The 57,671-nt window shown below is 50.8% G+C and carries 35 protein-coding genes (2 of these 35 running past the window's edge); 34 read left to right on the plus strand and 1 reads right to left on the minus strand.

What is annotated here, in order from left to right; translation table 11 throughout:
* From H7F31_RS16060 to H7F31_RS16090, 7 genes are all read left to right on the plus strand, one after another.
* Window positions 1-2,872 carry the 3' portion of an extracellular solute-binding protein gene (locus H7F31_RS16060; RefSeq protein ID WP_187105011.1) on the plus strand. 122 nt of this gene lie to the left of the window's left edge, so the window shows 2,872 of its 2,994 coding nt (coding positions 123-2,994); its start codon lies off the left edge, out of view; it ends in the stop codon at window positions 2,870-2,872.
* A 288-nt stretch (window positions 2,873-3,160) separates the two neighbouring features.
* Window positions 3,161-3,865 (plus strand): carbohydrate ABC transporter permease, encoded by a 705-nt coding sequence (locus tag H7F31_RS16065; protein ID WP_261800444.1) that lies wholly within the window; start codon window positions 3,161-3,163, stop codon window positions 3,863-3,865.
* On the plus strand, window positions 3,866-4,732 hold the full coding sequence (locus H7F31_RS16070) for a carbohydrate ABC transporter permease (protein WP_087568848.1): 867 nt from the start codon (window positions 3,866-3,868) through the stop codon (window positions 4,730-4,732).
* 30 nt (window positions 4,733-4,762) lie between these two features.
* Window positions 4,763-6,820: a YIP1 family protein gene (locus H7F31_RS16075; protein WP_187105013.1), complete on the plus strand. Its 2,058-nt coding sequence runs from the start codon at window positions 4,763-4,765 to the stop codon at window positions 6,818-6,820.
* Window positions 6,813-9,062, plus strand: a complete 2,250-nt coding sequence (locus H7F31_RS16080; protein ID WP_187105014.1) for a DUF5696 domain-containing protein — start codon at window positions 6,813-6,815, stop codon at window positions 9,060-9,062. Before H7F31_RS16075 ends, H7F31_RS16080 begins: the two co-directional genes overlap by 8 nt.
* Before the next feature lies 1 nt (window position 9,063).
* A complete protein-coding gene (locus tag H7F31_RS16085) occupies window positions 9,064-9,948 on the plus strand; it encodes a carbohydrate ABC transporter permease (RefSeq protein WP_187105015.1) in 885 nt (294 codons plus the stop codon).
* A 9-nt stretch (window positions 9,949-9,957) separates the two neighbouring features.
* On the plus strand, window positions 9,958-10,938 hold the full coding sequence (locus tag H7F31_RS16090; protein ID WP_187105016.1) for a carbohydrate ABC transporter permease: 981 nt from the start codon (window positions 9,958-9,960) through the stop codon (window positions 10,936-10,938).
* 75 nt (window positions 10,939-11,013) lie between these two features.
* Here H7F31_RS16090 and H7F31_RS16095 read toward each other — a convergent pair whose 3' ends face one another.
* The gene (locus tag H7F31_RS16095; protein WP_108993462.1) at window positions 11,014-11,784 is read right to left on the minus strand and encodes an IclR family transcriptional regulator; all 771 of its coding nucleotides are present in this window, start codon (window positions 11,782-11,784) and stop codon (window positions 11,014-11,016) included.
* A 276-nt stretch (window positions 11,785-12,060) separates the two neighbouring features.
* Here H7F31_RS16095 and H7F31_RS16100 point away from each other — a divergent pair, with 276 nt between their 5' ends.
* The 27 genes from H7F31_RS16100 to H7F31_RS16230 all read left to right on the plus strand — a co-directional run.
* The gene (locus H7F31_RS16100; protein ID WP_187105017.1) at window positions 12,061-12,645 is read left to right on the plus strand and encodes an SGNH/GDSL hydrolase family protein; all 585 of its coding nucleotides are present in this window, start codon (window positions 12,061-12,063) and stop codon (window positions 12,643-12,645) included.
* A gap of 212 nt (window positions 12,646-12,857) precedes the next feature.
* Window positions 12,858-14,612 carry a sensor histidine kinase gene (locus tag H7F31_RS16105; protein ID WP_187105018.1) on the plus strand — a complete coding sequence of 585 codons (1,755 nt, stop codon included), beginning with the start codon at window positions 12,858-12,860 and terminating at the stop codon, window positions 14,610-14,612.
* A 1-nt stretch (window position 14,613) separates the two neighbouring features.
* Entirely contained in the window at window positions 14,614-16,002 is a 1,389-nt protein-coding gene (locus tag H7F31_RS16110; RefSeq protein ID WP_187105019.1) for a response regulator transcription factor, read from the plus strand.
* A gap of 62 nt (window positions 16,003-16,064) precedes the next feature.
* Window positions 16,065-17,741, plus strand: a complete 1,677-nt coding sequence (locus H7F31_RS16115) for an extracellular solute-binding protein (RefSeq protein WP_187105020.1) — start codon at window positions 16,065-16,067, stop codon at window positions 17,739-17,741.
* Window positions 17,742-17,832: 91 nt separating this feature from the next.
* Window positions 17,833-18,870, plus strand: a complete 1,038-nt coding sequence (locus tag H7F31_RS16120) for a phosphotriesterase family protein (RefSeq protein ID WP_261800522.1) — start codon at window positions 17,833-17,835, stop codon at window positions 18,868-18,870.
* Window positions 18,871-18,926: 56 nt separating this feature from the next.
* A complete protein-coding gene (locus H7F31_RS16125) occupies window positions 18,927-20,132 on the plus strand; it encodes a M24 family metallopeptidase (protein WP_187105022.1) in 1,206 nt (401 codons plus the stop codon).
* A 1-nt stretch (window position 20,133) separates the two neighbouring features.
* Window positions 20,134-20,514, plus strand: coding sequence for a sensory rhodopsin transducer (locus H7F31_RS16130; RefSeq protein WP_187105023.1), 381 nt, complete (start codon window positions 20,134-20,136; stop codon window positions 20,512-20,514).
* Complete coding sequence (locus H7F31_RS16135) at window positions 20,511-21,410, plus strand: ABC transporter permease (protein ID WP_187105024.1); 900 nt, start codon at window positions 20,511-20,513, stop codon at window positions 21,408-21,410. Before H7F31_RS16130 ends, H7F31_RS16135 begins: the two co-directional genes overlap by 4 nt.
* A gap of 17 nt (window positions 21,411-21,427) precedes the next feature.
* Window positions 21,428-22,312, plus strand: a complete 885-nt coding sequence (locus H7F31_RS16140; protein WP_187105385.1) for a carbohydrate ABC transporter permease — start codon at window positions 21,428-21,430, stop codon at window positions 22,310-22,312.
* Window positions 22,313-22,324: 12 nt separating this feature from the next.
* On the plus strand, window positions 22,325-24,412 hold the full coding sequence (locus tag H7F31_RS16145) for a hypothetical protein (protein ID WP_187105025.1): 2,088 nt from the start codon (window positions 22,325-22,327) through the stop codon (window positions 24,410-24,412).
* Between the two features lie 99 nt (window positions 24,413-24,511).
* Entirely contained in the window at window positions 24,512-29,785 is a 5,274-nt protein-coding gene (locus tag H7F31_RS16150; protein ID WP_187105026.1) for a DUF4838 domain-containing protein, read from the plus strand.
* A 373-nt stretch (window positions 29,786-30,158) separates the two neighbouring features.
* Window positions 30,159-31,040 (plus strand): carbohydrate ABC transporter permease, encoded by an 882-nt coding sequence (locus H7F31_RS16155; protein ID WP_261800523.1) that lies wholly within the window; start codon window positions 30,159-30,161, stop codon window positions 31,038-31,040.
* Window position 31,041: 1 nt separating this feature from the next.
* The gene (locus H7F31_RS16160; RefSeq protein ID WP_187105028.1) at window positions 31,042-31,872 is read left to right on the plus strand and encodes a carbohydrate ABC transporter permease; all 831 of its coding nucleotides are present in this window, start codon (window positions 31,042-31,044) and stop codon (window positions 31,870-31,872) included.
* A 21-nt stretch (window positions 31,873-31,893) separates the two neighbouring features.
* Complete coding sequence (locus tag H7F31_RS16165) at window positions 31,894-33,666, plus strand: cache domain-containing sensor histidine kinase (RefSeq protein WP_187105029.1); 1,773 nt, start codon at window positions 31,894-31,896, stop codon at window positions 33,664-33,666.
* A 13-nt stretch (window positions 33,667-33,679) separates the two neighbouring features.
* Window positions 33,680-35,206 (plus strand): response regulator, encoded by a 1,527-nt coding sequence (locus H7F31_RS16170; protein WP_187105030.1) that lies wholly within the window; start codon window positions 33,680-33,682, stop codon window positions 35,204-35,206.
* A 184-nt stretch (window positions 35,207-35,390) separates the two neighbouring features.
* Window positions 35,391-36,731: an ABC transporter substrate-binding protein gene (locus H7F31_RS16175; RefSeq protein ID WP_187105031.1), complete on the plus strand. Its 1,341-nt coding sequence runs from the start codon at window positions 35,391-35,393 to the stop codon at window positions 36,729-36,731.
* Window positions 36,732-36,775: 44 nt separating this feature from the next.
* The gene (locus H7F31_RS16180) at window positions 36,776-45,031 is read left to right on the plus strand and encodes an immunoglobulin-like domain-containing protein (protein WP_187105032.1); all 8,256 of its coding nucleotides are present in this window, start codon (window positions 36,776-36,778) and stop codon (window positions 45,029-45,031) included.
* A gap of 118 nt (window positions 45,032-45,149) precedes the next feature.
* On the plus strand, window positions 45,150-45,818 hold the full coding sequence (locus tag H7F31_RS16185; RefSeq protein WP_187105033.1) for a response regulator transcription factor: 669 nt from the start codon (window positions 45,150-45,152) through the stop codon (window positions 45,816-45,818).
* Window positions 45,815-47,245, plus strand: coding sequence for a sensor histidine kinase (locus tag H7F31_RS16190; RefSeq protein WP_187105034.1), 1,431 nt, complete (start codon window positions 45,815-45,817; stop codon window positions 47,243-47,245). Before H7F31_RS16185 ends, H7F31_RS16190 begins: the two co-directional genes overlap by 4 nt.
* Window positions 47,246-47,453: 208 nt before the next feature.
* Entirely contained in the window at window positions 47,454-47,846 is a 393-nt protein-coding gene (locus H7F31_RS16195; protein WP_187105035.1) for a hypothetical protein, read from the plus strand.
* 3 nt (window positions 47,847-47,849) lie between these two features.
* Window positions 47,850-49,940: an MMPL family transporter gene (locus H7F31_RS16200; protein WP_187105036.1), complete on the plus strand. Its 2,091-nt coding sequence runs from the start codon at window positions 47,850-47,852 to the stop codon at window positions 49,938-49,940.
* A 195-nt stretch (window positions 49,941-50,135) separates the two neighbouring features.
* Complete coding sequence (locus H7F31_RS16205; protein WP_187105037.1) at window positions 50,136-51,908, plus strand: sensor histidine kinase; 1,773 nt, start codon at window positions 50,136-50,138, stop codon at window positions 51,906-51,908.
* Window positions 51,883-53,523 carry a response regulator gene (locus tag H7F31_RS16210; protein WP_187105038.1) on the plus strand — a complete coding sequence of 547 codons (1,641 nt, stop codon included), beginning with the start codon at window positions 51,883-51,885 and terminating at the stop codon, window positions 53,521-53,523. Before H7F31_RS16205 ends, H7F31_RS16210 begins: the two co-directional genes overlap by 26 nt.
* Before the next feature lie 136 nt (window positions 53,524-53,659).
* Entirely contained in the window at window positions 53,660-55,357 is a 1,698-nt protein-coding gene (locus H7F31_RS16215) for an extracellular solute-binding protein (RefSeq protein ID WP_187105039.1), read from the plus strand.
* Between the two features lie 119 nt (window positions 55,358-55,476).
* Window positions 55,477-56,331 carry an ABC transporter permease gene (locus H7F31_RS16220; protein ID WP_087568899.1) on the plus strand — a complete coding sequence of 285 codons (855 nt, stop codon included), beginning with the start codon at window positions 55,477-55,479 and terminating at the stop codon, window positions 56,329-56,331.
* A 16-nt stretch (window positions 56,332-56,347) separates the two neighbouring features.
* Window positions 56,348-57,235 carry a carbohydrate ABC transporter permease gene (locus H7F31_RS16225; RefSeq protein ID WP_187105041.1) on the plus strand — a complete coding sequence of 296 codons (888 nt, stop codon included), beginning with the start codon at window positions 56,348-56,350 and terminating at the stop codon, window positions 57,233-57,235.
* Window positions 57,236-57,286: 51 nt separating this feature from the next.
* Window positions 57,287-57,671, plus strand: partial view of a sugar phosphate isomerase/epimerase family protein gene (locus H7F31_RS16230; RefSeq protein ID WP_187105042.1) — the 5' portion only. Its footprint extends 611 nt past the window's final position; 385 of the gene's 996 nt are visible here — the first part of the coding sequence; the start codon lies at window positions 57,287-57,289; its stop codon lies beyond the right edge, outside the window.

The following is a 57,671-nucleotide window of genomic DNA, read 5'->3' on the forward strand; positions in this document are numbered from 1 at the left end:
GGAAGAGATTCAATTGACGAGTAAAGGAGCGGAGCAAGGCGATCAAGGGCTGGTACCTTATGTACAACAATTGCTCAGCGACACCTATAAGTCGCAGCAGCCGTCTAACCATGCAAGTATAACCGTGCTGGCGACCGAATACAGCTCATCATCGGAGGAGGCAAAGCTTTCGCGGCGCAGGGACGGCGAGAAGCTCGCGAACGTAATCGATTGGCGTAATGGGAAAGGCTGGATCGAATGGATCGTGGATGTCCCTCAGGACGGTTTATATAATCTTGTCATTGATTATGCGCCGACCGGCGAAAGTTTCGCTCGGATCATTCGCGGGATCCAGATAGACGGTACATATCCATTTCTTGAAGCAAAGAGTATCGGATTGTCCCGTTACTGGAAGGATGGACAGTTTCCCTATGAACGAAACTCGATCGGCAATGAAATTCGCCCGGTATCCGAGGAGCTGATGGGCTGGAACGCCGGGAAAGCAACGGACTATTCGGTATCCTCTGAACCGCTGCGTTTTGCGCTGACCAAAGGAGCGCATACGATTCGTATGGTCGGCGTAGCCGGAATGGTATCCTTGTATTCGCTTACATTAACAACGCCGGAAGAAATACCTTCCTATGAGTCGTATATCAGTGAAGGACCTCCCCTAACAGAATCGGATAAGTGGTTTCAGATGTTCGAAGCGGAGCGATTTAATCGGAAATCGGCGGTAAACGTCCGAACGCTAAGCGTATCGCAATCCTTTACATCACCGGATCCAAAAGGAAAGCTTATTTATAACGGAGTTGGCGGAGAGACCTGGAAAACGGCCGGCGACGAACTGGAATGGGAAATATCGGTGCCCGAATCGGGTCATTATGCAATCGATCTGAAGTATTTTCAAGGTTATGTCGGGGACGCCGTCGTGTACCGAACGATTATGATCGACGGGAAGGTGCCTTTCCAGGAAATGCTGCACTACCCGTTCCGTCCAAATCGAGCCTACGAGATCAAATCGCTTGCGGACGAAAACGAAGAACCTTATTTGTTCTACTTAACGGAAGGAAAACATCGTTTGTCGATGATTGCGGATAACTCTCCCATCTACCCTGTCGTGGCAGCGCTTGGCGAGATTAATGCAAGTCTGACCGCGATAGAGCGAGATATTCGTCTGATCTCGGGGAATTACGGATTTGGGGCGGATCAGAATCTCGATACGGCGCGGGTTTGGGAGGTAACGAGGTATGATCCGGAGATGGAATCGAAGCTGCGTTCGGTGCAGCAAAATATAGGCCGTGTTCGAGACTATTTGCTAGGTTTAAACCAGGCGGCAACCGATCCGTCGTCAGCGCTTGATGCGGCGGTTAATCGGATTGAAAAGCTTGTTGAAGATATTGACAATATTCCGAATCAAATCAGTGCATTTGCAGAAATAAAAACGAGCATAAACACCTGGATCACAACGATCGAGAATCAGTCGCTTAGGTTGGATTATATCGTCGTGCGCAATCCTCGGACAGACCCGAAATTAAAGGTGCCGAATACATGGGACAACATCAAATATACGGCCTCCAATTTCATGCGGACGTTTGTTCAGCAGTATGACACAAATGAGGTCAATGATGAGGATGCGCTAACGATTTGGGTCATGCGCGGAAGGGATTATGTGGATTTGCTGGAGGTTATGATTGAGCGCGAGTTTACTCCGAATACTGGCATTGACGTTAATGTTAATCTGATCCCGAATCAGAATGTGCTCATGATGAGCACTGCGGCAGGCGATCAGCCGGATTTGGCATTGGGCATAGCGATGGAAACGCCTGTAGAATTCGCCATGCGCGGAGCGGCAGAAGACTTGTCGAAGTATCCGGGCTTCGACGACGTCAAAAATCGATTTAATTCCGGACTTATGCGCTCGTATCAATATGATGGAGGCGTATACGGCTTGCCGGAAACGCAGATGTACAACATGCTGTTTTATCGAACCGATATTTTTGAGCAGCTGAAGCTTGAGCCGCCGAATACGTGGGAAGACGTCGAGGCGATATTGCCGACGCTTCAGGAGAACGGCATGAACTTTATGTACCCCAAAATCACTTTGATGCAAGACAATGTTCTTACTTCCAAGCCGGATTTTGTCATGCCGTATTATCAGCAAGGAACCGAGTTTTTTACGGCGGACGGCATGCAGCCGCAGTTAACGAGCGAGGAAGGCCTGGCTGCTTTCAAGCAATGGACGGCGTGGTTCAGCAAATATAATCTCCCGAAGGATGTACCTGTATTTTTTAACCACTTCCGTGATGGTGACATACCGGTCGGTGTAGGCGATCTTACGATGTATGTTCAGTTGATGACTGCGGCACCGGAGTTAACCGGCCGTTGGGGCATGCTGCCTTTGCCAGGCGTGCGGCAGGACGACGGAACGGTAGAGCGTTGGGCGTCCCAATTAACGACCTCGGCTTTTATGATGGAGGCCAGCGACAAAAAAGAAGAGGCCTGGAAGTTTCTGGAGTGGTGGACTTCTGACGAAGCCCAAGTCCAATATGGATTGGATATCGAGTCGTTTGCCGGCATCGCCTATCGGTGGAACACGGCTAACTCGAACGCGCTTCAAAATTTGTTATGGACGGAAGAAGAGCTAAATAGGTTGAATGAGCAAAACCGGTGGGTAAAAAATCTTCCGTACGTCCCGGGTTATTACTTCTTGGCAAGAGCGATGGATTTCGCATGGAACGATACGATCGTCAGCGGCGATCCGCCAAGAGAGGCGCTGGAGAGAGCTCAGCTTTCCCTGCTGCGAGAGATGGAGAGGAAACAGAAAGAATTCGGGATGCTTGATGACTACGATTTGCACATTACGCCATATGACGAGCCATATAGAAGGGAGTAAGCGATGGAGTCCGCACAACATACCGAATTGGTTAAGCCGCCAGCAGCCGGCCCAAAAAAGACTTCCCCCCTATATACGCGCCGAGTCAAAAAGTTTATGCGGGAAGTTTGGCGTGATCGGATGTCCTATTTGTTTTTGGCGCCCTTTATGCTTTGCTTTGCTTTTTTTATTATAATTCCGGTATTTATTGCAGCCCTGCTCAGCGTAACAAATTTTAACGGGATCGAATTTCCCAGGTTTGTTGGCTTCAGTCAGTTTATTTACATGCTGACGCAAGATGTTGTGTTTATGAAATACACGCTGCCTAATACGTTGAAATTCGCGATCATTGTCGGACCGGGAGGATATTTGCTGGCATTTGTGTTCGCTTGGCTGATTCATCAATTGCCCAAATCGATTCGCGATTATTTTACGCTTGCCTTATATGCGCCGGCCATGGTGGGCGGAGTAGCCCTATCCGTTGTATGGGCGGCCACCTTTAGCGGCGATCAGGTCGGTTACTTAAACAATTTATTGCTGCGATTTGGCATGATCGAGTCCCCGCAATTATGGCTGCAGGATCCGAAATATTTGATGATCGTTATGATTATCGTGACTTTGTGGACCAGTATGGGGGTCGGTTTTCTGGCGATGCTCGGCGGCCTGCAAACCGTTAATACGGAGCTGTATGAAGCGGGTCGAATCGACGGAATTAAAAACAGTCTGCAGGAGGTTTATTACATTACCATCCCTTCGATGAAGCCGCAGATGCTGTTTAGCGCCGTGATGGCCATTGTCGGCACTCTTAAGGCGGGTGCCATTTCCACGCAATTGACGGGAGTCACAATTACGCCGAACTATGCCGGCCATCTCATCACGAACCATATCGATGATTATGCTTTTATCCGGTACGAATGGGGTTATGCATCCGCCTTATCCGTTGTACTGCTTCTATTGAGCTACGTATTATGGAGGATTTGTTTTGTCCTATTCGGTTCAAAGGGGGAGCAGTAGATGTTAAATGCGGTGCGAAAGCTGCGGAAGCAAATATCGTTCCCTCGAATTGTACTGATCGTATTTCTCACAGCGGTAGGGGTATTTATGCTAATCCCCATCATCTTTTTGTTTAATCATGCATTTAAGCCGCTTAATGAATTATTTGCATATCCGCCGACGATTTTGGTAAAGCAGCCTACCTGGCGCAACTTCGAGCAGCTTCTGCTGAGTTCTACGGCGGGGTTAGTGCCATTTACGCGTTATTTGTTCAATAGCGCGGTTATTTCGGCCATCGCCACGGGGGCCGTCATCCTGGTGAGCACAATGGCCGGGTATGTGCTGTCCAAGCATCGCTTCCACTTTAAAACGATGATTATGGGGCTCATTCTAATCTCGCTTATGTTTGCTCCAGAGACGGTAGCGATTCCCCGCTATCTGGTCATTAGCGGTTTAGGGCTTAAGGACACTTATTTCGCTCATATATTGCCGTTTCTTGCTTCACCGCTTGCGGTTTTTTTAATGAGGCAATTCATCGACCAGATCCCCGCTTCTCTAACGGAAGCGGCCAAGCTCGACGGAGCGTCCGATATGTACATCTTTACCAAAATCATTATTCCGTTAACGGCTCCGGCTGTAGCTACCGTGTCCATTATTACGTTCCAGGCCGTCTATCTGGATGTGGAAACCTCCACGTTTTTCATGACAAAAGAAACAATGAAGACGCTCGCCTATTACGCTACGGCGCTCGTGGTAAACGTGCCGGGCGTTGCCGCGACAAGCCTTGCCGCCGCCATAGGTCTGATCATGTTTCTGCCTAACTTGATTATGTTTCTATTATTCCAGCGAAAAATGATTCAAACGATGCTGCACTCAGGTGTGAAATAAGATGGGGCTACAGAGGGGGGGCTGTCGACAATGAGCCTTATGCGAAATGGCTTTAGACCTTTAAAAGTAAAAGTGATTGCCTTATTATGCCTGCTTTGTTTGCTCTTTCCGTCCCTTATTTCCGCCGGTCCGCCTTATAGAACGGTGTATATCGACCATTCCGTTGGCGGGATGCAGTATTATGTTCAACCGATCTATCTCCCGGAGAAGGTGATAGACGGCAATGATATGGCAGTGCCGCTTAGCACGCCGAGCGACTTGTTTGTCACAGGCAATGGGGATGTTTATGTCGCAGATACAGGCAATAATCGGATCGTCCAATTCAACGAGCAGGGCCAATACATTCGGAGTATTGGCGATGAGGAAGGCATGGTCACGCTTAATCAGCCGGAAGGGGTGTTTGTTGCCGAAGACGGCGCGATCTATGCGGCGAATACGGCTGCAGGAAACATTGTCAAGTTTAATGCGGATGGTCAGGTAGAGCAAACCTACGACAAGCCGGCGTCGAACGTTTTGGGCGACGACTATCACTTTCTGCCTACAAAGGTGGTTGTGGATGCTCGCGGAGTGATGTATGTCGTCGTTAAAGATACGCATCAAGGCTTGCTTCGCATGAATCCGGAAGGCGAGTTTACCGGATTCTTTGGGGCGAACAAAACGAAGCTGACGTGGCTTGATCAGTTGAAAAGGTCGATCCTCTCAAAGGAAATGCTGGCTAAAGAAGTAGCCAAACGGCCAAACTCGATTCAAAATGTGACGCTCACGGGGGACGGGTTCCTTTTTACGACAAGTACGGGCAAAACGAACGACGGGCAAATCAAGAAGCTGAATGCCGGCGGGTTTGACGCTTTTCAGAATAAACCGTTTTTCGAATATGATTTGGTTGATACCGCTTACGACCCCCTAGGCTTTTTGTATGGGATGGATCGGGTCAGCGGAAATATAGCCATCTATGATCCGACGGGCGATCTTTTATTTTATCTGGGCGGAGCGGATAAAAATGCTCGTCAGCTTGGGATGGTCAGCTTTGCTTCGAGTCTTGCCGTCAATGCCAATAATGACATATGGGTAGCGGACAGCGGCACGAATCTGATTCATATCTTTAAGCGAACGAGCTTCGGCGACACGTTTCTAACCGCAGCCTATTATTATTACGAAGGCGATTATGCCAAGAGCAAGCCCTATTGGGAAGAAGTTATTCGGCATAATGGCATGCTGAACATTTCGTTTAACGGGCTTGGCAAAATTGCGCTTCATGATCGAGACTATGAGCTTGCAATTGAGTATTTTAAGCAGTCTTATGATGCGGAGGGTTACTCGGATGCTTTCTGGAGTCTTCGATACGACTGGCTCCAGCGATATTTCTTCGTTTCTCTAGTTTCATTGATCGTTTTGACAGCGGCGCTTGTCTTCTTGTTTAAACGAGCGAAAACATTCGTTCACAGTCGGACATGGCATCCTAAAGTAAAGCAATACGGAAGCGAATTAGGTGATGCAATTTATTTAATCTTTCATCCTTATAATGGATTTTACCGGCTGAAAGAAAGAAATATATCGTGGTTCGTCATTATTTTAATCGTATTGCTTGCAATCGGCGTTCATATCTGTTCGATATTTGGCTCCGGATTTATCGCCCATCCTTTCAATTTAGCCTGGTTCAATGTTAGACTCTCTCTCCTTATGCTGATTGCGCCTTGGTTAACGTGGATCATCGCCAATTATTTGGTCAGCTCCGTTAAGGGCGGCGAGGGCCGTTTCCGGGAAGTGCTTCAAGCAAGCACCTTTGCGATCGTTCCATTTATCGTGATGACGATTCCGGCTACACTCCTTTCCAATGTATTGGTACTTGAAGAATGGATAGTCATTGATCTCATCCATCAACTCAAGTGGCTGTGGATCATTTTATTGCTCTTTGTGATGACGCAGGTCATCCATAACTTCGATTTTCTCGAATCCTTTAAAAATGCGGGAATTACATTGTTCACCATTGGAGTTATGTGGATCTTTATCATTATTTTTGTTGCGCTTAGCGGCAACCTGCTTGATTTCTTTAACCAAGTGTACCGGGAGGTGATTAACTATGGCTAGAAGGCTATGGCCAACCAGCAAACGATGGCAACGCATTGCAGCAGCCTCTTCCGCAGTGGTCATCCTTGCTGCCGCCGTCATCATTTTGGGGTGGGATCGGCAGCCGTCCCTGCAGTCCATGGGCATTCGTCCGCATTCCATTGACTTAATGGCAGTTGAGGAGGGTGAACAGTGGCAGCCTCCCGCTGCCGGGGGGGATGGCTTTGTTGACGTTGCGGATAATGGCTCGTTTACACTAAAGATTGACCCTCGCACAAGCCAAATTACGGTGCTCGACAAGCAAAGCGGCTACTTGTGGCGAAGCAATCCGTCCAAAGAGCAACTTGGCAAAGAAACCGTTCAAGGAGCCTTGCTGGCCAATCTCGAATCTCCCTATATATTGGAATACGTATCTGGCAGTCAGCCGAGACGCTTGGTGAAAAATTCGATAGATTCGAAAATCGAGATCAGTTATACGTTAATGGGAGACAAAGGGATTCAAGCTAACTATACCTATCCGGAACTGCATCTGTCCTTTGTTATCCAATATGTTTTGACCGAGCACGGGCTGGAAGCGCGCATACCAAGCGAGGGCATTGTAGAATCGGGCGACAACAAAGTATTTGCCATTAATCTGTTGCCTTTTTTTGGCGGGGTGTCAAAGGCGGAGGAGCCGGGATACTTGTTCGTGCCGGACGGGCCGGGCGGGTTGATCTATTATGACCGCAAGCGGCCAGCCAATATAAATAGCTACGAATTTCCTATCTATGGAACCGATATGGCAAGCTTGAAGGTAAGCAATGAAAATAGGGGAAGACGCGAAGAAATCGGCTATCCCGTGTTTGGCCTAAAACGGGGAGAGCATGCATTTGCCGCGATCGTAAAAGACGGACAATTCTCAGCTTCGATCAAAGCTGCGCTTCCCGGCCAAGTATCCAGCTATCATACGGCGAGCGCAAACTTCAGCTATCGCGAAGAATATGGTCGGAGAGTAAGCGGAGTTACGGATCAACTCGTCATCACCATTCAAAAGGAAAGGACGCAGCACGACCGCAGCGTGGAGTATCGATTGCTGTCCGGAGAGGCCGCGGATTACGTCGGCATGGCGCATAGCTATCGCGAGTATCTGGAGGAAAACGGCATGCTGGGCAGCCCGTTGCCGCAGACAGACAATGTGCCGATCCAGTTGTCTTTTTTAGGGGGAGGGACAAAGCCGAAATTCGGCGGCAGCGATTATGAGCCGGCAACCACTTTCGAGCAAGCGGAGCAAATCGTCGAAGAATTGATGCAGCAGGGCGTGACCAATATGAGGCTGAGTTATCAAGGTTGGCAGAACAGCGGCCGATATGATACGGATGATCGATTCCCCGTTGTCAGCGAGCTAGGCGGCAACGAAGGAGCGAAGCGATTTATTCATTCCATGCATGAGAAAGGTTTTACGGTTTATTTCGAAGATTATGCGGCTTGGAGAAATTCGAAAGCTTCTTCCTTCGATATCAAATCAGATGGCATTCGCTCGATCGACTCGACAGTACTGCAATTTAAACAGGGAGGCATACGACCATACATTGAATTCATTGTCAATCCGATCAAAATCGTCCAAGCGCAAAAAGAGGTAATTGATCAACTGAAGGAGCTTGGGGTGGACGGCATCCATTATATCGACGGGCCAGGCGATGAATTGTTCAGCGATCACAACGAAGATGCCCCGCTTACAAGAAAGGAGACGGCCTACTATTACGAGGCGTTGCTCGATTATACCCGCAAGGAGCTGGGTGGAGTCGGCGTATACAAAGGCTTCAGCTATTCGCTCCAGCATGTCGATTTCGTCCAATCGCTGCCATACGATTGGAGTTACGATATGATCATCGATGAGATGGTTCCTTTTTATCCAATCGTCGTTCACGGAATGATCGAATATACGGCGGCGCCTGCCAATGAACGCAATGTTTATGATAAGGAGCTTCTGAGAGCGATTGAATACGGCGCTATCCCGTTTTTCGGGCTTACGTACGAGGAGAATCGGGTGCTGAAGGATACGGATTATGTATTTATTTTTAGCAGCGAATATGACATTTGGAAGGATCGGATCATAGAAGAGTATGAGAAGTTTAACCAGCTCGCCTCCGTTTATCATCAACGAATCCTCGATCATGAGAAGCTGGCGGAAGGGGTATACGCAACGACTTACGAGGACGGCACAACCGTACAAGTGGATTACAACAGGAACCAATTCGAAGTGACGAAGGGGGGAGCGAAATAAGATGAACAGCGAGAAAGCACGGCGCAAAGGGCTTTTCGTTTTCCGCATGCAAGAATACGGAGTCGGATACTTGTTTATGCTTCCCTGGATGATCGGATTTGCGGCATTTGTCGCCTTTCCTGTTGGCTGGTCCTTATACAACAGCTTTAATACGCTTTATTTTCGGGCCGGGGGGTTCTCCTACACATGGGTAGGTCTTGAAAACTATAAACGGGTATGGTTTGAGAATAGCAATTATCGCATTGAGCTGATAACGTTATTGCAGGAATTGGTCATCATCATCCCTCTAATCCTGATTTTCTCTTTCTTCGTAGCTCTGTTGCTCAATCAAAGGTTTCCCGGCCGCGGAGCTATGCGCGCCATCTTTTTCCTGCCAGTCATTTTTGCCACAGGGCAAGTGGTGATGGAGCTATTTACGCAGGGAGCAGGCGAGCTGCCCTTTATCGAGCAATATAATATTGAGGCCATCATTCATAAAAATTTTGATGAACGGACAGCGGCATCGCTTGTTGGCATTCTTAGTCAAGCCGTTATTATTTTGTGGTATTCCGGCGTGCAGATCTTAATCTTTATTGCTGGATTCCAGACGATACCGAAAACGATCTATGAAGCCATTCGCGTAGATGGCGCGTCTCCCTGGGAGAGCTTTTGGAAAATCACCTTTCCCGCCATGGTCCCCTTTATAGGGTTGAACGCCGTCTACACCATTGTCGATTTGTTCACCTTTCCGTTTAACAGCATCTTGGGCATTATAACGAGCAATATGTTTTCTCCAACGACAGGCTACGGTTATGCAAGCGCAATGGCATGGTTGTATTTCGCCTTAGTATTACTGTTGCTGTCGGTAACGTTGGGCCTGACCTACCGTGCGACAAAAGGAAGGTGAGTGTGCACGATGAAAATAGAAGACTCCATTAAGCAGATCAGGCTGGAAGTGACAAAAACTTTATCGAGCCGCAGATCGCAGCAGGTTAAGCGGGTTTTGCTCGGTCAAAATGTTAACGATGGACTGGTCGCGAAATTGATCATTTTTGTATTGCTGACGGTCATTGCGTTCCTCTACTTGCAGCCTATTCTCGAAATGATTTCAACCAGCCTCAAGAGCGTTCCCGATCTTATCGACCCGCTCGTACAACTAATACCGCGAGAGCTGTATTGGCAAAATTATATCGATGCTTGGGATGGGTTGCGATATGTCGAAGCCTTTTTGGATACGATCTTCATTTCCTCTGTAGGATCGCTGCTGCAGGTGCTGTCCTGCTCGATTACCGGCTATGCGCTTGCACGGCTGCGCTTTCCGGGGAAAAATATATTTTTTGTTCTCATTATTGTTACTTTTCTCGTTCCTCCGCAAATAACCGTTATACCTCTCTATATGATTTACGATCAGCTTAACTGGCTAGACACGCCGCTTGTTGTATTTATCCCTGCGTTGTTCGGCCAGGGTTTGCGCGGCGCTTTGTTTATTATTATTTTCAGGCAGTTTTTCCTGGCTCAGCCGAAAGCGCTGGAGGAAGCGGCCAAGATGGATGGAGCATCGATATTCCGCCTGTTCTTCCGCATTATGCTGCCGCTTGCCGGCGCGGCAAGCCTTGTCGTGTTCTTATTTTCGTTCGTCTGGTATTGGAATATGAACAGCGATGCGGCTATGTTTCTGAGCAATGACTTCACCCCGTTGTCGATGAGATTGAACTCGCTCACGGCGGAGTTGATGGGCAACGAAGTGGTTAACGTAGGCGCTTACGGCAAGGATCCCATCTCTGAGGGACCGAAGATGGCAGCCGCATTTCTAATCATTATGCCGCCGCTAATTGTGTACTTGATTGCTCAACGTTGGTTTACAGAAGGAATCGAACGCACGGGGCTTGTAGAATAGCAGTCATGCGCGACGAGACGTTCGCCAAAAAAGCCGTCAGGCTGCCCCTGACGGCTTTTTGCTGTACTATTGACGTTAGTGCTGCTGATAGACCTTGCTGCTTAGTTCTTCGCAGGATCGTTTGATCCAATCATGTACCCTGCCCCACAGCTCGCCGGTAATACGAACGACTGGTATAGAGATGCTGATGGAAGCAGCCACCTTGCCTTCTGCATCCAAGACGGCGCCTGCAATGCAATGTACGCCGTCGACCGTTTCCCCCATGTTATAGCCGAACCCCTGAGTTCTTACCTTCTCAAGCTCCTTCAAGAGGTCGGGAAAGGTGGAGATCGTCTTGTCCGTAACCTTTTCTAGTTGATCGGTCGGATACAAGTCCCGCAGCTCCTCCATGGACAGATCGGCAAGTATAATTTTTCCGGATGCCGTAGCATGGAGAGGCAATGTTGTTCCCAAGCTATGATTAAAACGAAGCGCATGCGAGCTTACTTTCTCGCCAATGTATTGAATTTGATTTCCCACCCGAATGGCCAAGCTGACGGTTTCGTTTACATCATCGATAATTCGTTCCGCGATCTGATAGTACTCTCCGGTTAAGCTCGTATTTCGCATGTAGCCGGATCGAATGGTAAACAGCTTGTAGCCGATGCGGAACTGTTTTTTCGACCGATCCGTCTCCAGATACCCTCTGTTTAACATATTTTGAAGAATGAGATACGTGCTGCTTGGCGGCATATTCAAGCTTTTGGCGATTTCGGTCAGATTATAAGATTCCTGTTCACCTGTAAAAAGCTCAAGTATGTCAAGCACACGATCTGCTGATTTAACCTTTGGTGCTTGTTGACTCATATTTCCAACTCCACCCTTCATAGAAAAGATTTCATAAATATGAAACCTAATATGATTCTACCTTATTTGCCGCGAAATGTCGATATGCCTAATTACTTCGAATACAGGCGGTAAGGCGAGTTTTCCGCAAGCGTCTCTACATGCCAAACAGTGGACTTTTTGACACGATTCATGGTCTTTTTGATAAATAATATTCATATGACCGAGAGTACACTGAATAAGAGTTAGAATAATCGCGTTGACCTTGCAGGTCAGCTAGATGCGGAGGAAAGTTCGATGAAAAAGGTTCTTTTATTAGGTGATTCCATTCGTATGGGATATGACGAATATGTCAGGGATCTTTTGAAAGATAAATGCGAGGTTTTTTACGACGATAAAGACAATGGCCGTTTTGCGGCGTATACGCTCTGGCAGGCCAACCAGCTTTTTAGAAAACATGGCAAATTTGATGTGGTCCACTGGAATAACGGTTATTGGGATATGAACATCGAAGCGCCCATGACGAAAGCGATGCATCCAATCGATGAATATATTCATTTTTTAAAAAGAATTATTGGCGAAATTCGCAGCAATGGCGCGGCGATTATATTCGCGACAACCACTCCTGTGCTCAGTAGCGGCTATTCGCTGGATAACACAGGGACAGCCGTACATATCCAATTCAACAATGATTGGGTTGTCCATTATAATGAAACGGCTAAACGGGTGGCGGCCGAAGAAAGCATAACGGTCAACGATTTATATGCGCTAATGCTGCAAGATAAAAACTATTACAAGTGCGAAGATGGCCTTCACCTCACCGAAGAAGGTTATAGGTTATGCGCCGAGCAAGCAGCAAAACTGATTCTGGAGAAGCTGTAGAGGGGGCATCAGTCGAATGGACTTCAAAATCGCGTCCGGTGCGGTACAATCGTAAGTACGATTTGTATTTTACCGAACCGGGTGCTAAAAGGAGGCAAAGTGCCCTTGTCTTTGTGGCCAAAGACAAGGACACTTTTTTTAATTTTTATGAGGTGATACTGCAGTCATTCAAGTTAAAATATGAGGTATATATAAATCGGGGAGTTGATAAAGTGTGGTCAAAGCTTAAATTTGATAACATACCTATTTTTACCAAAATTATTGTTACATTTATGATTATCGTCTTGCCTTTGTTTACATTAAGCCTCGTGTTAAACGAGCTTGGCAAACGAGAGGTGAAAAGCCAAATCTCGCATTCGATCTCGACAACGATTCATTATTATTTCGCCAATCTGGAGAAGGAGCTGGAACGTGTTATCCGGGCACAGCAAACTTTCGTAAATGATGAAGATCTGCTGAAGCTGAGCAGTGCCAGTTCCATTCTGTCCGCTTATCAGCGTAGCAAAGCGATTAATGATTTGACGGACAAGCTTGTTGCCCTCAAGGACTCTAGCAGCTACATCAAGGATATTACCGTATACATCGATTCGATGGGGGGCGTCGTATCCACTTCTCACCTGATGGACCAACCGGGCATCAAGGAAGAGATGGAGGCGGTAGCGCTTGCTACCTATACCAACGGCGTCCCTATAACCGCTTGGGATCATCGACTGCATCTAAATTTAACTTATCCCACCTTTTTGTTGAACAAGGATAACGATTGGAAGCCGCCGGCGTTTATTCACAATATTGAATTATCGCAAGAAGCATTGGCAGGCGCGTTGGCGTCTTTCCCTCAAGAAGGGGGAGCCTTGCTTTTTAACTCGCACTGGAGTCTTTCTAATGAACATTATCCGGAAGCGATTGAAACGGTGAGGGCCTATGTAGAACAGCGCGAAGGGCTGTCCTTTTCGACGGAGCAAGTGAAGGTCGGCAAAGAAAATTATGTGGTTGTTATTGATTCCTCCGCTTTTCTCGATGCGACTCTGGTATTTTATTTTCCCGAGAATCTGTTAGTCGGCCAGCTTAAAACTTACGGTACCTGGTTTTGGCTGCTTGTAGGCAGTTCCCTGATTATCGTTGTCCTGTTCTCGTATGGTATCTATCTTTTGATTCAACGACCGTTGCAAATGCTGGTTCGCCGGTTTAGAAGCGTCGAGGAAGGCAATTTAAATACAATCCAGATGCCCTTGCGCGCGGATGAGTTCGGTTACTTGTTTAATCGCTTTGATCATGCAGTCAAGCGGCTGCGAACGTTGATCGATGAGCTTTATGTACAGAAGATCAGACTTCAGCAATCGGAGCTCAAGCAATTGCAGATGCAGATTACGCCGCATTTTCTGTACAATAGCTTTTATATTTTGCATCGGTTGATCAAACATAGCGACAATCAAACGGCCGAATTGGTCTCCAAAAACTTGGGCGATTATTTTCAATTCATTACGAGAAACGGCTTGGAAGAAGTTGCGCTTAAGGATGAAGTGAACCACGTTCGTTCCTATGTAGAGATTCAAAATGTGCGTTTTTCGAATCGAATCGAAGTCGCGTTCGGCGACTTGCCTCCGGATTGCGAAGACATAAAGGTCCCGCGCTTAATCCTGCAGCCGTTGGTCGAGAACGTTTACGAACATGGGCTTGGCGACACGATTGCGGGCGGGCGTTTGCAAATCTGGTTCCGGCATGAGGCCGGTCAACTGTGGTTTTTCGTTCAGGATAACGGAGCCGGCATGACAGAGACGGAATTCGAGCTGCTATCCCGCCAGTTGGAGGGCCTGGAAGAAGGAGAAACGACCGGGCTCGTTAATATCCAGCGTCGCTTGAAGCTGCGATACGGCGATCGCGGCGGGCTGGAAGTGTCGCCTGGAGAAGAGAAGGGGCTTATTGTCCGAATCTATATCCCCGCCGATCCCACTCACAAAGGAGACTAATATGTACCGTATACTGATCGTCGATGATGAGCCGTTTATTGTAAACAATATCTTTCAGTTGCTCGCCGAAGGTTCGCAGAGGGAGCTGGAGTCTTACCGCGCATTTAATGTTTATGAAGCGCTAGACTGCTTGTCCCATAATCGCATCGATGTTGTTATTTCGGATATTCGAATGCCCGGCATGAGCGGCATTGAATTGCATGAGCGGATTATACACAGCTGGCCCATGTGCAAAGTGATTTTTCTTACGGGTTTCAACGAATTCGACTATGCCCGCAAGGCCATTCGCATGGGAGGGGTAGTCGACTATGTGCTCAAAAACGAAGATGACCATGTGTTGCTCGAGGCGGTCGAGAAAGCCTTTGCCGAATTGGACAAGCTTGAGGAACAGATGAATCAGGATTTGCATGCAAAAACAAAGCTGCAGCTGGCGATCCCTGCGTTGCAAAAAAACACCTTGCTGGAAATGATAGCGGAACCCGTTCCTGCTCCCAAAGTACGCGCGAGGAAGTTTGCCGAATCCGATATGCCTATTTTGCCGGACAAGCCCGTGTTCCTTGTTGTAGGAAGCATGGACGGCTGGGAAGAAGGAATGAGCGAATCCGAGAGAACGCTGCTTCTTTACGCCTGTCAAAATATTGCCGCCGAATATTTAATGCCGACTTGCATTCAACTCTCCTTTACCCTGGAAGCTTATAAAATCGTATGGTTTATTCAACCTGGAGCATGGATGGCCGGGGCAGAGGAAGATGACGGGCAGGAGCAGCGTGCGTGGCAGCATTTGAAAACAAGAGTTTATTCGATTATGGAAACCGTCCAGCAAACCTGTACGAAGCTGTTAAAGCATCCCGTATCTTTTGTTATCGCGCGAGAGCCATACGGCTGGGAACAAATCGGGTCCCGAATGAAAGCATTGACGGATTTGCTGGGCCGGTATGCAGGCAACGGGCAGGAAATGCTGATCCAGGATTCGGACAAACCGTCTTCGGCCTACGAACCGGCCGACGGGGAGCATGCCGAGCAGCTCATACTGTTTATACAGCATTATGTCACAGCCCATCTGGGCGGGGATTTAAGTTTAACCGCGCTGGCCACCTTGGTCCATCATAGCCCTACCTACCTGTCCCGATTGTACAGGCGGACGACCGGCATGATGTTATCGGACTTTATTACGCAGGAACGGATGAAGAAGGCGAGGATGCTATTGGAGGAAACCGGGATGAAGATTCAGGAGATTGCCACAACGGCAGGTTATGAAGGGGCGTCCCAGTTCAACCGTTCGTTCAAGCGGCTCAACGGGATGACCCCGCAAGAGTATCGGGAGCGCTCGATCATGGAGAAGGAATTCAAGAAGGCAACAAAGGTCAAGAAAGACAAGGATCGTCGATAGAACGGTGGAGAGGCGTATTTTATAATTGGAGATGCAAGCAAATAGGAACAGGGGGCTGGGATATGAAAGGCAAGACGGCAAATTTATTACTGCGATCCACATTAGTTAGCGTGCTCGTGTTGACCGCGGCCTGTACCAATCAAGGCAATGGAAACAGTACGAAGCCTGAGAACACCGAAGTCGCGGGGAACGGCGGAGCGGGAGAAGCCGTGAGCATGGAACCGCTTGGCAAGATCGATCCTCCAATTGAAGTGACTGCCATCCGAACGGTAAATTCCAATTTGAAGTTCGAAAACGGAGAAACCATCGAGAATAATGCATGGACAAAGCTGTATGAAGAGGAGTTTGGCATTAAAATCAAATATTTGTGGGTGTCCGATCCGTCCCAGTACGACCAAAAATTCAACATCGCGATGGCTTCCAACAAACTGGCGGACATTATGCCGGTCAACGGCATTCAATTCAATCAATTGGTGGAAGCCGGGCAGTTAGAGGATTTGACCGAAGCATTGGAAAATTACGGGACGCCGAAAATGAAAGAGCTGCTTATGAAAGACGGCGGGCTCGGGATCGAATCGGCGACCTTCGACGGGAAGCTGCTGGGGCTGCCGGTGAACCCCGGCTCATTTGATACCGCGCCGCTCCTGTGGGTACGTACGGACTGGCTGGAAAAGGTGGGTTTGCCTGAACCGAAAACGATGGACGACGTGTTCAAAATCGCGGAAGCGTTCGTCACTCAGGACCCGGATGGCAACGACAAAAACGATACGCACGGGCTGGGGGCGGCCAAAGATTTTTATGGTCTGGAGCCAGGGCTAGAGGGGTTCTTTAATGGCTATCATGCCTATCCGAAAAGCTGGGTGGAGGATGAATCCGGACAGCTTGTCTACGGCAGCATCCAGCCGGAAATGAAGCAGGCGCTTGCCAAGCTGCAAGAGATGTACGCCAATGGCTATATCGACCGCGAGTTCGGCGTCAAGGATAAAGAAAAATTCATTCAAACCGTAAATGCAGGAAAGTTAGGCATGTTCTACGGAGCCGATTGGTCTCCGCTGTTGTTCTTGGATGGCAAGACGCTTGATCCCGAGATGGAATGGAAACCGTTTCACTTGCCTTCCATCGACGATAAAGCTGCCCGGCCGCAAACGGAATACAATATAGATCAGTATTATGTGGTGCGCAAAGGCATGAAAAATCCCGAAGCGGCGGTCAAGCTGCTTAACGCGGCTAGCCACGACTGGGACCGGGAGAAGTATCCGCTAACGGATATGAACATGAACGGCGATGTGGAGAAATGGCAATACGCGTTGTTGCAAGCGGCTAATCCGATTCAGAATGTAGAGACCTACGAACATGTTTCCAAAGCAGTGGAGCAACAAGACGAGTCGCTGCTTAATTTGACCAGCAATCCGGGGCAGGCGAATTTCTACAAAGGGATTAATGATTTCAATAATGGCGATTTGAACGGGTGGGGCTTTACGAGATTTTTTGACGCGATTACCGTCTTGTACGACTACCATACGAAGGATCAATTTAAGATGACGTCCTTTATTTCGGGACCGACGCAGACCATGGTGGAGAAAGAAGCGACCTTGTTGAAAATGGAGTTGGAAACGTTCACGAAAATCGTAATGGGCGAATCCTCTATCGACGCCTTCGATGAATTCGTCGTCAATTGGAAAAATCTTGGCGGGGAGACGATTACTTCGGAAGTCGCTAATTGGAAGGCCAGCAAGTAAGGAACAGATGGGATGGAGACTCGGGGGGCAGGCGCGTATCCGCCTGTTTCTCCAGAGAATCCTACGCTAGGAGATGAATTAATTGTCTATTATGACGGTAACGGGAAAGGTGGGCAAGGATGCTCTCGGATGGGTTTTGCCCCATGAGCATGCCTTCATTGATCTGAGGCGATTGGTGCCGGCGCCCGTCGGCATCGCCCAGCAGAAGCTGGCCGGGGAACAAGTAGAGCTGCGCAATCTCGGAAAGCTGATGCGCAATCCGTATGCCGTGCTGGATAATGCGGTGATTGACGAAGAAGACGTCGTTCGCGACGAGCTGTTGCAGTTCAAGAAAGCGGGAGGGAAGACGTTCGTCGACCTTACCCTGCGCGATATCGGGAGAGATCCGGTTCTATTGGCAGGATTGGCCAGAGAATTGGATTTGCACATAATCGCAGGCTGCGGCTACTATGTGCGGGGATCGCATCCGCCGGATATGGATGACAAAACGGTCGAAAGCATAACGGAAGAGCTGCTGCGGGAAATTACCGTCGGAATAGACGGAACCGCCATTAAAGCAGGGGTCATCGGAGAAATCGGAACGAGCGAAATCATCTATCCGAATGAACGAAAAGCGCTTATTGCCGCCGCTATTGCCCAGAAGGAAACGGGACTCGGCTTGCATGTGCATACCGATCTGTACACGGAAAACGGCTACGAAATCGTGGATCTATTAACCAAACATGGAGCCGCAGCCGAAAAAATATGCATCAACCATATCGATGTCGATATCCGAATGCCCTATATCAAAGATTTGCTGAACCTTGGCGTATATGTAGAATTCGATAATTTTGGCAAAGAGTTTTATGCCGACAAAAGGGACCGCAGCGTCCTGCGCGGCTTATTCGCCCGGGATATCGAGCGGGTCAAGGCGATCAAGCAATTGATCGATTGGGGTTTCCTGTCGCAAATCCTTGTTTCAACCGACGTTTGCCTGAAAACTTGCCTGCATCGTTACGGCGGCTGGGGCTTCGACCATATGCTGACCAATATTATTCCGATGATGGAAGATGCGGGCATAACCCCCCGGCAGATCGAGACGCTGATGTGCCATAATCCTGCGATATTTATGGATAATGGGGAGTCTTAATATCGTTCATTCGAAGGGCGACTAAACTGAAATGCAAGAAGGAGGATATTGAAAATATGGCAGTCATACCACAAGAAGAATATGCGCAAAGAGTCGAAAGGCTGCGGGCATTAATGCGCGAGCAAGGCTTGCAGGCCTGCCTCGTTTACGGGGATGAGTACAGAAAAGAAAACTTGCGTTACGTCGGCAACTACTGGCCGCTGTTCGAGCGCGGGGCGGCGATTGTGCCGCTCGAAGGCGAGCCGTTTATTATCGCGGCGCCCGAGGGAGAGATGTTCTGCCGCGAGATGAGCGCTTGGCCGGATGTGCGGCTGTTGCCCGAATTCAACTGCGTCACGGTGCCGGATCAGATTGAATATCCGCATGCGAATTATACCAGCCTGGCCGCGATCAACAAGGAGCTTCAAGCCGGTACGGCATTGCGAAGGTTGGGCATAGTCGGGCTTGATGCGATACCGGTCCCGCTTATGCAAGCGATCGAGCGCGGCTTCGACGGGATTGAAATCGTTGATGCGTCAGACTTGCTGTTCCGGCTGCGGATGGCCAAATCGCCTCATGAAGTGGCTTGCCTGCAAGAGGCGGCGCGCATTGCCGATGCCGGCTATCGGCTGATGATCGATCAGGTGCGGCCAGGCATGACCGAACTGGAGCTAGCCGCGCTCGCTTACGGAGAATGTACCCGTCAAGGGGCGGAGAGCATCCCGTTCTGCTTGCTGACGAGCGGAGAACGCGTCAACACGATTATCGGACGGGCATCGCGCAAGGTGATCGAAGACGGGGATATGATTATGGCAGCCATCGCCGTTCAGGTCGAGGGTTATGTCGCGACGCTGAACTTCCCCTTTGTCGCCGGCACGATCAGCGAGGAACAGAAGGCCTTTATCGACATTCTTGTTGAAGCGGAAGATATTGCTCTGTCCAAGATCAAGGCCGGAGAGAAGCAAGGCGCGGTCGTCCGGGCCGTCAAAGACTACTTCCGGGAACAAGGGGTGACGCCATATGACCTGTACCCGCCGATGCATGGCTGCGGCCTGGCGGAAGCGGAATCGCCGTATCCGGACGAACATGCCGAGGCGCTATTCGAAGCCGGGATGACCGTCAACACGGATGTCAGCCTGTTCGGGCATCCGCATGGCTCCAACCGCATCGAGGAAAGTCTTCTCGTGACGGAGGATGGCTACGAATCGATGTCGCCGCTTGTCCGGCATCTGAGCAAAACGTGGAAAGAACAACGGATCATCTCAACAGCAATGGGAGGCTGACATGAGCAAACAGGGAGCAAAAAACTGGTATATCGTAGACGGCTATTTGCCCTATGCGGGCAAAGTGGAAGGCGAGCCCTTCGAGGGCCATGAAGCCGTCATGATTCTGAACTGTCAGGATGAAGCCGCCGAAGTGTCCATGGATATTTATTACGAAGACCGCGATCCGGATGAGGGGATTCCGATTCTAGTGCCTGCGAAACGGGTGAAATGCCTGCGCATGGACCGCCCGCAGGATATCGGCGGCATCCGCCTGGATCGGCAGCTCCAATATTCGCTGCGCTTCAGAAGCAATATAGAAGTCGTCATTCAATACGGCCGGATGGACATTGCCCAGCCGAACCTCGCCTATATCGGCATGATGGGATATGCGGAAGCATGAGCATGCAGAAGCTGAAGCAGCAGGTTCCTCTCCATCTGATGCTGATTCCGGGCATCCTTGTATTGCTTGTGTTCTGCTACTATCCGATGGCGGGGATCGGAATCGCCTTTCAAAAATTTATTCCGATCAAAGGGCTGTTCGGATCGGATTGGATCGGTTTCGGCAATTTTCGTTATGTTTTAAAGATGCCCGATATTTGGCAGGTTCTTTATAATACGGTTTTTATCGCATCGATGAAAATCGTGCTGGGCATGATCGTCCCGATAATCATTGCCATCCTGCTCAATGAATTAAAAATCATGTTTATCAAACGCGGAGTGCAGACATTGATTTATTTGCCGCATTTTATGTCCTGGGTCATTCTTGGCGGGATACTGGTTGATGTTCTATCTCCTTCGGAGGGGATCGTGAACCAACTGATGCAGGCATTGGGATTGGACACCGTCTTTTTCCTGGGGAGCAACAATTGGTTTCCGTCCGTTCTGATTGTTTCGGATGTATGGAAGGAGTTCGGCTTCAGCACCATCGTCTTTCTCGCGGCGATAACCGGAATTAATCCCGCCTTGTACGAAGCGGCCATTGTCGACGGAGCGAACCACATGCGTCAAATGTGGCATGTCACGCTTCCAGGCATGGTCCCGATTATCGTCCTTATGGCAACGCTAAGTCTCGGCAACGTGCTGAACGCCGGCTTCGATCAAGTGTTTAATCTGTATAGTCCGAGCGTCTATCAGAGCGGAGATATCCTCGACACGCTGATCTATCGGATCGGGCTGCTGGATGCCCAGTTCGGGGTAGCCACGGCAATCGGCCTGTTCAAGTCGGTCGTATCGTTCGTTTTGATCGCGTTGTCGTATTTTCTGGCTTACCGGCTCGTCAACTACAGAATTTTTTGATGAAGGGAAGAAACGTGATGCTGCACCAAGCTTCTTTCGCAAGAAAAGCGTTTGTTGTGGGAAACTATCTCTTCCTCATCTCGCTTTCGCTGCTATGCCTGCTTCCTTTAGTGCAAGTGTTATCCATTTCGTTCAGCTCCAGCGCGGCGGCATCGGCCGGCTTAGTCCAATTGCTTCCGGTCGATTTCACGTTATCCTCTTATGCATACATTATGCAAAAAAAAGAGTTTATCGCTTCTTTTCTGGTGACGCTGCAGCGATTCGGACTCGGCTTTCTGATCAGTATGAGCCTGGCCGTATTGTCAGCCTATCCGTTGTCCAAGGAGCAGAAAGATTTAAAGGGACGCAGCGTGTACGCCTGGTTTTTCGTGTTTACGATTTTGTTTAGCGGCGGGCTGATTCCGACTTATATGGCAGTCAGCCAAACCGGGTTGATCGATACGATCTGGGCGTTGGTCATTCCTAGCGCGGTTTCCGTATTTAACGTCATCTTGCTGCTGAATTTTTTTCGGGGTTTGCCCAAGGAAGTGGAAGAATCGGCGTTTATGGACGGAGCCGGTCATTGGACGGTATTGTGCAAAATGATTCTGCCGATGTCCATGCCGGTTCTGGCGACCGTCGCCCTGTTTACGATGGTTTTTCATTGGAATAGCTGGTTTGACGGTTTGATCTATATGAACTTTCCAGAGAACTATCCTCTGTCTACTTATTTGCAGTTAATGGTTATTAATAGCAACCCGATGAAGACGGATCCCAATCATTTGAGCGGCATCTTGGAAATATCCGAGCGGACGACCCGTTCTGCCCAAATTTTTCTCGGCGCGCTGCCGATTTTGATCGTGTATCCGTTTCTTCAGAGGTTTTTTGTCAAAGGCATTGTACTTGGCAGTGTGAAGGGATAAGGGATGAGCAGAATGAGCGGAGTGAGTGGAGTGAGCAAGACGCATGCAAGCAGCAGTGAGACCGGCGGTGCCGGTGCAGTTCCTTATGAGCGCTGGGTTTGGATCGAGCTCATCGGGTTTGACAACGGGCAGCCGGATTATGCCGTTCAGGCCTATCTGGACAGGACGGGATTTATACCGGATAGCGTCTCCCTGTTGTTCTACACGCCTGATTTTGTCCATGCGCATAAGGGGATGGAGGCGGAGTGGCGACTGCCGATGGAGATTTGCTCCTATGGCGCGCGTCCTTATAGCAGGGACAGGGCCCGGCAGCAATGGACCAATTATGAACTGAGGGGTCTCGTGCAAGAGCTACAGAAGCATGGGATCGAGGTATACTGCGCGTTTTTTGATATTTTTCAGTTCGACGGCGAGGACGGAAGCGAGGAGCTGGCCAAAAGCGTTTGGTGCGCCGACCATCCCGAGCTGTACGAAATGCGCAAGACGGGCGAGCCTTTCCCGGGCATTAATCCGCTGAGGCGCATGAAGGACGGCAGCTTTTACGAGGATCGGTTTGTTCCTGAATTAATGCAGGTGCTGGAAGACTACGGATTCGATGGCTATCATGGCGCGGACGGTTATACCAGCCCCAGGCTGACTCTCGCGGAAACCGACTATTCAGATGATATGGTCGGGCAGTTTCTCCAATGGAGCGGCGCGGCGCTGCCCGGCGATTTGACGGCCGCCTGCGATCGCGACCCCGGCGCCATGGAACGGCGCGCGGACTGGATCTGGAGCAACCAGCGGTTGCAATGGATCGAATTCCATGGCAGCAGGTGGGCTCAGCTTTGGCGCAAAATTATGGCAGGGATACGTCAAGCCGGGAGAAAGGCGTTCGTGAATACGGCGTGGACGAGAGAACCGTTCGAAGCTCTGTATCGTTACGGCGTCGATTACAAGATGCTCGCGGAAACGGGGATTGACGGCTTTATCGTCGAGACCGTGGGCGCATCGCTGTCGGCGGGGGCCGGCGAAACCGAATATGAACCGGGTACCGAGTTTATGTCCATGCTGCTGATGATCAAAGCGTATGTACCCCATACGAAGCTGATTTGCCTGAATGCGCTGGCGGATACCCACGAGCAGTGGGATGCGATCAGCCATGCGCCAACCGTGCTGGAGCGGGATATCCATACGTTAACGAGCATGTATGTCATCGCGAACGGCGAACCGGCACGATGCGCGGCGGGCTTTATGGCTTGTCTCGGGGACGGCATCAACCGGGAAGGCTGGAAGTGGATTACCGCCCGCTGGAATTTGGGTTTCGCAGCGCGGCCGCAGCGTATCGTGGGAGCCGCTTTGGTCTGGTCGGACGCCATGCTGCAAGCTTCCTTGCAGGAGTATGCGGAGCTGCGGACATGGCCTGCGCATAAGTATGCGAATGAGCTCCTGTCTCGCGGCGCGCCGGTGCATTCAGCCATCGGCATCGCAAGTGTACCGGTCTTCGATGGTCCGATTCTCGTTACGAATTTGCATTTGCTGCCCGAAAGGGAACTGCAAACCGTACTCGCTTATCGAGGCGGGGCGGCTATTCTGATCGGTCGCCTGACGGAGCGCGTCGCCGGGGCGTTAAGGCAATTCGATATTCATGAAGGGCATGACGCGGGCAAGCAGATTTGCGTCGTTCGTCCTGTTGGCATGGATACCGGCAGCATTTACTTTATGGAAGAACATCATCCGGAAGCGCAGGATTGGACATCGGGACCGCCGCCGGTTGTCGATGCGATCGCCTGGACCAAGAGCTTGGACTACCGTCCGGTATCGGAGTCGTTTCTTGCCCGGGCAGCGTCAGAAATAATTGCAGTCGCTAAAGCGCCCAAAGTGTGCAAGAACGAAGCTTTTATTGGCGTTGCCGCTATTGAGGCAGCTGTTAACCGCCAACGGCTTCTGCTTACCAATACGCATATCAATTATAAATCTGCGCATGTAGATATGGGAAAGCCTATTCAGCGGATTGAAGTGTTGACGGAATTTCCCGGCGTTCCCGTTAAGCCGCGAGGTTCGGCATTTAGTCTGTATGTACCGGGAAGAGGAGCGGTCATTGTAGACGTTACCCTCTAGAATAGCCGTTCAAGGGAGGAGGTGATGAATGCGGCCATAACATCACGAGGAAACAAGGGGCTGAAGTGAAAAAACATGATCAATAAAGGAGCGGGTACGATGAATGGGGACAAGCGCAATCGTTGGATATCAATCGTTTTAATTGTCTGCATGCTGCTTATGTTGCTGCCGTCGCAGTTGGCTGGAGCGGCAGACGAATCGGTGCAAGCCGTGCAAGCAGTGAAAGCTGAGCAAGCCGTACAAAACGCGCAAGCTGGGCAACCAACCTCCGATATCTCGCAGCATTGGGCGAAGGAGGTTATGGAGTCATGGATTGAAAGCGCTTTATTAAATGGCTTTGGCGATCAAACGTATCGTCCGGACAGTCCCGTCACGCGAGCCGAATTTGCGGCTTTTATCAATCGCGTCTTTTATTTTCCCGATACATCCGGCAAGGGGCATTCATTTTCCGATGTAGCGGAAAATGCCTGGTATGCGCGGGACGTGGCCAAATTGGACGCATTCGGAATTGTCCAAGGGACGGGCAACGGCAAATTCTCTCCCGGCAACGCGATATCCCGCCAGGATGCCGCGGTTATTATGGCCCGCGCTTTTCACGTAAGCGCGGATGGTAAAACAGTTCCAACCTTCGAGGATCGCGAGAGCATAGCGGATTATGCGGTAGCGGCAGTGGCTGCTTTGCAAGCGCAGCAATACGTGCGGGGGAATGGAGGAAATCTGTTTCAGCCGCGGAAATCCACGACTCGCGCCGAAGTCGTGCAAATGATTCAAAATGTGATGGGAACGTTAATCCAGCAGCCGGGGACTTATTCGTCCGACGTGGCCGGAAACCTGGTCATCAATCGCTCAGGGGTGAAATTAAGCCAGCTGACAATAGCCGGGGATTTGTATATTACGCAGGGGGTCAATGACGGCGAAGTCACGCTTGAAGGCGTCACTGTATTGGGTTCGACGTATATACTTGGCGGGGGCGACCCTGGCATCACGTTATTGAATTCGACTTTGGCAGGACCGGTCAGAGCCGACAAATGGAATGGGCAAATCAACATTCTAGTCGGCGAGGGTACTGAGATTAAGGAGTTGCAAACAAATGCGGGCGGGAATGTACAGCTGGCAGCATCGGCCAAGATAGGCAAGCTGATCATTCAAGCTCCGGCGATTGTGACCGGCGAGGGAACCATCGCATCGGCTCTCTTCCTGGTTAGTGGCGCGAAATTGGAAAAATGGCCTGTCGAAGTTGAATTTGCCGCCGACAGCACGGCTACGATCGAAGACGAGCTTGTTGCCGGCGATACACGCAAAAAAACAACGGTCGTATCCAATTCCGGCAACGGAAACGGGGGAACGACTCCTCCGGATCCCGATACGATCCCGGCAATCGTCAGCGCAGGGACAGCGAACGCGGATATTGCAATCGGCGCGGAAGCGGATGACATGATGCTTTACGCGGCGCAGGAATTGCAGGAGACGATTAAACGGGTCAGCGGAGCCGAGCTGCCGATCTTCAAACGGGATTTGTCGGCGACGGTAAGCGTCTTGTTTGCCAATCGCGAATTAACGTTGACCAAAAGCGGACACTACCCGCTTGAAGTGCACATCGTCAATAACCAGGCCAGCCCGGAAACAATAGCCTTGACGCCAATCGGCGGCAACGCCATTCCCGTTAACTTGCCGACACAGGTAAGCGTAGGCGCAAATGAACGAAAGATCATTCGAGGTTCGTTCGAAATTACGGCCGCTTTGGCGGACGGCAGTTATAGCGTCGAAGTGCAAGCAAGCAAGGGCGGCACGGCACTCCATACAGCCGAGCTTGCCGTACAGTATGCATCGAACCTGTTGATCAATCCAGGGTTCGAGCAGTTAAGCGGCACGCTGCCGCAAGGCTGGCATTCGCCAGCCGGCGCCAGAGATGCCGCGGAAACAAAATCCGGCGAACATTCGATGCGGGTCGATCTCGATGGCAATCCGTATATGTTTGCCAGAAGCGAACAGGAGCTGCATTTGACGCCGGGCAAAACCTACAAGCTGACCGCTTGGGTAAAGGCGACGGGCGCCGGAACAATGAATATGGAAATCCACGAGCGGCATGCCAGCGGCGGCAGCAATCCGGTAACTGCCCGGGCCGAAAGTACTTTAACGACGGAATGGACATTGGTGGAGCTGGACTACGCTCCCGACGCGGCTGCCCAATACAATTTTAATAATGTTTATTTCTTCATGTCCGGCACGGACTCGATGTGGATCGATGAGGTCAGGCTGATAGAAGTGGACGCCGCGCAAGGACCGGCTCCGGAGATTACGACGATCTCCTCGGGCAATGCCGGAGGCAAAGCGGAGATCGTGCTTGCCACGCCGGAGACCGAGCCGCAGCTTGCCAGCCAGTACGCGGACGATTACAGCTTTGTTGCCGGCTCCGACGGTTTCGCCGTTCGCGCCGCAGGCAATCGTATTTATATCCTTGGCGATGATTCGCGAGGCGTATTAAACGGCGTGTATGATTTTCTCGAAGAAAACGCGGATATTCTATGGACTCGCTCCGTTGATTTCGGCATGTTGTATGAGCCTCAATCCACCATTCTGGCAAACAAAGTGAATTATGCCGAGAAATCGCCGTTCCTGCTGCGCGGTTGGCACACGACCGGTTCTGGCAAATACGGTGAGTTCCACTCGGATCTGGATACGGAGAAGATGCTCGCCCGCAACAAACTAAACGTCAAGTTGGCGGAAATGGGCAATGTGCAGTATTGGAATCGTCATAACAGCGTCGGCATTACGCCGCTCCTGCTTGGCCATAATCTGGATTCCTGGCTGCCGAATGACAAATATTTTGCCACGCATCCCGAGTACTATAACGAGATTAACGGGCAATACGTCCCAGTGTCGAATGACTCCCAAATCAATTTCTATCACCCGGATGTTCCGGGCGTAGTCGCCAGCGAGATTCGAGCGCTGCTTGCGGTCCAGCCACTGGAATATGTCGGCGTAGGCATTATGGATAATCAGGTATTTGTCCAAGGGGAGCTAAGCACCTTGCCGTTCACGACTCCCGACGGACTTGTCGTCCAGCCGGAGGACCCTGCTTATAAATCGACGGTCTTCTTCACGTTTCTCAATAAAGTAGCGGCCGACTTGAAACTGACGCATCCGGATGTGAAAGTAACGACCTTTGCGTATTTCTTTACGGATACCCCACCCAAGGTGGAGCTGGAAGACAATATCGTTATCGTAATGGCACCTGCCGCGGAGGATGCAAGGGAGCCGTTTAACACAACGGATCAAAGCAACGCCAACTACGGCTATAAGCTAAAGCTTGAGGCTTGGGCGGACGCAACGGAAAATATTCTGATGTATAACTACTATGGCTGCTGCGCGACCCATGTTTATGAACGTCCCATCGCCGACAAGGTGCAAGCCGATATGCGATATTATCGCGATCTGGGCATTATCGGCGTGATGCCCGAGGGCCAAGTGGACAACGGGGATGTATGGGGGATTAACGCCTTGCAATACTGGCTTATCCATCAATTGTATTGGAATCCCGATGCCGATCTCGAAGCGTTGACCGACAAGTTTTTGACCAAGGCTTATGGTGCGGCTGCCGAAGCGATGGAAACTTATTATGATCTGATCAAACAGGGCTACAACTATGACCAGCAATCCGTCAACGTCTATTCGCGCGAAAGCCAATACATCGGACGTTATGTGATCCAAGCGGGTATAGCGGATGCCGCTCAAGCTGCTTTGGATGAGGCGTGGGATTTGGCGAATGCGGAAGAGAAGCAGCGGATTGCACCGATCAAATCGACGTTCGAGACGATGGTATTCACCGTAGGGCAACTGCCGAATTTGTCGGCGAAAGCCATTAAAACTTCCTCCAGCCAAGCCGAAATCATGAACGCAACCGATTTTCAATCCGGACCTTGGGCGGATGCGGTAGCGATGAGCGACTTCAGGGAAATGGGCACGAAGCAGCAGGTGCCGGAAGAAACCAATGTCTACCTTTTATGGGATGATGAAAACCTGTACGTCGGCTATGAAAATATGGACGATGATCTCGCAAGCATGGTGGTCAGCGAAAGCGCGCCGGGCGAATGGTGGAGCAGCGGCGCGGATGACTCGGTAGAAACATATGTGACCGGCAATCGGGATGGCACCTATTACGGCTTTTTCTCCAACCCGCTTGCAGTGAAATTCGAATACAAATCATTTCAGGACCCGACCTACAATGGCGAGTGGTACGCCGAGGCCCATGTAGGCACAGACCGCTGGAATGCGATTCAAGCAATACCGTTCGCCAGCATTGGCGTTGATCCGGCGCAAACCAGCACGTTGTACGGCTTCTTCTTCCGTAATTTCCATGGGAAGGAACGTTTTATCACTTGGGGAGGAGGCATGGTCTGGAATCCGGGGGATTTCTACCCGATCCATCTGGAGCAGCCTGGCAATCAGGCTAATTTGGTAGACAATCCGGGCTTTGAGCGCGGCGACGAAGGAAGTTTCGCGGATGGCTGGATGTCAACATCGGCTGCATGGGATCATGACGAATATTACAGCGGTAATTACTCGCTCAGGCTGGACCTGAACGGCGCCTCGTATGTATTTGCCCGCGCCGACCAAAATATCGAGCTTGAGGCCGGCAACCGCTATAAGATGAGTGCGCGGGTTAAAGGCGCATCGGCGGGCTCGATAAGCATGTCCCTATATGGAGTCGCCGCGGACGGCGGTGTGACCATGGTGGCGAATGCGGATGCCGCCGCCAATCATCAGTGGCAGTCGATGGAATTGGAGTATGAGCCTGCGGCCAATGCGACATATGAACATTATTGGGTCTACATCTTTATGTCCGGAACCGATAAGCTGTGGATCGATGACGCGGCGCTTGTGGATTTGACGGCGTCGCCAGGAACGCCTGAAGCCGCTAATTTGCTTAATAATCCCGGATTTGAAATAGCTACGCCGGACAGCTTCCCGGACCGATGGTTTTCGTCGACGGGAGTATGGGACCACGAGGTCGCGCACGGCGGCGGACGTTCTTTGCGGATAGAGCGGCAAGGAGGCGAATATGCCTTGGCGAGATCACTGCAGGATTTCCAGCTCGAACCCGGCAAGCGCTACAAGCTGAGTGCCTGGGTCAAGGGGCTTGCAGCCGGAACCGCCAGCGTTTCTATCCACGAGATGCTTGCAGGCGGTGGCAACAATCCGGTCACGGCTAACGCGGACATCACGCTGAACGGCGAATGGCAGCTGCTCGAGCTGGAATATTCGCCCGACATCAATGCCGTCTATGATCATAACTGGATCTACTTCTTCGTGTCCGGAACGGATGCGATGTGGCTGGATGATGTGTCGTTGACTGAGCTTCCGGAAGCATAACGGTAAGAGCGGTTGACCGTGACACTCACTGCCTATCGGACATAAATGAACGGACATACACGACCTTATTGGCAACATTATCGCGAATATTGGCTCCATTACGATCCAATAGTGTTTTTCATGTCCGTTAGATTTTGGTTGAGGTTAAAATCGGCCAAATAACGTCGCTGGTGTCTGTTAGATTTATCATACCTGTAGCAAATGCAGCATCCGTCTCGCCATCGGCGAGCGGATGCTGTTTTTAATTGGTTCGTTTGCACCTACCCAAACATCCGAAAAAAAGAGATTAAACATGAATTCTAGGCAATGTAATCGGGGACTCCTTTTCGTTAGGATTAAGGTATACGGAGGGGGATGAGAGAAGTTGCTGAAGATGACGATGAGTCGCAAGGAACATTTTATTTTGGCCGGTTTCCTTGCACCTGCCATTATCGTGTATACGACATTTTTATTGGGTCCCGTGATGGGCAGTTTTTTCTACAGCTTAACGAATTGGAACGGCCTGTATCAAACGATGGATTTTGTAGGCTTGCGCAACTTTGTTAATTTGATGGAGGACGGCGTATTCGCCAAAGCGATTCGCAACACCATGGTATTTACGGTGTTTGTCGTATTGATTCAAAATGCGATAGGGGTGCCGCTCGCACTGGCGATGGATTCCAGAATCCGCAGCAAGCAGGTTTTGAAAACGCTGTTTTTTGTGCCGGCTATATTGAGCCCGCTTGTAGTTGGTTATACGTGGACGTACATCTATGAGCCGCAAAACGGCGTATTGAATACGATCTTGCGCACTGTCGGCTTAACCGGATGGGAGCAAAGCTGGCTCGGCGATCCGCAGTTCGCGTTATACAGCATCGTGGTAATGGCGGTATGGCAGTTTTCAGGCTATTCGATGGTGATCTATTTGGCCAATCTGCAGACGATTCCGGGAGACTTATATGAAGCAGCCGATATCGACGGCGCGGGCAAATGGCAGCAGTTCAAGTCGATTACCTTTCCGCTGCTGGCGCCGTCCATCACCATTAATATCGTGCTTTCCAGCATCGGCACGCTTAAGGCGTTTGATATTATTTATGTCACGACCAAGGGCGGCCCCTACTACGCAACGGAAACGATGACAACGCTGCTGTTTTCCACCGCGTTTACGAAAAGCAGTTTCGGTTACGGCACGGCCATGGGCGTTGTTATGTTCTTTTTTGTATTTATCATCTCGTTAGCGCAAATATTACTGTTGCGTCGAAGAGAGGTGCATTAAAATGATATCGACGAATAAAAAAATGATATGGATTTTAGAAATAAAGATGATTATACTTGCCTTAATTGCATTATATCCTCTGTTATTTATCGTTTCCATGACATTTAAATCATCGCAAGAAATGGCTTTATCGCCGCTATCCTTGCCAAGCTCCATAAATTTCTCTAACTATGCGGCTACTTGGCTGCAAATGAGATTTCCGCTTGTGCTCGGCAATACCGTGCTTATTACCGCGGGATCCGTAACGTTGCTCGTACTGCTGGGCTCCATGGCGGCATATCCGCTTGCCAGACGCGCCGAGAAGGCGTATTCCATCATCTATATGTACTTTTTGGCGGGCATCATGCTGCCGTTCCAACTCGCCATGGTTCCTTTGTATAAACTCATTAATTCGATGGGCATGGTGAACACCTACTACGGCGCGATGCTGATTTATACGGCGTTGAACCTGCCGCTCGCCATTTTTTTGTATGCGGGATTTCTGCGAACGTCGCCCAAGGAGCTGGAGGAAGCGGCCAAAATAGACGGCTGTTCCTTGTTCCGTGCCTTCTGGCTTGCCGTATTTCCGATTATTAAGCCGGTAACCGCGACTGTAGTCGTATTATGTTCGTTAAATACCTGGAACGACTTTATCGTTCCGTTGTTATTTTTGCAAGACCAAAGCTACCGTACCATTACGATTGAGCTGTATATGTTTGTCGGAGAGCATGTGACCAATTGGGCGTTGTTATTTCCCGGCATGGTGTTGTCCGTGCTTCCACTGCTGCTCGTTTATGTCTTTTTGCAAAAATATATTATTAAAGGAATTGCAGCGGGATCATTAAAAGGATAACGGGATTCGGGGGCTGCGGACATGAGACACTGGAGGGACGTAATACAATTCAGAGACTGGAATCTGGACAAAAAATTGTTTTCTGTTTATGCGCTGATGATTATCATTCCGGTCATTGTGGTCACTATGTTGGGATTCCAGCGTTATCATGAAAATTTGACGGAGCGGGTAGGCGAATACGGCCTGAACCTGACAGATCAGATTGGTCTCAATCTGGACAACTATATTCGCCAAATCGATCGGCTCTCCATGACCTTTTATTTGGACGGCATAGACGGATTGACGGAAAATAAAGATCCCATGCATGTTTATACGGAAAAAATAGCGGTCGACAAGGCGCTGCGAAATATGATGCTGATTATCCCGTTTCAGGATATCGAAGGCATTTATTGGATTCGGGACAAAGAGGTGCAGTATTCGCAATACGGCTCCGGCCAACAAGTCAATCATGATGATTTTGCGGCCGACGGCTGGTTCGATCGTGTCATTGCAGCGGATGGAGGCGGGGTTATTATCCCGCCTTATCGGCCGTTAACGGGAAACAATGAAAAAGGAGATTACATTTTTTCCTACGCGCGCAGTATCGTCAACGTATCGACACGAAATCCGCATGGCATTTTGTTGATTGACGTGTCGATGGAATTTTTGCATGAGCTGCTGACGGAAACGCGAATGCCGTCCTCCCCGAATCTGTTTATCGTCGATCAGAACGGCGAAATTATTTATCATGAGGACGAGGACCAAATGAATCAACCGTTCGAGCCGCAGCTCGCAGGACCATACGGACGATTTGTCGACTATATACATGGGGAAGAAACGATGGTGCAGTTCGTGCGTTCGGACACGACGGGCTGGTCCGTCGTCAATACGGTTCCCGTCAAACAATTGTCGGATGAGCTGCGCTTGATGCGCAATCTGCTGTGGACGTTTACGGTGGTGGCGGTGCTGCTCGCGCTGTCGTTGTCATCCGTATTAACCCGCTGGATTATCGAGCCTTTGAAACGCATGAAACGTTCCATGCTGCGCGTGGAGCTTGGCGATTACGACGTGCGCGTGCAGGTCAAGGCGCAAGATGAGATCGGGCAGCTGGGCAGAAGCTTTAACATGATGGTGGAGCAAATTCACTCCCTGGTAAACCGGGAGCTGGCTATGCGGATCTACAAGCAGCAGGCGGAATTTAAATTGCTGCGAAGCCAGGTCAATCCGCATTTTCTGTTCAATACGCTGGAGTCCATTAACATGAAGGCCGAGCTGAATGAGGATTACGAGGTGGCCGACATGGTTACGAAGCTGGGCAAACTGTTTCGTCTTTCTTTGCAGCAAAATGAAGAATTAACATCGGTTTCCCGGGAGCTCGAATATACCCGCGTTTATATGCAGCTGCAGCAGATTCGTTTCCCGAAAATGGAGTTTGTGATCGACTTCCCCGAGGAATTATTGGATGCGTTTACATTGCCTTGGATGCTGCAGCCGTTGGTGGAGAATGCCATCATTCATGCCATTGCGCCGTTAGGCGGCGTAGGAAAGGTCACCGTGCTAGGAAGGCAAGAAGCTGGGCAGTTGGTCATTGAAGTTTTGGATACCGGGGAGGGGATCAGCGAGCGGCGTTTGGCGGAAATACGAGAATTGCTGTATGACGGCACGCAGGAAAACAGTCACGAAAGGGAGCAGCATATCGGCCTGCAAAATGTACATCGAAGAATTCAAGCGTATTGGGGCAAAGAGTATGGTCTTGATATTAGAAAGGGAGATTCCGGCGGAACGGTTGTCACTTTAAAAATGAAGTATTGGTAACGGGGGGATCACTATGTCAGAACTGCAAATGATCATCATCGACGACGAAGAGATGATCCGGAACGGGTTGTCCCAAATGATTCGTCGCTTGTTGCCGGAGTGGAAGGTGGTGGACACCTGCGAAGATGCGCAGGCCGCATTGTGCGCATCCAGACAGTATGCATTGGATTTGGCGATTATCGATATTCAAATGCCCGGGATGAATGGTCTGGAGCTTGCCAAGGAGCTGGATGCCCGCTACCCGCAAATGCACAAAATTATTTTGACCGGCTACGAGAAATTCCATATGATCCAAACCGCGATGCGATACGGGGTATCGGATTATTTGCTAAAGCCGGTGCAGCGCGACGAGCTTGTACAGGCCGTGCGAAGAACGGAGCTCCGCATTAAGGAAAGAGACGTGCAGACCACGATGCAGCTCGAGAAGCTGCTGTTGGAATGGTTCGTTACGCAAAATACGGACCGTTTGAAAGAGCTGCAATTCGCCTTGGGCGAAGGGGAGCGCGAAGTCGGCAAAGCGCGGCAATTTTCCGTCATTTTTCTGCTTTGGGAGGATGGTTATACGAATATCGACCGCCTGCACGTTGAACTGGTAGCCGGTCATTTGCGCACCATGGCTGACGGTATCGAGCAGGTAATCGGCATCGTGGCCGCGCAATCTTGTACGTTGTTTGTCATTGCGGGCAATGATATGCCCTCCCAGGGAGAATGGAAGAGTCGTTTGTCTAAACTGGGTTGGGATCGCAGAGGCAGTTACCAGCAGGGGGTAAGGCTGCAGGCGATCGGCTGCTCGGATTCCTTTGCCCATATAGAGCAGCTGCAGGATGCCTATCAGCTTGCGCTGAATCATATGTTTGCCGATAGCGGAGGGGATTTCGCCCAGCAGGCGGAGGAAGACCGGCAGCGCATTGTCGCTTTGGCGCAGGCGCTGGAAACCAACGAAGGCGACAATGCGTTGGCGCTCCTTAGGCAATGGAAGGAAGATATTGTTCGAATGAGCTTTACGCATCCGTCGCAAATTACGGCCCGCTGCTTCTTGTTTTTGTCCCATATGTCATCGCCGTTAATCAGTGCGATCCAGTCCCGGCTGGCCGGAACTTTGCGCACCTCCGTCACGCAGCTTGTGCAGCGACTGCCTGTCGCGCTTACTCCATCCGTTGTTTTGCGAGCCATCTCGGAGTTTGTCGAAGGACTCAGCTTCGAGGAACATCAAGGACAGCGGAAAATCATCGCGCGGGTGCAGGATATGATACGCGAGCAATATGCCAATGCGGACTTGAATCTGGAGCTGTTGGCCCAGCATGTCTATTTGCACCCTACTTATTTGAGCGAGCTGTTTAAGGAATCTACCGGCCAGAAGTTTATCGACTATTTGACGGAAGTCCGCATGAAAGAGGCCAAACGGATCCTGAGAGAAACCGATATGAAGGTGTATGAGGTATCGGAGGCGGTCGGCTACACCAGCCCCAAATATTTCAGCACGTTATTTCGCAAGCATTACAAGTTGACACCGTTGAGCTACAGAGAGAAAGCTCAATAATGATCCAGGGGAGCGCTTGCCGCGCTTCTTCTTTTTTTTTCGAGCGAGACGGCCGATTCGCGAACCAACATCCGAATAAAACAGACTAAATAATGATTTTACGCAATGTTCATATTTGTGACGATCTTATACGCTTAATGTGTGATAAAACACAGTATTCAAAACAAATAGGGAGGCATCAACAATGAACAGAAAATCAAGAGGGTTGGCAGGGCTACTGGTCATATTGGCTATGTTGCTCGTAATCGCGGCTTGTTCGGGCAATAACGGAGGCAACGGAAGCAACAACCGCGGCAATCAGCCGCAGACCGATGGAAACGATTCCAATAAGCCGACTCCTGCGGCGTCGGTGGTCGAACTCAAAGTGACCGGATTCAAATCAGGCGCGGAGCTTGGCGCGCTTCCCGAGCTGAACGAAAAATTCATGCAAGAAAACCAGGATATTAAAGTCGTTTACGAGGGCATGCCGGGTTCGCAATTCAAAGAGTTTCTGAAAGCGCGTTTCTCCGCCAACGACGCTTCCGACGTCATTATGATTCATCCGGGCTTGTCCGATGTTATCGCGTATGGCAAAGCGGGATATTTGCTGGACCTGTCGGGCGAGTCGTGGATTAAGAACTTCACGGAAGCTTCGCTCAAAGCGACTTCCAATGATGGACAGATTTATGCGATTCCCAATGATATGAACGTGCTTGGCGTCTATTACAACAAACAAATTTTTACGGACTTTTCGATCGAGATCCCGACAAACTGGACTCAGTTCCTGGCGGCGGCCGAAAAAATCAAACAAGCGGGGATCCTGCCCATCTCCATCGGCAACAACGACGGCTGGATGACGCTTGCCGCGCTTTATACGATGGCTCCGGGTACGGTATATGCCCAAAATCCGAACTTCGACGCGCAGCTTAATGCCGGAGAAACCACTTTCCTGGAAGGCTGGAAGGATATGAACGCGCAATGGTACAGTATCGACGAGAAGGGTTATTTGACCGAAAAAAGCACCGGCGTCAGTCTGGATCAAGCGCAGCAAGCCTTTGCTACCGGCAAAGCTGCGATGTACATTGACGGCAACTGGTCGTTGCCGGGCATTAAAGCGGCGAATCCGGAGCTGGAGGTGGGCATGATTCCGATGCCTTCCAATGCGGAAGGGCAACCCGTAATCGCCTCTGCCGCTGTCGGAACCACCTTTGCCATCAACAAAAATTCCAAAGTGGTCGACGCTGCCAAACGTTATCTGGAGTTCTGGAGCAAAACGGAGACTCAAAAGGAGTGGGCGAAGAGCCAACAGGCGTTTATGACGATCAATGGCGAGACGGGAGACGTGGATCCTTCTCTGCAGCATATTGCGGAAGTGGTGGCAAGCGGCAACAGCTATCCGTTCCTGGATCAAGGCTGGGAGTTCGGCGGCGCCGGAACCGCGGAATTGATGACGTCCGCGCAAGGCGTGTACCTGAAAGCGATTAATTCCGACGAGATGCTTAAAAACATGGATAAAGCCTGGGAAGCTGCAGTTAAAAATCGTTGATGCAGCCAGACCATCAAATCATGTCAAGAGGAGGCAGAATTCGCGTGGGAATCAAGTCCAGACGAATATATTTGGCGTATCTGCTAATTGCGAGTTTAATCGTAAGCCTGTTGCCGACAGCTCAGATTGCTCAAGCCGCGGAAGGCGAACGCGTAAATGTAGCTTTAGGCAAATCGGTAACATCCTCCAGCAGCTATGAAAATTCGGGAGAAGGCTGGACAAGGAGTAATTTAGTAGACGGGGCCAAAAGCGGCCCCCGTCTTCCAGGCGCGATGGAAAACGGTTTCACGACATTGCCGACGCAAACCCAGGCTTCCGAAAGCAATCCGGCGTGGGTTCAGATCGACCTTGGCATGGCGTATCCGATCGGCGAGATTGCTTTGTGGCCGAGGAACGACAATGGCACGGTGAACATCGGGGCCGGCTTCCCGATCGATTTTAAGCTGAAAATATCCGCGGACAATGCGACATGGACGACGGTTGCCGAGGAAACCGGATTTGAACAGCCAACGACCGTAACGCCGCATACGGCAACGGTGCCGATGCTGGAGGCGCGTTACGTCCGACTGGAAGCTACCAAGCTGCGCTCGGACGATCGGGGAGCTTTAACGCTGCAGTTCCGGGAGATGGAAGTGTTCCGAGCTAGCCTCAACATTAGCGACGAGGAAGCGGTGGATAACGATTACGGCCGACTGTTTCCGGGAGGTTTGAACGAGTTGTACGCCAGCTTGCCGTTGCCGGCAATGGGGCTGTATGAATCGAACATTACATGGCAGAGCACCGAACCGTCCGTCATCTCCCCTGCCGGCAGAGTCCAGCGTCCGGCCGCGGGCGGGCCGGATGTGCCGGTGACGCTGACGGCGACAGTCCACAAGGGAAGCGTGCAGCGCGAAAAGGTGTTTGACGTTATCGTCAAAGCGCATAGGGAGCGTATAGAAAGCGGCGAGGATCAATTCCAGATCGGCATCTTCTGGCCGCCGACCTGGGAGCATACCAATCTGGAGCAATACCAGGCGATCAGAGACGCGCACGTAGACGTGGTGCAGAACGTATTGGGCTCCGGTCTCGATACCGAAGAAAAAAACATGAAAATTTTGGAGCTTGCCGAAAAGACGGATCTGAAGGTTAATGTAGCGGATCCCAGAATTCGGGGAACGGATGCGGATATCGCGCAGGTCGTGGCCACGTACAAGGATTATTGGGGCGCGGGCGGTTATTACATTCGGGATGAGCCCGGCATGGGCGAGTTGGCTCGCGAGGCGCATATTTACCGCGAAGTGCTCAAGCATGACGACCAAAAAAATCCTTATGTGAATCTGCTGCCCAACATTTACGGCGGGACGTACGAAAAGGATTATGTACGCGCCTGGATGGAAGCCGTCGGTAAAGACGACGCGGGTCAATCGAATTTGCGTTATCTCATGTACGATCATTATCCGTTCCGTACCAATTCCTTCGACAACAGCTATTACGATACGATGAACCTCTATCGTCAGGTGGGACTGGATTATGGGGTCAAAACGGGAGCATACCTGCAGTCGATTGGATTCGGCAGCAGCGCGCAAAGCTTGAACAATCGCAGGCCCAATAGCCGCGAGCTGGCGTTTAGCGCCTATTCCTATCTGGCGTATGGCTTCAAATACGTCACATGGTTCACGTATTGGACGCCAAGCGAGCGTTCCGAGTTTTTTACAAATGCCATTATCGATCCGAGCGGCAACAAAACGGATTTGTATGAACCCTTCCAACGCATCAACGGCCAAATGAGCCAATTGGGCAAAACATTGATCAAGCTGGACGCCCATGAGGTGTATCATTCCGGCGCGACGATGCCTACGGGCAGCACGAAATCCGTACCGTCCGATTTTCTGCTGCGTCCCGTACAGTCGAACGACGAATTGATCGTATCCTATATGAAGCACAAGGAAACGGGACAATCGTACGTGATGGTGGTCAACAAAGCGTTTGGCAGCACGCAGAGCCAGACGTTTACCCTGCAGGCGGATGATCGCGTGTTGTCCGTTCAGGAAATATCGCGAGAAACGGGCACGTTGGCGGCGACCAACTTTGATGCTGCCACAGGGCGCATGACAACGAGTCTGCCTCCGGGCGAAGGCAGACTGTACGCCCTGCAAGGCGATTTCCCAAGCTATACGGGACCGCAGACGCCAACCGTTTTACCGGCGCCCGCAGAGCCTCAGCATCCCGATCTAAATCTGGCGCTGAATAAAAGCGTCGATGTTTCCAGCGATATCGGCAATTGGGGCTGGGCCAAAAACTATGCAGTAGACGGCGTTCGCGGCGTAACTGACAGCAGCAACGGATGGAGCAGCTACCCGTCCAAGACCGCCCCGACTTCACCGGCTTGGTTCAAAGTGGATCTGGGAGCGGCTTATCCCGTTAAACGTATTGTGCTCTGGCCAAGAAATGACGGAGCCTCCGCCGGCTTCGGCATTCCGGAGCAGATCGAAGTCAAAACGTCGATGGACGGCGTGGTCTGGAATAGCGCATGGATACGCAGCGGGATCGCTCGGCCAACGGCCGGCCAAACAGTGGAGCTGGTGTTGCCTGCTGCCGAAAAGGCGAAATACGTTCGGGTAGAGACAAGCTCGATGAGACCGGACAACAATGCAGAGTATGCATTCCAGTTTTCGGAGCTGGAGATTTACCAAGGGGAAGCGGCTTCGCTGCTGGAGGCCAGCGCCGATGCGACAAATTTGCTGGTCGGTCAGACGACGCAAATCCAGGCAGGACTATGGCAGGAAGATGGGTCCTTGCTGCCCGTGCCGCAGCCGGACTTAACGACTAGCGATGATCAAGTTATTGAAATCGAAGAAATGACCCTGAAAGCCCTGACACCGGGAACGGCTACGATCCATGTATCGTCAGGCGCCGAGTCCAAGGACATTGTGATTGAAGTACGCGCCTTGCCCGAACCTTGGGTATACGACTTTGCAGGGGCGGCGAGCGGAGAGATCATCCCTGATCAGCAAGGGCTGACGTTAGGCGTTGCCGCGAAAGGGATTGCTGCAGGAAGCAACGATTATGCTTTCGTGTATCAGCCAGTTAGCGGACATCAGCAGCAGTTGTCCGTTGATATACCCGAGCACGCGATTCCGGCAAACGGACAGAGCGGCCGGGCGGGGTTGCTGATTCGAGCGGCGGGAGACACAGATACGGCCGCCCATGTCTCGCTCGCGATATCGCCGGAGGGCAGAATGGAATTGCAAGCGCGCGATCTGAACGGCCAAATGCTAAGCGCGGTGCAGGGCAATTATGCGCCTTTGCCGGTCTCGCTGAAATTGGTGCAAAACGGAGAGACGTTTACCGGATTTTACGGCCATAACGGGCAGTGGTATCCGATAGCCGGCAAGGAGCAGCAATCCCGCATTGTTTTGTCGGGCGTCAGTCCGGCTGGCTGGGAAGCGGGTCTGGTCTCTTATTCCGGCGTAGCGAACCGCCGCAATCATGTTGAGTTTGCCGACCTCCAGCTTATTGCCAATAATCAAGCGCATGCGGCTGCAGCAGCTTTGGAAGTCGATGGCTTGTCCGCCATTGTCGCCAATATTACGTTGCCTACAGCAGGGCCGTTAGGCAGTACGGTGTCCTGGTCGAGCGGCAATGAGGAATATTTGCTGGGCAGCGGCGAGGTATTGAAAAGGCCTTCCGCGGGAACCGGCAACGTCCTAATTCCGCTGGTAGCGACCGTGCAAGTCGGTCAGGATGCCGCCGAGAGGACGTTTACGGCGGTATTGATGGCGGACCGGCCGGAATCGGCCGAAAGGCAAAACCTGGCGAGATCCAGGATGGTAACGGTATCTAGCGAATATGCGCAGGACGGCTGGGGCAAAGAAAAAGCCGTGGACGGGCTGACGGTTGGCCAAGCGGGCGCGTTGGGTTTTACGACGCTTCCAACCCCGAATGCTGCCGGAACGGGTTCCATTATGGTCGATCTGGGCTCGTTGTTTACCGTCGACCAAGTGGTGTTGTGGCCGCGCAACGATTCGGGTCTGAACAAGGGAGTTGGTTTCCCGGTCGACTTTGCGATCAGCGTTTCCACGGATAAAGCGAACTGGACAACGGTTCATGACAAACAGAGCTTTACGAACCCCGCCAGCGGATCGGCGCAAAAATTCGATGTAGGCCCGCTGCAGGATGTTCGTTATGTGAGGGTCGAAGGAAACAAGCTGCACCAGGACAATAACGGAAGTTATGCGATGCAGTTTGCCGAGATCGAAGTGTTCGGGCAAGCGCCGGCGAGTCAGGACGACGATTACGATCCCGTATTCCGGTACCTGAATTATCGCGAGGACTTTGAAATGTCGGAGCTCGGAGATAAATGGACTGTAGAAGAGTCTGCCGAAAGCTCGATCGTGAACGATGGTTATCGTTTGAAGAACGGAATGGCCTACTATTCGGGCCGTTCGTTCGATGATTTTAAATATACGACCGAAGTGACGATCGATAGCGGAAGCGATACAAGCTTGATTGTCCGCGCGCAAGATGCCAACAACTTCTATCAGACGAATGTGAGCACTGACGGCTGGAACAATGGCCAGATCCGGTTATACAAAAACGTTAATGGCGACTACACTCAAATTGGCGAGCCAGTAGCCTTTACGGCGCAAGCCGGCGTCAAGATGAATATGACGCTGGTGGCGGATGGAGATCTGCTGCGGTTCTCGGTCGACGATGGCGATGGGCCATTAACGGTTACGGCTAAAGACGCGACGTTCTCCAGCGGCTATGTCGGCATCAAAGCCTTTAACTCCGACATTAAGGCGGAATACGTGAAAGTGTACGAGAAGGAGGCCTTGCCGGATCGAGACAAAGAAAATATTCAGATCGGCGTGTTCTGGCCGCCAACCAAAGATTTTGTCAATGAAGAGCAATACGATTACTTGCAGCAAGCGCATGTGGATTTGATCCTTAATGTCAATTCGGGCGACTTGCTGGATATCGAAACGAACAAGGAAATGCTTCGTCTTGCCGCGGCAAGAGATATGAGGGTGCAGGTATCCGACACTCGCTTCGCGCCATCGACTGCCGGATTTACGGATAAGCTCGTACAGGAAATTGTACGAGACTATGACGGCAGACCGGGCTTGTACGGCTATTATGTCAAAGATGAGCCAACGGATGCGGAAATGACGGATTTTGCGGCCGTCTATCAGAAATTCCTGAAATACGATCCCGATGCCGTACCGTATGTGAGCTTGGCCGGCGGGGCAAATGCAAACCTCTGGGTTAGCACGGTAGGCGCGGATCAACTTAAGTATTTAAATTATGCGGATTATCCTTTCTACGGACCTTCCGACTACAGAGCGGTATATTTCCCCGTGCTGGACAATTTCCGCAAGGTAGGCGAGGCAAACGACGTGCCGGTATCCCGGTTCCTGCAATCCATCGGGTGGAACGTCGGGCAGCCTAACGAATATCGCAAGCCGACCGAAAACGACATGCGTCTGGATGCCTTCGCGACGCTTGCTTACGACTACAAGGCGATGCATTGGTTTACCTGGTGGACGCCTACGGGCCGCAGCGAAAGCTTTTTCGAAGCCATCATCGATGCGGAGGGCAAAAAAACGGAGGCTTACGGCTGGATCCAAAAGATTAATGCCGAAGTGAAGGCTATCGGCCGGACGCTGATCAATTTGAAGGCCAAAGAAATTTATCACAATGGCACCATTCCGGCAAATGCCAGCAGGGTTCCGGCGGACTTTATCTGGAAGCCGACCAAGTCGACGGATGATGTGCTGCTCACATTGTTTGCTGATGAGCGAAACGGCAGATCGTATATGATGGTCGTCAACAAGTCGCTAACGAATAGCGGCAGCTTTACCTTTGATATTCATGCGGATGTTTCGAACGTGCTGGAGGTATCCAAACAAAGCGGTCTGGAGGTAGCCGCCAATTATGATGCCGCAGCCGGACAATTGACGACTGAGCTGCTGCCGGGCGAAGGAAGGTTATTCGCTTTCCCGGCCGATTACAAGATGTACACGCCGTTTTTTGTCGACCTAGAGGAAGCGGGAGCAAACGGTGAGCTTATCCGGGCAAGCTGGAAATCACCGGAAGATCCTGCCGGCAACGGCGTGGACTCCTACCGTGTCGTCATCGCGCAAGACAAGGAGCTGCAGCATGTCGTGCACGAAGAAGTAATTACGGGCATGGGCTATGTATTCCCAAAAGAGACATTAAAACATTACCACGTGCAAGTGCTGGCGCAATTGCCGAACGGACGGGAGCTGGCCAGCCAAAGCGGCGTTTTGCCGATCGTGGCGCGCGAGTCCAAAAACCGCGTCTATACCGAAGATTTTGCGGACGGCACGACAACAGGCTGGAGCAATCCCGAAGGCGCGATGAGCGTAGAAAATGGCGAGCTTAAGCTGGCTGCTCCATCCGGCAACGGCATTGCGTATTACAACGAAACGCTGACGGATTTTATCTATGAAGGAACCGCAACGATCAAGAGCGGCTCTGATACCAGCATGCTGTTCCGAATGCAAGATGCGAACAATTTCTATCAAACGAATATTAGTACGCATCATACGGCGGCCATGATCAGCCTGTACAAAAATGTAAACGGAAATTTCGTGAAGATCGGTACGGAGCTGCCCTATCAGGTGACGATGAATCAGTCCGTCAAGCAAACTTTGACCGTTAAGGGCAATCAAATTACGTTTACCCTTGATGACGGCAAACAAGTACGTACGGTTACGGCTACAGACAATACGTTTAGCCAGGGCCGCGTCGGCGTAAGGGTGTTCCACTCGACCGCCACATTCGATAACATTACGATCGATGTCATGCCGAAGGGCGAAGCGGAAGCGCAATTGGCCGCTAATGCCTTGGTGCTCACGGCGATTGATGCCTTGAAGAATGATCTGATTCTGCCGACAACGGGCTTGCATGATTCCGGAATCGTTTGGGCGAGCTCTAACCCGGCTATTGTCGGACATGACGGTACGCTGATCAGCAGACCAAGCGTCGAAGAAGGCGATGCAACGATCGTATTAACCGCGACGGTGACCAAGGAAGAGGGCAGCACGAGCAAGTCCTTTGCCGTAACGGTCAAGGCGGCAGAGGACGTGCCGACGAATCCGGATGAGCAGGCGGTTGCCGAAGCTCTGGCGGCGTTGACGCTGGGAGACACGAGCGCAGTGAAGGCGAGTCTGAGTCTGCCGACAAGCGGTCTGCATGACACGCAAATTACATGGGAAAGCTCGAACCCGGCGTATATGACGGCTAACGGCAGCTTGCTGCAACGTCCTGTCGTCGGCGCAGCGGATCTCACGTTAACGTTGACCGCAACGATCGCCAAAGGAACGGAAAGCGGAACAAAGACGTTCCAGGTAAAGATCAAAGCGCAAACGTCAAGCGGAGGTCCAGGCGACGGTTCGGGCAATGTATGGATAAATCCCGATATCGCTTTGGTGAAACAAGCAAAGGATGCATTGGACTTGGGTAATACATCTTCCGTTATAGCGGATCTGAATTTGCCGTCAGTCGGTCTTAACGGAACGACAATTGCCTGGAAGAGCTCCAATACCGACTATATTGGAGATAACGGACGGTTGATTGCGAGGCCTGCAGCCGGCGAGGCGGACGTGACGGTCAGTATGACCGCAACGATCAGCAAAGGCATCGTCAAGGAGACCAAAACGTTTACCATCATCGTCAAAGCGGAAGAGCCATTGCCAGGCGAAGAGGGGGAAGAGGAGCAACCGCCTCTCCCGTCCAACTTGTCGGATATTGCGGGACACTGGGCAGAGAATTTGATAAAGAAAGCTGTCGCGCAAGGAATCGTGTTGGGCTTCGAGGATGACACGTTCAGACCCAATGCCATTGTCACGCGTGCAGAATTGTCGGTTATGTTAAGCAGAGCGTTGAATTTGAACGTAACAGAGTCAGGCGAAGGAACCCTATTCGCTGACGACGCGAAAATTCCGCTGTGGGCTCGCGGATCTATTCGGGCATTAGTGGAATTGGGATTGCTTCAAGGTTATTCCGACGGAAGATTCGGGGCCGAGGACGGCGCCAGTCGCGTTCAGGTTGCGAACTTGATTGTTCGTGCCTTGCAGCTTAAAGTGGATCCGAATGCACAACCGGAATTCGCGGATGCCAATCAGATTCCGCAATGGGGCAGAGCGCATGTCGCTGTCGGCGTTCAGGCCGGATTGTTCCAGGGCAAAGGGAACAATACATTCGATCCTTTAGCGCAAACCACAAGAGCGGAAGCCGTCAAATTTATAATGACGATGCTGGAGCATTCAGGTAATGACACAGAGGTTGAATAAGTAGGAACAAAGGGATACCATCAGTTCACGAGTTCGTGGCAGGGGGTATCCCTTTTTCACATGTCCATCGGCTATAATGAACAAGAAGTAGATGTTTCTTTTTGGAATGAGGGAGATCATGCGAACGATATTGGTGGCAGATGATGACCTGCACATACTAGAGCTAGTGCGGCTGCATTTAGTCTCGTGGCGCTATCAGGTTCGGACTGCCGTTTCGGGAGATTCGGCCTTGGGGCTGATGGATGATAAAGTGGATTTGGCTATCGTAGATGTGATGATGCCGGGGCTAGACGGCTTGGCTCTAACCGAAAAGCTAAAAAAAGATTGGGACTTGCCGGTGCTCATGTTGACGGCCAGGGGCGAGCTGGAGGATAAACGCGAAGGGTTTATGGCCGGAGTCGACGATTATTTGGTCAAACCCTTTGAGCCCGAAGAACTTCTCTTTCGCATTCAGGCTATTCTAAGGAGATACGACAAGCCGACGGATACGACGATTGCATTAGGGGATTTGGAGATACGCCGGCAGACGCTCCAGGTGGTTAAAGGACAGAAGAAGCTGCTGCTTCCTCTCAAGGAGTTCGAGCTGCTGGCCATTCTCGCATCGAGGCCCGGACAAGTGTTCGAACGGGAATATTTGATGGAGCAGGTGTGGGGACTGGAATACGAAAGCGATCATACGCTCAATACCCATATGAACCGGGTTAGGGAAAGGCTCGCTTCGCTGGGCTCAAACGTTCGCATCCATACGGTTCGCGGCGTTGGATATCGAATAGAGGTATCGCCATGAAAGTGCAGTCGTCTCTGTATGTAAAATATCTCATTGTCGCGCTATGTATCATGCTCCTTAGCACCGTGCTCGCTTTTCTCGCAACGAATATGTATTATCATCAAGTGTTAAAGGAGCAGAACGACGCCAAAAATACGGTAATCGCGAGTCGTATGGCAGCGTACATTTCCGAGCATGCGGAGCTTGATTTGCAGGAACACTTCGCGATGCTTGGCGAAATCGGTTACCAGTTCTATGTGGTGAGCGAAAATGGAGCTTCCGGATACTATGGCGGAGAATACCGGCTGAAGGAGCTCGACAATTCGATTGTTGAAGATGTCATTGCCGGGGACATCTATCATGGAATGCGCGACTTTCCGAAACAGCTGTTTGTGACCGGTTTTTTCGCCAATGACATTCGGAATTCGATCGGCGTTCCATTCGTGCATGAAGAGCAGCGCTATGCGATGTTCGTCCGTCCGGATATTCGGCTGCTGTTCAGCGAGGTTCATTCCATCATGGGCGGGATGGCGCTACTGATGCTTGTTATTAGCTTGCTGGCCATCATCGTCTCGGCTTGGTACCTGGTTCATCCGATCAAAGCGCTGACGGCGGCCACGAAACAAATAGCCGCGGAAAATTTCGAGATCAGCTTGCAGGTTAGCCGTTCGGACGAGCTTGGCACGCTGGCAGCCAGCTTTAACCGGATGGCCAAGCAGCTCCTTGCCAACGAAGAGGAGCGGAAAAGCTTTATTCGCAACGTGTCGCATGATTTTCAGTCCCCGCTGCTCAATATTGGAGGGTATGCCGCCCTCTTGAAGCAAGCGGAGCTTGACGAAGAGCCACGTCTGCAATATGCGTCGGTGATCGAAAATGAAGCCATGCGGCTATCGAATTTAACGAAGCAGTTATTGGTGTTGACCTCTCTGGATCAGCGAAATAAGGCCATTGCCATGCAAACCTATCCCTTGCACGAGCAAATCGAGCGGACCGTCATGAAATACCGCTGGCTTCTCGAAAAAGAAGGGATCTCGATCAGCCTGGACGCAGCTCCTTTACTTCTAACAGGCAATGAGTCCTTGTTGGACAATGTATGGGAGAACCTGCTGACGAATGCGATCAAATACAATAAACCCGGGGGAGAGATTCGGATCCGCACAGAATCGGAGAAGGATCATGTGAGCGTGATCTTCGAGGATACCGGCATAGGAATAGCCGAGGATGATTTGCTGCATGTATTTGAGCGGTTTTACCGTGCGGATGCCTCTCGGTCGACGAAGGGGACGGGTCTCGGTCTGGCCATCGTCAAGGAAACGATCACCCTGCATCAAGGAGACATCCGAATCTCGAGTGAAACGGGCGAAGGCACAAACATCACGGTAACGTTGCCCATTAGTTCGTGTTCAAAAAGTTCGGTTTTCAGCACCGAGAAGATTGAAAGAAGGTAGAAACTGAGGAGCGGAGCGTAGTGGAAGCTACGTGAGCACCGGAAGTTTCGCCTGAATTCAAGATTCGATGCCGAATACGCTTCTTGGAGTACTTCGTGATGGGAAGCGGACTTTTTGAACTACCTCTTAGGCCAAAAGCAGTTTAGATACAGTTTAGAATCAACTTATATACTACCTCTGTACAAATAAAAGTATGGAGGTTTTTTATATGGAGAAAATATGGAGCTTGCGTCTTATACGGCTGGCAGCGGTTTTTGGTCTGGTCGGCGCGATCCTTGGGGCCGATATGGCGGGGAGCGGAAATTATCAGCTGCGCGCCGTTCATGCGCACATACTTGTAGTAGGCTGGCTGTCGGTGTTCGTCTGGGGGTTGTTTTATCAGGTTTTCAAGGTGAAAGCGAAAAAGCTGGTATCCTTGCACGGGTGGCTGTCCGTCATCGGATCGATCGGTTTGACGGTCGGCATGCTGTTCTACAATGTCAATCCTTTTAATATGAACGAAACAATCACGCTTATTACGTTTATTGCTGGCGGTACGGTGCTTTTGTTTAGTTTTATTCTGTTCATAGCGGTTACCTTCTCGATACAGAAGGAGGACTAAAACATGCGTTGGTGGAGTGCGAACCGGGTATGGCTGTTGATCGTGATGGCTTGGCTGCTGCTAGCCGGTCTATTGTCTGTCGTGGCGGATTCCTCCAAGGAGCAAACCTCTCCGATTACGAACCATGGATTGCCGGAGCATAGACAATCCGTTCAGGCTCAGAAGCTGGTCGATCGGTATTTTCCGTCGGATGAGGGAATCCCATTGTTTGTTGTATTGTCCAGGGACACAGCATTTACGGAACAAGAGATTATGGATTATTCGGTCTTCGTAGAAAAAGTTCTGGAGTCGCGGGAATTGAAGGCCATACATGTTGCCGAGTTGCCTCCAAGCGCGCGTCAATCGTTCGTAGCGGAGGATGCGAAAACGTTTTTTGTGCCCGGGTTTTTGACAGCCGATCTGGATAGTCACGCCGTGATGGAGCTTCTTGACGCCATGAAGGCGGACACGCTGGCGGGGCTACCCTCCGATGTGCAGCTCGATTACACGGGACCGGCCGGTATTATGGCCGATACCTCCAAGGTGTTTTCAAGCGCGGATGTGGTATTGATCCTGGCGACCGTCGCCATCATTTTTTTGATCCTCATCGTGATCTATCGTTCCTTATTGCTCGCCATTCTTCCGTTAATCGGAGCAGGCATCGCGTATGCAATCGTGGATCGTCTGCTCGGCTTGATGGGACAGCTAGACCTATTTGTAATCGAGAAGCAAGCTTTGTCCATAATGATGGTTCTGCTGTTTGCGGTTATTACGGATTATTCGTTGTTATTGTTCTCGCGGTTCAAAGAAAATTTGCTGGAAGGCTTGTCTGTCCATGATGCCATGAAGCTGGCTGTCCGAAACGTGACGGAGCCGATACTGTTCAGCGGCGGTACCGTGCTTATGAGCATGTTGACGTTATTCTTCGCGAGCTTCGAATCGTATCGCAATTTTGCTCCCGTCTTTGCAATCGCGGTAGGGGTGATGATTGCTGCGGGGCTGACCTTAATGCCGGCTTTGTTTGCGCTGGCAGGCACCAAGGCCTTTTGGCCTTTCCGAATCGAGAAACATCGTGCGAAACCGGTGGAGCAGACCTATTGGGGCCGATTCAGCCTCTTCGTAACAACAAATCCGAAGAAATCGCTTGCGGCTGTAATGTTGGTGCTCGCGATCGGCATCGCTATGATATCGCCCATCAAATATACGTTCAATCTGCTGGACTCCTTCCCGCGAGAGATGTCTTCCGTCAAAGGATATCAGAAGTTGAGCGATGCGTTTTCGGCCGGCGATGTGTCGCCCGGCACGCTCATCGTGGAGAGCTCCGAGAACCTTTCGGCAGAGCAGCTTCGCAGGCTGGCGGTAGTCTTAAAAGAACGGGAAGGCGTTGCTTCCGTTCATACCCCGCAGCTATCGGATCAATCGGAGAAGGTAGCAAAGCTTACCCTCGTGCCTACTCATAATCCATATACCGACAAATCGTTTATGACGACCAATACTATTTTGGCCGATCAAGAGGCGTTGCTTCAGGATAGCGGCATCAAGGACGCGAAATTATGGATTGCAGGAGATACGGCTGTAAACTCGGATACAAAGGCGGTTAGCGCATTCGACGAACAAATCGTCATGATGATAGTCGCTTTGCTTATTCTGTTTATGCTGCTGCTGCAAACCCGATCATGGATCATGCCGATCTATATGCTGGCTACAATTCTTTTATCCTATGGCGCCGCGCTGGGGATAACCGTTTTCGTATTCCAGAATATGCTCGGATATGAGGGGCTAAGCTACCGCATTCCATTATATACGTTTTTATTTATCGTGGCGCTCGGCGTCGATTATTCGATCATGCTGGTCGCGCGGATCCGCGAGGAGCAGAAGACGCGTTCCTATACGGAAGCGGTAAGAATGGGACTCGCGAAAACCGGCGGCGTTATTTCCTCTGCTGGATTTATTTTGGCGGCAACGTTTACCGTATTAATGACGCAGCCGGTCGTGGAATTGCGAGCCTTCGGATTTGCGGTAGCGGCGGGCGTATTGCTTGATACCTTTCTTGTTCGGCCAATCGCCTTGCCGGCGCTGATGATGTTAATACGTCAACGCGCAAAACACCATTAGATTAAGCGGATTGCTACGCATAAGAGATGATTCCTGTCCTAGACAGGGGTCATCTCTTTTTTCTCTCCCGACGATTACGTCGGCGCAGATCAAAAAAGTATAATAAAAAGTAAAATGATTACAACATTTAAAGGTCACGCAGACTTGTTACAATGAGATCAGGGGAGCTATTTTACGATAAGGAAGTGAATAATTATGAGCATTCGGCGCAATCTGCTCTCGATCGGTTTGTACCCTAAAATCGTCTTGATTTTTATGGCGGCCATCATCCCTATTCTGTTTATCGGCTCGCTCATTGTCATCAAAGGAGAAGCGGCGATCCGTCGGGAAATAACCAATTCGTTGTCTTCCAGAGTCCACTTTTATGTGAATGAGCTGAATTCGGCGTTGGAGCATATCATCAGCCTGAAGCGGGAATATGTGTTCGACCCGGATATTCAGAGGTTCAGCACGATGTCTCCGATCATGACCGATTACGAACGGCGGTTGGAAGTGCTCTTGATGCAAAAGAAGATGAAGACGCTGAAGTCGTCCAGTCCCTACATTCACGATGTGGGATTATTTATGGTTTCCGAGCACAAAATCATTTATCCAAATCGAATAACGTATAGCATTGATGAAGAAAAAACTTCCGTCCATCGGCTTCTGAACCGCAGCTCGTTGCCGATGTTCGTTTGGCAAAACCAATTGATGTTGGCGGAACGTTTCCCTACCGGGACTTACGAGAATAGTTTGCCTGCTTATTGGATCGAGATTTCGCTAAACCGGGGGAAGATTCAGTCCATACTTTCGCAAATGCTGACGGAAAATGGCGGAAACGCCATTTTATCCGATTTGAAAGGAAATTGGCTTATATCCGGGGATGCCAGCAATGATTCGCTGCAACGTCAGATGGCCGAGCTGAATCAATCGCATGCCGAGGTATCCGGACAGCAGGTAATGACCGCAGCCGACGATCGCCAATATATGGCGGCATACGAACGGTTGCCGGAGCTTGGTATCGCGCTGACGCTATATATGCCCGAGGAAGTGGTTCTGAAACCGTTGGCGGGCTACCAAATGTGGTTTCGCATACTCATTGCGACGGCCATCGTCATCATTTTGCTTTACGCCTATTGGATCTATCTATTTTTGCAGCGGCCGCTGCAAAGACTTGTCAGGGCATTTCGCAAAGTGAGCGAAGGATCGTTTGATGTGCAACTGCAATCAAGGAGCCGGGATGAGATCGATTATTTTTACGAGCAGTTCAACCAAATGGTGGGTACGATTCAATCGCTCATCCATGATGTATACGAGCAAGATATCCGTTCGCAGAGAGCCGAGCTCAAACATCTTCAGGCTCAGATCAATCCCCACTTTCTGTATAACGCCTATTATCGGCTGCATCGGATGGCCCAAGACGAGGATACGGTTAATATCAAGCCGTATACTCGACTGCTCGGCGATTATTTGAAGTACATTACGCGCAATGCCCAAGAGGAGGCGATGCTCCGGATGGAAGTCGACCATGCCAGAACATACGCCAATATTTTAAAGATGAGGTTCGGCGACAAGCTTACGATCCACTGGGAGGAACTGCCTGCCGAATGGGAGAACCGTCTCGTGCCAAGACTCATTGTGCAACCCATTGTCGAGAACGCGTTTATTCATGGCGTGGAGGAATTGGATGAGGGTGGAATATTGCAATTTTCCGTAATTGCATCCGCGAACATGATATCGCTAATCATCGAGGATAACGGCGATCGGTTGACCGAAGAACGGTTGGATGAGCTAAATCGCCCAGGGAATTCGTTGTCGGACGATATCGAGACGACCGGCATGCTCAACGTGCACAGACGCCTTATCCTGAAGTTCGGACCGTCATACGGTTTGCGCATTACCCGCAGCGAGCTTGGGGGTATGCGCGTGGAAATCAATCTGCCTGCCGCAGAGGAGGAAGAACATGAATCGCTTGCTGATCGTCGATAACGAGGATTATGTAGTAAATGGTTTAATCGAGGTGATCTCTCAACTGTCTCATCTCGAATTGGAGGTCATTGGCGCCTATTCGGCGAGAGAAGCGCTGGACTGGCTAAAGAGGACGAAAATCGATATCGTCGTATCCGATATTCGAATGCCCGGCATGGACGGAATTACGCTTCAACAGGAAATCATGAGGTATTGGCCGAAATGCAAAGTGATTTTTTTATCCGGCTTCAACGACTTCGATTACGTTCAGAACGCGATTAGGGGAGGGGCGCTGGATTACGTATTGAAGACGGACGGCGACGAACGTCTGATCGAAGCGGTAGAGAAGGCCGTCGCCAGGCTGCGGGACGAAATCGAAATCGAATCCTTGATCGTCAAATCGAAAAATCAAATGAGAATGGCGTTCGAAACGCTGCAGCAGGACTTTATTCGCCAGCTTCTTCAAGGGGAGCGCCTGGAGGAGCGGGAGCTCTCCAGACAGTTCGCCGACTTGCACATTCCGCTGCAATCCTCGATGCCCGTTCTTGCAATACTCGGTCGCGTGGACGAATGGATGGAGAACGTGTCCCATTATGACCGTTATTTGCTCCTGTATTCCATTCGGAACATTGCAGGAGAATATCTCGATACAATGGTCACGCAAATATCGCTTCCGGTCGACAGGTTCAATATCGTATGGATGATTCAGCCCAAAAGTCTTCAACCCAGCAGCTCGCTAAGGGTGCAGGAAGATACGTGGAACATGATGATCCGGTTCGTGCAAGGGACGTTCGAAATGATCCAGGCGGCATGCAAGGATCTGATCAAGCTGGACCTGTCGGTATTGATTGCCGATACGCCCGTGGGCTGGGCCGAGGTCGGCGGCAAATTCGCTTTGCTCCGAAGCAATTTGGCGCGGGGGCTCGGTTCGGGAAGAAAAGTGCTGATGATCGATCAACAGTTTGCAGGCAACGGCGCAACGGAGAGCCCCATGCTCATGGATGCGGCTTCTCTCATCGGCAATCTCGCCTCGATGCTCGAAAACAATCGCCGGGAGTTGTTTTTCAATCTGTTGGACGAGCTGCTTTTGCAGCGGGATTCTGAAAGTCAGGAGAAACATTATTTTATGGCCGCTTCGGTTATTTTGTCTTTTCATACAAAGGAATTGAAGCTTCGCGGCACGGAAGAGCGATGGGACCTCGGCCGTCTTATCTTTCCCGATTTGATGACGGCGCCCCATGAAGCCGCCGATTATTTGCGCAAATGCGGGGAATCGATATTCGACTTCAGGGAGCGTTCGCGCGGCGAAAGCGAAAACGAGCTGATGACGAAAGTGAAAACGTATATTGCCGATCATCTGGCGAATGACCTGTCCCTGACGGTTATTGCGGAGACTGTCAGCCACAATTCGTCTTATCTGTCCCGTCTGTTCAAACAAAATAACAGTGTGGGCATTGCCGAATATATTACGGATTGCCGGATTCGGCTAGCCAAGGAATTGTTGGAGGACCCCGGCAACCGCATTCAGGATATCCCCGCGGCGATTGGCTTTACTTCCGTCCAATATTTCTACCGCGTGTTTAAGAAAGTAACGGGGAAGACGCCCCAGGAGTGGAGAGAAGCAACAAGCGGCTAACCGGATCTCGAAAAAGTGCAAACAAAAAGATGCAACGGAAAGTAAAATCATTGGAATGGAGCTGTCAGCGCGGCCGTTGTTATAATCGATTTGCGCAATGAAATCGTTTCTTAAATCCAATCGAGGGGGTAAACAAATGTTCGGTAAAAAAGGATGGATGTCATTACTGGCCGTTGTGCTCGCGTCGAGCTTGTTAAGCGCTTGCAGCGACAACAATGGCGGCAATGAAGGCAATAAGCCGGTTGTGACAGGCGGCAATGAAAGTCCGACCGGGGAGCAGGGAGACGGCAATCCGTTCGGCAAGTTCGATCCGCCGCTTACGGTTAAGTCCGTGCTTAGCACGGAGGGATGGGCGACATTCCCGGAAGGGGAAACGTGGGACAACGATAATCGCTGGACGAAGCTGTACCGGGAAGCGCTAGGGATCAATCTGAAGTGGGATTGGATGGTGGATTCCACTCAATACGAGAACAAGATGAATGTATCGATCGCTTCGGGCGACATCCCGGATATTATGCGCGTGACCAAGAAACAACTGACTCAGCTCGTGGAAGCGGATATGGTGGAAGATTTGACGGGAGTGTTCGATCAATATGCCATGCCTTATCTAAAAGAGCAAGTTCAGGATGCGCTGGCGTCCGCTCAGAAGATGGCGACGTATGACGGCAAGCTGATGGCGATTCCGCATTACGGCGGCGATCCGCGCGATTCGCTGGTCACTTTGTACATCCGCGCCGATTGGCTCAAGAAGCTGAACTTGAAGGAGCCGACAACGATCGACGAGTTGATTCAGGTAGCGGAAGCGTTCGTAAAGCAGGATCCCGACGAGAACGGAAAGGATGATACGCTTGGTCTCGGCATTTTAAGCGCTACGATGGGCGGAGGCGCGATGGGCGGTTTTCTGAACGGCTATCATGCGTATCCCGACATTTGGATCGAGAACGGAAATGAAGGTTTGATTTACGGCAGTACGACGCCGGAGATGAAGTCGGCGCTCGGCAAACTGCAGCAAATGTACAAGGACGGGTTGATCGATCGGGAATTCGGCACAAAAGATTACAACCGGTTGAAAGAGGATGTCGTATCCGGCAAGCTCGGCATGTTCTACGGCACGATATCGGAATCGGCGCTGATCGCAGCCGACTTGATCAAAAACGATCCCGACGCGTCATGGAAGGCGCTTCCGCTCCCTTCCGTTGACGGCAATCCGGCCAAACCGAACGTAGGCGTAACCGTAGGCGGCTTCTATGTCGTAAAAAAAGGTTTCTCTAATCCGGAAGCGGCCGTCAAGATGATGAATCTGTTCCTTCAGAAGGTGTATGGCGAAGACAAGGAAGGAACCAACAACGACCTGCAAGTTTATGCCTGGGCGGAAAACGCCAAATACGCGATGCATGTGCTTTCGCCCGTTCAAGGCTACATCAAGGACTACAACTATAATTTGGTGCGCGACGCTTTGGCGGCGGGAGATCCTTCCGGACTAAACGAAGCGCTTAAGAAAACATATGACGTGGTCTCGGGAACCGATGGAAGCGATCCTGATACATGGCAGCAATGGTGGATCCATCAACCGGAAGTGAGCCCGTTCGAGATTCGCGTCAATTACCAGGCGCAGCCGGACGGAGTCGTCATTGACAAATATTTTGGCGGCGCGACCAAAACGATGGAAGAGAAGATGTCGACACTGCTCACGATGCAGAATGAAACATTCGTCAAAATCATAATGGGCGCGGCTCCGATCGACGAGTTCGACAACTATGTGTCCAATTGGAAGAAGCTTGGCGGAGATAAAATTACGCAAGAAGTCAATGAATGGTACGAGGCGAATCGCTAAGGAAGGCTGATGCCGGAAGCGGGGGGACGGACGCATTCGCGTTCGATCCCTTGCGGCGGCGGGAGGTGAAGGCAACCGTGTTCAAACAAAAATGGAGACAGGAACGCTCCAACCATATCATGCTGCTTCCGGGAGTGGTGTTTCTCTTCTTGTTCAGCTACGTTCCGATGTTTGGCATTATCATTTCGTTCCAGAAGTATTACCCGACAAAAGGGTTTTTCGACTCCGAATGGGTCGGACTGGAAAACTTTCAGTACATCTTCGACTTGCCCGATTTCAGCCGGGTGCTGTGGAATACGGTATTTATAGCGACGATGAAAATCATTTTGCATCTGATCGTTCCGATTGTAACGGCTCTGCTGTTGAACGAAATTCGCAGCGCTTTGTTCAAACGTTCGGTGCAGACGCTCATTTATTTGCCCTATTTTCTGTCGTGGGTCATTCTTGCCGGCATTTTAATGGATATTTTATCCTTAAAAGGGATTGTTAATCAAATGATTGAGGCGCTCGGCATGCAGTCCGTCTTTTTCCTCGGCGACAATAACTGGTTCCCGTGGACGCTGATTATATCCGATACGTGGAAGCAGTTCGGGTTCGATACGATCATTTATTTAGCCGCGCTCACGGGCATCAATCCGACGCTGTATGAGGCGGCAGTCATCGACGGGGCGAACCGATGGAAGCAGACGCTTCATATTACGCTTCCCGGCATGGCTCCGATCATCGTGCTGATGATGACGTTAAGTCTCGGCAACGTGCTGAACGCCGGCTTCGATCAAGTGTTTAATCTGTACAGCGCTCCGGTGCTTGAGAGCGGGGATATTCTCGATACGATGATCTATCGGATCGGGCTTCAAGACTATCAATTCAGCGTGTCCGCCGCGCTGGGATTATTTAAATCACTCGTTTCCTTTGTTCTTGTGTCCGTATCGTACGGACTGGCGTATCGATTCGCCAACTACAGAATTTTCTGATTGGGGTTGCTGTCGGATGATAACGAGAACGTCCTGGAGCAGAAGAAGCTTCAATCTGGTCAATTACGCTATTTTGATCTTGTTGTCTGCGCTTTGTTTTCTGCCTATCGTACATGTGTTGGCGCTGTCTCTTAGTTCCAAAATCCAGGTGACGGCAGGCAATGTATTGTTCTGGCCGCGCGAGTTTACCTGGGCTTCTTACGAATATGTCGCCTCTCAAGGGCAATTTTTCCGGTCGATGGGCATTACGATGCAGCGGGTCGTGCTGGGCACCGTTATTAATCTCGCCTTGACGCTGCTGTGCGCATACCCTCTATCGAAGGAACGCGGGGATTTCCGATTGCGATCGGTATACGTCTGGTATTTCGTGATCACGATCCTGTTCGGCGGCGGGTTGATTCCCTGGTATTTAACGATCAAAAACCTTGATTTGCTTAATTCGATCTGGGCGCTCGTGCTTCCTGGCGCCGTACCGGTGTTCAATATTATATTGCTGCTTAATTTCTTTCGCCGCTTGCCGAAGGAGATGAACGAGTCGGCGCGAATCGACGGCGCGGGCGACTGGCGGATTCTGCTTAGCATTTATATCCCCTTGTCAACGCCTGCGTTGGCAACGATTACGCTGTTTACGGTCGTTGGACATTGGAACTCGTGGTTTGACGGCTTGCTGCTGATGAACAGCCCGGACCGTTATCCGTTGTCCAGCTACTTGCAGACGGTCATTACGATGCCGGACCTGTCCAAGTTCACCGATCCGGAGATGGCGCGGGTATACAATCTAATATCCGATCGAACGACGCGCGCCGCGCAGGTATTCGTCGGCATGCTGCCGATCCTGCTCGTTTACCCGTTTTTGCAGCGTTACTTTATCCACGGCATTGTACTTGGCAGCGTTAAGGAATAATCCTTTACTTCAGCGACGAATGACACTTTAACATGATAGGAGGTATCGGAAGTGAGTCATCATTATTCCGTTATATTATCGAACGTAGGGAGCTGCTCGGACCGATATGTGACCGGGGGATACGCGGAGCCGTTCTCCATTGCCGAGCTGTTCGGGCGCGTCGCTCAGATTCCCCAAGTTACCGGCGTGGAGCTGGTCGGCACATGGCATGTCACCGATAAAAATGTCAAAGAACTGAAAGGGCATCTGGAGGAGCACGGACTTAAGCTAGTATCCATTATTCCCGATCATTTCGGACAGATGAAGTGGAAGTACGGCAGCTTCGCGGCCAAAGATCCGGCCATTCGCAAAGAAGCAGTCGCCCATACTAAGGAAATGATCGACGCGGCTATCGAGCTGGGAGGCGATCTCATCTCGTTGTGGCCAGGTCAGGACG

Source organism: Paenibacillus sp. PAMC21692, assembly GCF_014303795.1.
Taxonomy (GTDB): Bacteria; Bacillota; Bacilli; order Paenibacillales; family Paenibacillaceae; genus Pristimantibacillus; species Pristimantibacillus agaridevorans.

What these genes read in the sequence shown, in the direction of transcription:
- H7F31_RS16195 (WP_187105035.1), top strand. Translation starts at nt 47,454, where the DNA reads ATGGAGAAAATATGGAGCTTGCGTCTTATACGGCTGGCAGCGGTTTTT.
- H7F31_RS16070 (WP_087568848.1), top strand. Translation starts at nt 3,866, where the DNA reads ATGTTAAATGCGGTGCGAAAGCTGCGGAAGCAAATATCGTTCCCTCGA.
- H7F31_RS16065 (WP_261800444.1), top strand. Translation starts at nt 3,161, where the DNA reads ATGAAATACACGCTGCCTAATACGTTGAAATTCGCGATCATTGTCGGA.
- H7F31_RS16205 (WP_187105037.1), top strand. Translation starts at nt 50,136, where the DNA reads ATGAGCATTCGGCGCAATCTGCTCTCGATCGGTTTGTACCCTAAAATC.
- H7F31_RS16215 (WP_187105039.1), top strand. Translation starts at nt 53,660, where the DNA reads ATGTTCGGTAAAAAAGGATGGATGTCATTACTGGCCGTTGTGCTCGCG.
- H7F31_RS16165 (WP_187105029.1), top strand. Translation starts at nt 31,894, where the DNA reads ATGAGACACTGGAGGGACGTAATACAATTCAGAGACTGGAATCTGGAC.
- H7F31_RS16210 (WP_187105038.1), top strand. Translation starts at nt 51,883, where the DNA reads ATGAATCGCTTGCTGATCGTCGATAACGAGGATTATGTAGTAAATGGT.
- H7F31_RS16095 (WP_108993462.1), bottom strand. Translation starts at nt 11,784, where the DNA reads ATGAGTCAACAAGCACCAAAGGTTAAATCAGCAGATCGTGTGCTTGAC.
- H7F31_RS16135 (WP_187105024.1), top strand. Translation starts at nt 20,511, where the DNA reads ATGAGCATGCAGAAGCTGAAGCAGCAGGTTCCTCTCCATCTGATGCTG.
- H7F31_RS16115 (WP_187105020.1), top strand. Translation starts at nt 16,065, where the DNA reads ATGAAAGGCAAGACGGCAAATTTATTACTGCGATCCACATTAGTTAGC.
- H7F31_RS16220 (WP_087568899.1), top strand. Translation starts at nt 55,477, where the DNA reads ATGCTGCTTCCGGGAGTGGTGTTTCTCTTCTTGTTCAGCTACGTTCCG.
- H7F31_RS16090 (WP_187105016.1), top strand. Translation starts at nt 9,958, where the DNA reads ATGAAAATAGAAGACTCCATTAAGCAGATCAGGCTGGAAGTGACAAAA.
- H7F31_RS16175 (WP_187105031.1), top strand. Translation starts at nt 35,391, where the DNA reads ATGAACAGAAAATCAAGAGGGTTGGCAGGGCTACTGGTCATATTGGCT.
- H7F31_RS16075 (WP_187105013.1), top strand. Translation starts at nt 4,763, where the DNA reads ATGAGCCTTATGCGAAATGGCTTTAGACCTTTAAAAGTAAAAGTGATT.
- H7F31_RS16130 (WP_187105023.1), top strand. Translation starts at nt 20,134, where the DNA reads ATGAGCAAACAGGGAGCAAAAAACTGGTATATCGTAGACGGCTATTTG.
- H7F31_RS16200 (WP_187105036.1), top strand. Translation starts at nt 47,850, where the DNA reads ATGCGTTGGTGGAGTGCGAACCGGGTATGGCTGTTGATCGTGATGGCT.
- H7F31_RS16150 (WP_187105026.1), top strand. Translation starts at nt 24,512, where the DNA reads ATGAATGGGGACAAGCGCAATCGTTGGATATCAATCGTTTTAATTGTC.
- H7F31_RS16170 (WP_187105030.1), top strand. Translation starts at nt 33,680, where the DNA reads ATGTCAGAACTGCAAATGATCATCATCGACGACGAAGAGATGATCCGG.
- H7F31_RS16085 (WP_187105015.1), top strand. Translation starts at nt 9,064, where the DNA reads ATGAACAGCGAGAAAGCACGGCGCAAAGGGCTTTTCGTTTTCCGCATG.
- H7F31_RS16080 (WP_187105014.1), top strand. Translation starts at nt 6,813, where the DNA reads ATGGCTAGAAGGCTATGGCCAACCAGCAAACGATGGCAACGCATTGCA.
- H7F31_RS16160 (WP_187105028.1), top strand. Translation starts at nt 31,042, where the DNA reads ATGATATCGACGAATAAAAAAATGATATGGATTTTAGAAATAAAGATG.
- H7F31_RS16125 (WP_187105022.1), top strand. Translation starts at nt 18,927, where the DNA reads ATGGCAGTCATACCACAAGAAGAATATGCGCAAAGAGTCGAAAGGCTG.
- H7F31_RS16145 (WP_187105025.1), top strand. Translation starts at nt 22,325, where the DNA reads ATGAGCGGAGTGAGTGGAGTGAGCAAGACGCATGCAAGCAGCAGTGAG.
- H7F31_RS16155 (WP_261800523.1), top strand. Translation starts at nt 30,159, where the DNA reads ATGACGATGAGTCGCAAGGAACATTTTATTTTGGCCGGTTTCCTTGCA.
- H7F31_RS16110 (WP_187105019.1), top strand. Translation starts at nt 14,614, where the DNA reads ATGTACCGTATACTGATCGTCGATGATGAGCCGTTTATTGTAAACAAT.
- H7F31_RS16100 (WP_187105017.1), top strand. Translation starts at nt 12,061, where the DNA reads ATGAAAAAGGTTCTTTTATTAGGTGATTCCATTCGTATGGGATATGAC.
- H7F31_RS16225 (WP_187105041.1), top strand. Translation starts at nt 56,348, where the DNA reads ATGATAACGAGAACGTCCTGGAGCAGAAGAAGCTTCAATCTGGTCAAT.
- H7F31_RS16120 (WP_261800522.1), top strand. Translation starts at nt 17,833, where the DNA reads ATGACGGTAACGGGAAAGGTGGGCAAGGATGCTCTCGGATGGGTTTTG.
- H7F31_RS16190 (WP_187105034.1), top strand. Translation starts at nt 45,815, where the DNA reads ATGAAAGTGCAGTCGTCTCTGTATGTAAAATATCTCATTGTCGCGCTA.
- H7F31_RS16140 (WP_187105385.1), top strand. Translation starts at nt 21,428, where the DNA reads ATGCTGCACCAAGCTTCTTTCGCAAGAAAAGCGTTTGTTGTGGGAAAC.
- H7F31_RS16185 (WP_187105033.1), top strand. Translation starts at nt 45,150, where the DNA reads ATGCGAACGATATTGGTGGCAGATGATGACCTGCACATACTAGAGCTA.